This is a genomic window from Candidatus Hydrogenedentota bacterium (assembly GCA_035450225.1).
In the GTDB taxonomy this organism is placed as follows: domain Bacteria; phylum Hydrogenedentota; class Hydrogenedentia; order Hydrogenedentales; family SLHB01; genus DSVR01.
Genome location: DAOTMJ010000030.1, coordinates 1 through 57,671, shown reverse-complemented (window position 1 = coordinate 57,671; position 57,671 = coordinate 1). Strand labels below are relative to the sequence as shown.

42 protein-coding genes, 1 tRNA gene and 1 riboswitch (1 of these 44 running past the window's edge) are annotated in these 57,671 nt (G+C 58.9%); of the genes, 25 read left to right on the top strand and 18 right to left on the bottom strand.

The genetic code is table 11. The features are described 5' to 3' along the window. Positions 1 to 1,008: the final stretch of a glycosyltransferase family 39 protein gene (locus P5540_14665; GenBank protein HRT66057.1), read on the top strand. The gene continues 1,314 nt to the left of window position 1, outside the view; 1,008 of the gene's 2,322 nt are visible here — the last part of the coding sequence; its start codon lies off the left edge, out of view; its stop codon occupies positions 1,006 to 1,008. Positions 1,009 to 1,101: 93 nt separating this feature from the next. Here P5540_14665 and P5540_14660 read toward each other — a convergent pair whose 3' ends face one another. Next, complete coding sequence (locus P5540_14660; GenBank protein ID HRT66056.1) at positions 1,102 to 2,136, bottom strand: hypothetical protein; 1,035 nt, start codon at positions 2,134 to 2,136, stop codon at positions 1,102 to 1,104. 259 nt (positions 2,137 to 2,395) lie between these two features. Between P5540_14660 and P5540_14655 the strand changes: the two genes are divergently transcribed. Next, the gene (locus tag P5540_14655) at positions 2,396 to 3,439 is read left to right on the top strand and encodes a uroporphyrinogen decarboxylase family protein (protein HRT66055.1); all 1,044 of its coding nucleotides are present in this window, start codon (positions 2,396 to 2,398) and stop codon (positions 3,437 to 3,439) included. 13 nt (positions 3,440 to 3,452) lie between these two features. On the opposite strand, the gene P5540_14650 is transcribed toward P5540_14655, so the two are convergent. Both P5540_14650 and P5540_14645 read right to left on the bottom strand, forming a co-directional pair. Then, positions 3,453 to 5,018 (bottom strand): hypothetical protein, encoded by a 1,566-nt coding sequence (locus tag P5540_14650; GenBank protein HRT66054.1) that lies wholly within the window; start codon positions 5,016 to 5,018, stop codon positions 3,453 to 3,455. Beyond that, positions 5,015 to 7,456 (bottom strand): neutral/alkaline non-lysosomal ceramidase N-terminal domain-containing protein, encoded by a 2,442-nt coding sequence (locus P5540_14645; GenBank protein HRT66053.1) that lies wholly within the window; start codon positions 7,454 to 7,456, stop codon positions 5,015 to 5,017. Before P5540_14645 ends, P5540_14650 begins: the two co-directional genes overlap by 4 nt. Before the next feature lie 354 nt (positions 7,457 to 7,810). Here P5540_14645 and P5540_14640 point away from each other — a divergent pair, with 354 nt between their 5' ends. From P5540_14640 to P5540_14585, 12 genes are all read left to right on the top strand, one after another. Next, positions 7,811 to 10,198, top strand: coding sequence for a hypothetical protein (locus P5540_14640; GenBank protein HRT66052.1), 2,388 nt, complete (start codon positions 7,811 to 7,813; stop codon positions 10,196 to 10,198). A gap of 68 nt (positions 10,199 to 10,266) precedes the next feature. After that, a complete protein-coding gene (locus P5540_14635) occupies positions 10,267 to 11,244 on the top strand; it encodes an NAD(P)H-dependent glycerol-3-phosphate dehydrogenase (GenBank protein HRT66051.1) in 978 nt (325 codons plus the stop codon). A gap of 93 nt (positions 11,245 to 11,337) precedes the next feature. Beyond that, positions 11,338 to 11,967, top strand: a complete 630-nt coding sequence (locus P5540_14630) for a hypothetical protein (protein HRT66050.1) — start codon at positions 11,338 to 11,340, stop codon at positions 11,965 to 11,967. Between the two features lies 1 nt (position 11,968). Further along, positions 11,969 to 12,571: a pentapeptide repeat-containing protein gene (locus P5540_14625; protein ID HRT66049.1), complete on the top strand. Its 603-nt coding sequence runs from the start codon at positions 11,969 to 11,971 to the stop codon at positions 12,569 to 12,571. Then, positions 12,568 to 13,128, top strand: coding sequence for an MBL fold metallo-hydrolase (locus P5540_14620; GenBank protein HRT66048.1), 561 nt, complete (start codon positions 12,568 to 12,570; stop codon positions 13,126 to 13,128). Before P5540_14625 ends, P5540_14620 begins: the two co-directional genes overlap by 4 nt. A gap of 106 nt (positions 13,129 to 13,234) precedes the next feature. Continuing rightward, complete coding sequence (locus tag P5540_14615; protein HRT66047.1) at positions 13,235 to 14,191, top strand: haloacid dehalogenase-like hydrolase; 957 nt, start codon at positions 13,235 to 13,237, stop codon at positions 14,189 to 14,191. A 20-nt stretch (positions 14,192 to 14,211) separates the two neighbouring features. Beyond that, positions 14,212 to 15,519: a glycosyltransferase family 2 protein gene (locus P5540_14610; GenBank protein ID HRT66046.1), complete on the top strand. Its 1,308-nt coding sequence runs from the start codon at positions 14,212 to 14,214 to the stop codon at positions 15,517 to 15,519. Positions 15,520 to 15,680: 161 nt separating this feature from the next. Next, on the top strand, positions 15,681 to 16,481 hold the full coding sequence (locus P5540_14605; GenBank protein ID HRT66045.1) for a polyprenyl synthetase family protein: 801 nt from the start codon (positions 15,681 to 15,683) through the stop codon (positions 16,479 to 16,481). Further along, positions 16,459 to 18,699 carry a hypothetical protein gene (locus P5540_14600; protein ID HRT66044.1) on the top strand — a complete coding sequence of 747 codons (2,241 nt, stop codon included), beginning with the start codon at positions 16,459 to 16,461 and terminating at the stop codon, positions 18,697 to 18,699. The genes P5540_14605 and P5540_14600 overlap by 23 nt, the downstream gene beginning before the upstream one ends. Before the next feature lie 24 nt (positions 18,700 to 18,723). Further along, the gene (locus tag P5540_14595) at positions 18,724 to 20,196 is read left to right on the top strand and encodes an FGGY family carbohydrate kinase (GenBank protein HRT66043.1); all 1,473 of its coding nucleotides are present in this window, start codon (positions 18,724 to 18,726) and stop codon (positions 20,194 to 20,196) included. Positions 20,197 to 20,207: 11 nt separating this feature from the next. Further along, complete coding sequence (locus P5540_14590; GenBank protein HRT66042.1) at positions 20,208 to 21,221, top strand: ABC transporter ATP-binding protein; 1,014 nt, start codon at positions 20,208 to 20,210, stop codon at positions 21,219 to 21,221. Between the two features lie 391 nt (positions 21,222 to 21,612). Next, positions 21,613 to 23,388 (top strand): ABC transporter ATP-binding protein, encoded by a 1,776-nt coding sequence (locus tag P5540_14585; GenBank protein HRT66041.1) that lies wholly within the window; start codon positions 21,613 to 21,615, stop codon positions 23,386 to 23,388. Between the two features lies 1 nt (position 23,389). On the opposite strand, the gene P5540_14580 is transcribed toward P5540_14585, so the two are convergent. The 4 genes from P5540_14580 to P5540_14565 form a co-directional block, all read right to left on the bottom strand. Next, on the bottom strand, positions 23,390 to 24,658 hold the full coding sequence (locus tag P5540_14580) for a Y-family DNA polymerase (GenBank protein HRT66040.1): 1,269 nt from the start codon (positions 24,656 to 24,658) through the stop codon (positions 23,390 to 23,392). Between the two features lie 17 nt (positions 24,659 to 24,675). Then, positions 24,676 to 25,059, bottom strand: a complete 384-nt coding sequence (gene umuD / locus P5540_14575) for a translesion error-prone DNA polymerase V autoproteolytic subunit (GenBank protein ID HRT66039.1) — start codon at positions 25,057 to 25,059, stop codon at positions 24,676 to 24,678. A 199-nt stretch (positions 25,060 to 25,258) separates the two neighbouring features. Next, positions 25,259 to 26,680, bottom strand: a complete 1,422-nt coding sequence (locus tag P5540_14570) for a radical SAM protein (GenBank protein HRT66038.1) — start codon at positions 26,678 to 26,680, stop codon at positions 25,259 to 25,261. A gap of 94 nt (positions 26,681 to 26,774) precedes the next feature. Next, positions 26,775 to 27,986 carry a glycosyltransferase family 2 protein gene (locus P5540_14565; protein ID HRT66037.1) on the bottom strand — a complete coding sequence of 404 codons (1,212 nt, stop codon included), beginning with the start codon at positions 27,984 to 27,986 and terminating at the stop codon, positions 26,775 to 26,777. A 116-nt stretch (positions 27,987 to 28,102) separates the two neighbouring features. Here P5540_14565 and P5540_14560 point away from each other — a divergent pair, with 116 nt between their 5' ends. Together P5540_14560 and P5540_14555 are read left to right on the top strand one after the other, a co-directional pair. After that, entirely contained in the window at positions 28,103 to 29,542 is a 1,440-nt protein-coding gene (locus P5540_14560; GenBank protein HRT66036.1) for a DUF2851 family protein, read from the top strand. A gap of 80 nt (positions 29,543 to 29,622) precedes the next feature. Further along, positions 29,623 to 29,700, top strand: a tRNA-Arg gene (locus P5540_14555). Positions 29,701 to 29,764: 64 nt separating this feature from the next. Here P5540_14555 and P5540_14550 read toward each other — a convergent pair. Genes P5540_14550 through P5540_14535 form a run of 4 tightly spaced genes read right to left on the bottom strand, consistent with a single transcriptional unit; the run spans position 29,765 to position 34,639 of the window. Continuing rightward, positions 29,765 to 31,306, bottom strand: a complete 1,542-nt coding sequence (locus P5540_14550; GenBank protein ID HRT66035.1) for an AMP-binding protein — start codon at positions 31,304 to 31,306, stop codon at positions 29,765 to 29,767. 3 nt (positions 31,307 to 31,309) lie between these two features. Further along, positions 31,310 to 32,434: a radical SAM protein gene (locus P5540_14545; protein HRT66034.1), complete on the bottom strand. Its 1,125-nt coding sequence runs from the start codon at positions 32,432 to 32,434 to the stop codon at positions 31,310 to 31,312. Positions 32,435 to 32,447: 13 nt separating this feature from the next. After that, complete coding sequence (locus tag P5540_14540) at positions 32,448 to 33,593, bottom strand: radical SAM protein (GenBank protein ID HRT66033.1); 1,146 nt, start codon at positions 33,591 to 33,593, stop codon at positions 32,448 to 32,450. Between the two features lie 47 nt (positions 33,594 to 33,640). Then, entirely contained in the window at positions 33,641 to 34,639 is a 999-nt protein-coding gene (locus tag P5540_14535; GenBank protein HRT66032.1) for a DUF1559 domain-containing protein, read from the bottom strand. A 268-nt stretch (positions 34,640 to 34,907) separates the two neighbouring features. Next, positions 34,908 to 35,089: riboswitch (cobalamin riboswitch) on the top strand. A 138-nt stretch (positions 35,090 to 35,227) separates the two neighbouring features. Between P5540_14535 and P5540_14530 the strand changes: the two genes are divergently transcribed. Genes P5540_14530 through P5540_14520 form a run of 3 tightly spaced genes read left to right on the top strand, consistent with a single transcriptional unit; the run spans position 35,228 to position 39,311 of the window. Then, a complete protein-coding gene (locus P5540_14530; protein ID HRT66031.1) occupies positions 35,228 to 36,298 on the top strand; it encodes a hypothetical protein in 1,071 nt (356 codons plus the stop codon). 26 nt (positions 36,299 to 36,324) lie between these two features. After that, positions 36,325 to 38,487 carry a thrombospondin type 3 repeat-containing protein gene (locus tag P5540_14525; GenBank protein ID HRT66030.1) on the top strand — a complete coding sequence of 721 codons (2,163 nt, stop codon included), beginning with the start codon at positions 36,325 to 36,327 and terminating at the stop codon, positions 38,485 to 38,487. Continuing rightward, positions 38,484 to 39,311 (top strand): prepilin-type N-terminal cleavage/methylation domain-containing protein, encoded by an 828-nt coding sequence (locus P5540_14520; GenBank protein ID HRT66029.1) that lies wholly within the window; start codon positions 38,484 to 38,486, stop codon positions 39,309 to 39,311. The genes P5540_14525 and P5540_14520 overlap by 4 nt, the downstream gene beginning before the upstream one ends. 29 nt (positions 39,312 to 39,340) lie before the next feature. Here the strand turns inward: P5540_14520 and rpe are convergent, their stop codons facing one another. From rpe to P5540_14500, 4 genes are read right to left on the bottom strand one after another with little or no spacing between them, the layout of a single operon-like run. Next, positions 39,341 to 40,021 (bottom strand): ribulose-phosphate 3-epimerase, encoded by a 681-nt coding sequence (rpe, locus tag P5540_14515; GenBank protein ID HRT66028.1) that lies wholly within the window; start codon positions 40,019 to 40,021, stop codon positions 39,341 to 39,343. Further along, positions 40,018 to 40,956 carry a ribokinase gene (gene rbsK, locus P5540_14510; protein ID HRT66027.1) on the bottom strand — a complete coding sequence of 313 codons (939 nt, stop codon included), beginning with the start codon at positions 40,954 to 40,956 and terminating at the stop codon, positions 40,018 to 40,020. Before rbsK ends, rpe begins: the two co-directional genes overlap by 4 nt. A 29-nt stretch (positions 40,957 to 40,985) precedes the next feature. Beyond that, positions 40,986 to 42,116 (bottom strand): radical SAM protein, encoded by a 1,131-nt coding sequence (locus tag P5540_14505; GenBank protein HRT66026.1) that lies wholly within the window; start codon positions 42,114 to 42,116, stop codon positions 40,986 to 40,988. A gap of 3 nt (positions 42,117 to 42,119) precedes the next feature. Next, on the bottom strand, positions 42,120 to 42,944 hold the full coding sequence (locus P5540_14500; protein HRT66025.1) for a sugar phosphate isomerase/epimerase: 825 nt from the start codon (positions 42,942 to 42,944) through the stop codon (positions 42,120 to 42,122). Positions 42,945 to 43,696: 752 nt separating this feature from the next. Here P5540_14500 and ytxJ point away from each other — a divergent pair. Next, positions 43,697 to 44,056 carry a bacillithiol system redox-active protein YtxJ gene (gene ytxJ / locus P5540_14495; GenBank protein ID HRT66024.1) on the top strand — a complete coding sequence of 120 codons (360 nt, stop codon included), beginning with the start codon at positions 43,697 to 43,699 and terminating at the stop codon, positions 44,054 to 44,056. A gap of 6 nt (positions 44,057 to 44,062) precedes the next feature. Here ytxJ and P5540_14490 read toward each other — a convergent pair whose 3' ends face one another. From P5540_14490 to P5540_14480, 3 genes are read right to left on the bottom strand one after another with little or no spacing between them, the layout of a single operon-like run. Beyond that, the gene (locus P5540_14490; protein HRT66023.1) at positions 44,063 to 44,929 is read right to left on the bottom strand and encodes an HDOD domain-containing protein; all 867 of its coding nucleotides are present in this window, start codon (positions 44,927 to 44,929) and stop codon (positions 44,063 to 44,065) included. Positions 44,930 to 44,975: 46 nt separating this feature from the next. Beyond that, positions 44,976 to 45,839 (bottom strand): amidohydrolase family protein, encoded by an 864-nt coding sequence (locus P5540_14485; protein ID HRT66022.1) that lies wholly within the window; start codon positions 45,837 to 45,839, stop codon positions 44,976 to 44,978. 5 nt (positions 45,840 to 45,844) lie between these two features. Beyond that, the gene (locus tag P5540_14480; protein ID HRT66021.1) at positions 45,845 to 47,149 is read right to left on the bottom strand and encodes a hypothetical protein; all 1,305 of its coding nucleotides are present in this window, start codon (positions 47,147 to 47,149) and stop codon (positions 45,845 to 45,847) included. Between the two features lie 272 nt (positions 47,150 to 47,421). On the opposite strand from P5540_14480, the gene P5540_14475 reads away from it, so the two are divergent. The 5 genes from P5540_14475 to P5540_14455 all read left to right on the top strand — a co-directional run bounded on the left by P5540_14475 (position 47,422) and on the right by P5540_14455 (position 57,582). After that, entirely contained in the window at positions 47,422 to 51,237 is a 3,816-nt protein-coding gene (locus tag P5540_14475; protein HRT66020.1) for a hypothetical protein, read from the top strand. A gap of 106 nt (positions 51,238 to 51,343) precedes the next feature. After that, positions 51,344 to 54,721: a beta-galactosidase gene (locus tag P5540_14470; GenBank protein HRT66019.1), complete on the top strand. Its 3,378-nt coding sequence runs from the start codon at positions 51,344 to 51,346 to the stop codon at positions 54,719 to 54,721. Positions 54,722 to 55,025: 304 nt separating this feature from the next. Beyond that, positions 55,026 to 55,727 (top strand): hypothetical protein, encoded by a 702-nt coding sequence (locus P5540_14465; GenBank protein ID HRT66018.1) that lies wholly within the window; start codon positions 55,026 to 55,028, stop codon positions 55,725 to 55,727. Continuing rightward, complete coding sequence (locus P5540_14460; protein HRT66017.1) at positions 55,724 to 56,479, top strand: hypothetical protein; 756 nt, start codon at positions 55,724 to 55,726, stop codon at positions 56,477 to 56,479. The genes P5540_14465 and P5540_14460 overlap by 4 nt, the downstream gene beginning before the upstream one ends. 89 nt (positions 56,480 to 56,568) lie before the next feature. Next, positions 56,569 to 57,582, top strand: a complete 1,014-nt coding sequence (locus P5540_14455; protein HRT66016.1) for a 2-dehydropantoate 2-reductase — start codon at positions 56,569 to 56,571, stop codon at positions 57,580 to 57,582. Positions 57,583 to 57,671: the final 89 nt, after the last annotated feature.

Genomic DNA, 57,671 nt, shown 5'->3' with positions numbered 1-57,671 from the left:
TCCGCCGAAGATATCGGCGCGGAACCCGTCGAGGTCGAAAACGCGATACAGGGCGTACGCCGCATCTGGTTTGTCGTTCCTGGCGATGCCGGTGATTTGGGCGCGATCTACAAAGGCATTTACGCGTGGCTTGCGGCGCGTTGCGGTCCGCCCGCCGTCTTCCGTTTTGGCGGCGAGGACGACATCCATGCACCATCGTCGCTGTTCCTTTTCGATTTGGAGACGGCGGGGATGCCGGACACGCATCCAACCGCCGATTCGACGCATCAAGTGGAAGTTTCCCGTATCGTCGCAACGCTTACCGCGCCTGAAAAGACCGGGGGAGAAGCCTCGGCAACCTTCATCAACGAAGATAAAAAACCCCAGCGAATACATTATGAAGCCTATGTGGCGGATGCCGTTTGTCGTGCGCAGAATTTCGACCGTGCCCTTGCCCAGGACAGCCGGTGGCGTGTACAACCCTATCGCGACCGCGACAAGGCCCGCCTGGCGATGCATACACGCGTGGACGCCAACAGCCATCCCGCCGATCTCATTTCCCAAACGTTCATTCTGGCGGGAGGAAGATACGGCGTGTTCGTCGAACGCCTTATGACCGGGGACATCTACCCTTCGCCCACGGCCGACTTTGTGATTCGGGTGGAAGATGCCGAGTTTCGCGTGCCCGGCACGGGGGACAAGCTGCGGGGCGGATGGATGTGGCGGCGGGCCGGCCAATGGGAAAACGACGCCGGCGGCGAATCGGTCGTCAGCGTGACCGCAGAAGATCCCGGCAACCGTCCCGAAGCGCTCGGCACCATCAGTACCGTCGCCTTCGTTCGGGAGGAACCGGAGGCGCCAATCCGCGATACACCCGTCATTGCGCAAGGTTCTTTGGTGGCGCTTCCAGGAAAAACCGAAACAATCAGGATTCCGACGCTCCCGGGAATGAGCCGGCTCTATTGCGTCGTCGCTCTGCCCAGGGATTGCGCCGTGGCGGCCGTGGCGCTGCCAATGCCATGCGAGTAAAAAAAGGATGGAATGACGTGAGTCGTAACCGGGCAGTCAGATTAGCCGTTCCCTGTGCCAACTGCGGCTCCGGGTCGGAAGAGTTCCCCCTGCTCACCGTGTGTCGAGCCGGATGCGTCCAATATAGACGGATGCGGCGTGTTTGTCGCCGGGATCGTTTTCATGCTGGGAATACCAACTGACGACGAGCGTGGGGGAGGCGTTGCCGTCTTCCGGGGGAACGACGACAAGACCGGGGTAGGAGGTATCGCCGCCGCTGGGCAAGGTAATCAACTCGGCAAGCGTATCGCCTTCGATTCGCCAGAAGCGCGTTCGGTAGCCATCATCCGTCTTGGCGCGTCCTCCGACAACGAACCAGTCCTTCCACATCCCGAACACCGGCGCATGCACCAATACGCCCGTGTCGGTCTCGCGCCACTCGGTCATTTCGGGATTGCTCCGCAGCCAGAACGACGTGCCCGCACCGTTGCCGGTGCGCGACAAAAGCCACACGCCGCCTTCCGGCGGGAAGTGCATATCCGCCTCGCCGGCCTTGTGCTCTTTCGTCGCGCAACTGATCGCTTCCCATTCAAGACCGTCCCTGGAACGAAGCAGCCGCGTTTCGCGGGCATCTGGCGAGGGTCGGTTCGCGGTATACGCGGCGCTGTAAAAAAATTCACCGTGTCGCCTTACGCGCCAGAGCCACCAGCCCTCCTCGTACACACCCTGAATCTTCGACCAGTTCGCGCCGTCCTCCGTCTTCGCGAAATACGACCGCACACAGCCGCGATCCGGCAGGCCGTGATCCGTCTTGTGTTCAAGGTTCCACGTGCCAAAGTAGCAATAAAGCGCGGCATCGTCCGATACAAAATGCGGATCCCGGTCGTCGCCGAACGTGTCGAGCGTCGCGCACGCTTCCCACGTCTTCAGATCCGTGCTTCGCATGACGCGAATCTCGCCGTCCATGGACATGTGCGTCGCGCCATGCCGGAAACACAGGTAATACGCGTCTCGCCAGCGAATCAGATCCGTAAAGGCGTTATGCCGGCCGTCGCCAAACGCCTTTACCATCCATTCGAGGTTCCCCTCGCCACGCGCCGCAAAACCCGCCAGCATCGAAACGCACACCAAACACGACAAACGCACCATGACCGTTGCTCCCGAACCGAATTCGCCTTTACTATAACACGACGTTGAACGGCTATACATCTGAACATTGCTGTCTAAAAGAAATGTAAGACAAAGCCACAATAACGCAAGGATTCAAAACGGCTTTATGCAAGCGGCAATTTGGACGGAGACAACATCTGAAAAGGAACATGGTTTGCCAGCAGGCTTTGTCAAGCGTGCGTGATTCTGAGATACTAAAACCGAAGCCGGATGGATCTATCCGAATTGGAAACAGCAAATGTTGACAGGAAAAGAGAATTATTACCGCGCAATCATGCACGGGTCACCGGAATGGGTACCCGTCCAACTGCATTGTCCGTTCGATTGCCTTCATGAACAGGACGAGGGGAAAAAGAGCCGAATTGTCGAGATGTCACGACAGTTCCCGAACGATTTGCTCAAACTGGAACCGGTTTTTCACTATGTCCAGCCGCCGGCCAAGGTGGATGGCGTAACGCGCTGGGTAGATCATTGGGGTACGGGCTGGGCCGATGACGGCAACGGGGCCAAGACCGAATTCCATCCGCTTGAGGCTGGATACGAACTCATGGACTCCTACCCGTTTCCGGATCCGCACGAGCCGGAGATCTTCGTTGCGGCGGAGCGCGCTCTTGCTCAACGGGGCGATCGGTATGTGTTGGCCCCGGTTTGGTTCACGTTGTTCGAACGGATGTGGATGTTGCGCGGTTTCGACAACATGTTGCTGGACCCTCTCGTGAATGAGAACGACTTCTTCTACCTGCAAGACATCGTCCTCGGTTTTGCGCTCGGGATGATTGACGAATGGTTGCGACGAGGTGTGGACGGCGTTTTCTTTTCGGACGATTGGGGCAGCCAGCGCGGGCTTCTGATCAATCCGGACGATTGGCGCCGCTATTGGAAGCCGGCCTATGAACAACTGTTCGGTCGGGTGCGCGGCGGCGGGGCGCACGTATGGATGCACCTCTGTGGCGACATTCGCGCCATCCTGCCCGACTTGCTCGAACTTGGACTCGATGTCCTGAATCCTGTCCAGCCACAGGCGATGTCCATTCGTGAACTTGCCCGCGACTTTGGTGGCAACGTGTGCTTTAACGGGGGGGTGGATGTCCAAGGCGTATTGGTTGCGGGCACTCCCGCCGAGGTTCGTGCGCATGTGTGCGAATTGATGAATGTCTTTGCGCGTTCTGACGGTGGATATGTGTTGACAACCAGCCATGGGATCATGCCCGAGACCCCGCTTGACAACATTATCGCCCTTTATGAAACGGCACTCGGCTTGTGCAAGCCGCTTGGTAGGTAGTTGTTGAAAGAAATTACTTGCCCGCTTCCGTGTTGGCGGCGAGATCGAGCGATATTTCGCCGGATTGAATGGCCATGGTGGCCACGATTTCGCGAACATGGGCAAGATTCGCGAGCCAGGGATCGAAAAACTGCCGGACCTGTTCCGGTGAAAGATCTTTGAGCAGGTGGTTTTCCGCCAAGAGAATCGCGAGCTCCGACACGGCCTCAACCGTGTTCTTGGGCTGAACACGAATATACAAGTTGCCCTGTTGCGGGAGTTTGTCCTCCTTGGGCGGATTTTCGACGAGGTTTTCGATGAGGGGCCGGCAATTGCTCAGGAGCAACGACGAACCGGCAATGGCTGCCGCCGGTTCCATCGAAGGGCCTCCGATAAGCGACAGATGAACCATCCGTTTTTCCGAATTGTAGTGCGGAATCATGTCGCCGGGAACGGGCGGTGGAAAGGGCGGCAGATTGGCGTATGTGCGGAGAATGGCGTCGGGGGAGGCATCCATTGAGAAGAGCAGTTTGGGCATCGGCGCCATTTCATTCAAATCCATGCCTTGCCAGGCCAGCCGGACGCCGGGACCGAGATGGCCGATCAAGCCCTCGCTTACCTGCGCCAGCATGGGCGCCGCATCACGAAAGCGGGACCACCGGGCATCGAATTGATCGCGCAGGCCAAGCGCCGCCAGCACAGACGTTCCGCATTCGCCGACTGGACGCCCCAGATTGAGCGACAATTGGATGGCGCCGTCGGGCGGCATAATCAATTCGACCGGTCCGGCCGTTCCGATTGCTTGTCCAAGGCGTTCTTTCCACGTGTCCACCAATGCGGCGCGGCACTTGATTCTTGCATGGGTCTTTTCGATGCGCAGCACGAAACTGACCCCTTTCAAGACCTTTCCCGGCGGACAGGCGCCCGCAAACGTCACGGCGCCGTGAATATCGCCGGCTTCGTCACCATTGGCCTTGTTTGCCAAGGCCTTCTTTTTCAGGGCTTCGTCCGGGCGCAGGGTCAGCGCGCGAATCAGGGCATCCCGCGATCTGCCGGCCAGCAGCGTCCGCCCCCGCACGGCAAAATGAAGTCCCGCGTTCCTTACATGGGCCATCCGCAAGCCGCCCGCATAATCCTCGTCAATGCCGGGAACCCATCGCCGGCACTTGTTCAACACGCAGCCGATGCGCGTCATCCGGCTCACGACGATCGCATCGGTCCATTTGTCCGTGTCGGTTCCAGACACATACACCATGTCCGGGACGAGGTTGCGCAGGATCCAGTCCGGCATGCCCACATCCTGCCCGATGCGGGCCGCCAGAGTGCCGCCACCCAGCTGGGGCGGAAGGATCTTCCATAAGTCCGATGCCGCGATCGCCTCGCGCTTGGCCTGTATGTCGTTTGCAAACAGGTGGAAGGCTTGGTTTGCCGGGATGAATTGCTCCATCGGGGCGTTGTCGCGCGTCGCCCAGCAGCCATATAAAACAAGCACCATCACAATACCCAATGCGATATTGCGTTCCCTTCCGTGGCGCGCGCGAGTTCCTCGAATGCGTGGGGCTTGGTCGGAGCCCGTGAAACTGCGGACCGTCTCGCTCATCGAGCACCCCCTTTCACCGAAACGGACGTATAATCGCCGGGCATGCCGTCATCGCCGGGAAAAGCGGCATGCACCATGCCCTCGGACGGTTCGAAAACCACGCTCTGCCGGGTGTTTCGATTCCAGATGCACGCCGGTTCCGGTTTTCCAATCTCATGATCCGCCAGGATCGTTTTCATCTTTCCGGCGCCCACAATATGCTCGCCGCCAACCAATTCCGCCACACGACCATAGCGTATCCGGTCGTTTTCGTCCGTGGCCGATGCCGGATCCACGCCGAGGAGAATCCCCTTGTCGGGACGGCGGATATTCACGCGCGCACCGAATTCAAGGACGCAGGCGTCTCCGGTCTTTTTGGCGGGGCTCCGGAGCGAAGAACGCTTGCGCCCACGTCCTTTTGCCTCTTTTTCGTTTTCCTCCGGCGGGGGGGATTTCATATCGAATCCGGCGGCCAACACATGATATCCCCGTAACGTTGAATATCCCTGCAAACGCGACACGGCCGCCGAAAGATTTTCCTCGTTCTGCAGAATTTCGCGCAGTACGAACTCAACCGGAGGAGCATCTATGGAAGGAACGCCCAGCGACTCGACGCGTTCGGCGCACAGGATCAGTCCGGCGTCATTCATGCCGGTAAATACCCCGGCGTTCCAGGCAAAGCCCACGTGAGCAAAGGCGTGGCCCGAAGCCGGTTTGGCCTCGACGATGACGGCTTTTTCGGGTTCATCCCAATCGAGATTCCGCGCGACAAGCAATTCGCCGGCGCCCGCGTGATCGCCGACGGCCGCAAACATCGTGCACAGCGGCGCACGGTAAAATCCATCGGCCGTGGGCTGGGCCGTGATAATGGAAGCGCATTGGAGCATCCACAGCGAATCGAACGGCAAACAGGCGGCGTCGGCCATGCCCCGCAGTTCATCGAGCGTGTCCATCGAGAGTCCCTGCAGCAACGGCCGCACGCCCATGGCCATCGCGAACAGCAGCAGCGGCGACACGTCCAGCCGGGCCGCTTGCAGATATTTCCAGACCTGCGAGGACGGTTTCAGTTTTCCTTCATCCATCGGAACCACGAGCCGCGCGCGATACAACTCGCCGATTTCTTCCTTGAAGGCCGCGCCGCGCTGATAACCCATTGCATAGGCGTCCCCTGACACCGCACAGCGTAAGCCGCCCTCCACTTCGCCCAGAACCGCCGGTTCGGGAATGGGCCGGTCGGGTTCCGGTTCGCCCTTGGTCATCAATTTCGAGAATTCGCGACAGAACCATTCCATCATGCCCGGCCCGTAGAAGTTGCTCGCCGTTTCGTAATACAGCCGACCGTAGTATTCCGGTGGAACGAAATACATGAGGTGATCGTTGCTCAGGCCGACGCTGAACTGGGCCGCATATCCGCGCGCCAACGCGCGCTTGCGCAGTTCAAGGCCGATTTCGACGCAGGGTTCGCCGGGAAGGAAGGTCAGCAGCAAATCACCGATTTCAAGCGCATGTAGGATTGTGGACGGAAACACCAGCGTCGAAGCCAGCGATAGCGGCATATCGGGCGTCGAACAGGCCAAGTGTAGTTTGTGATCCCCGCATGTAATGGTGTCGGCAATGGATTTGGCCCGCTCGGCCAAAATGCGGCCCAGCGATTCGACACGGCCCCAATGGTCTTTGTTTTCGGGATTTGTGGGCCGTTGATTCCCTTCCGCGCCATTGAGGAACATTGCCACGCAATGCCCCCCGACGAGTTTTTCGAGTGTTTCGTAGTAATAGCCAGGATACTCGGCCGAAATCGCGTACAGATCGTCGTCATGGACGGTCGTCGGGTGCGCCGCCAGATTCGTGACAATGGCGATGGGATTGCCGTCGGCGTCGTCCACACGAATCACACCGATTTGCGGATCGATCGGGCCTCCGGTTTCGCGCCGATTCGATGTGAAATCGTGTTGTTCGCCTGTTCCATACCCGATAGCGGCGCGTTTGCGATCCTCGTAGGCTTCGCGCATAGCCTTGGCGAAACCTTGCGCGGTCTGTTCGAGCACCTCCGGCATGAAACGGCCTGCCACCGCCCGGAACACGAGTTGTTTGACTGTCGCGCCCGTGCCGCTGTGTGTATGGGTGGCCGTCAGAATGATGTTTTGGGGCTTGACTTCCGGGGGCGCCAGTTCAAGCACGCGTGCGCGCAGTTCGCGGTTGATGATGCACAAATCCGCGTTGATCAGAAAGAGCGACGTTTCACCGTCGTTTAGATACAGGCAGCGGGCCCACAGCGGGTCGTGGACCGATGTTGCGCCCCTTCCCATCCGGCTGCCATATCCGTTCAACGGCGTGCCAAGAGGCGGCGTGATATCCGCTTTCGCCGCCCCGGCTTCCAGCGCATGGCACCGTCCCCCGACGCATACATCCAGCGCCGCAAACAATAAAAGAAAGCCTAATATTTCAGGCATTTTACGCATTATTCGGCCACTCCTCGGATTTTGTGCCGCACAACCCGCTCCGGATTATACGAACGCCATCCCGGAGATGCAAAAGGGCGAAGCCGAATGCCGGCTCCATTTTCTCTTTGCCAAGCACGAATAAAACAGGGCATATCGTCCAGCCGCCAACAGAGTTGGTAGGTATGACATATTTTTGGGGGACAAATGGAATGGACTGGGTAAAGTGATGCCATGAACAGGAAAATTGACAAAAATACCACAGATGAAATTTTGGGGTCAGGGAAGGTATACTTCATGTGAAGGCAAGACGGCCAGGCGGCCGGCTGTATTACATGAAGCGTGCAAGCAAGACTTTTGAATGGGAAGGTATTCATGGGCAGCGACAAGCCTGCCGAGATCCGGATCTATTGTATCTGCGGTCAGAAAATGAAGGTGTCCGAATCCATGTTCGGACTGCCGGGGAAATGTGTCGCCTGCCGCCAGCGCATTCGTATTCCCACCAAAGGCGAGTTGGCGCCCGGCACTACGGAGGTCTATCTCAAGGATCGCCCGGAATTCCTTCGGAAGCCTTCCCGTAAAAAAAACGGCGTGGCGCCGAAAGCCGCGCCGTCCGACGAGGCGGAAGGTATCGAGCTGGGCGATCGGTCGGATCTGGTCAGCGCGGCCATCCTCGATATTCTCGAACCGTTGCGGGTTTTGTGCAGCCTGTCGCATAAACTGCAAAGTCAGGCGGCGGCCATGAAAGCCGGCGAGGGCGGGATTCTCGCCGGCGACGATCCGGCGGCCCTGAATGCCTATATCGCCCGGGTTCGGGACGCGCGGGCCGAATTGGACGATCATCTCCGCCAGCGGCTCATGGAAACCGCCATTGAACTTTCCAGCACAAGCGAAAAGATTGTTCAGGCGGGATTGTCGCTTCGAATTGGCGAGACGTCGCTTGAAGCATTTCGGGACACGGTGGACCGCCTCCGCCACCGGCGCGATCACTTGGAACGTCTTCAGCAAAACATCCGGGGCTGGCTGACGGTGACCGATCCGCACACGGCGGGCGGATACGCCAATGTCTCGTTGGACGCCATTCCCGAATCCGGTTTTCAGCCTGTCTTGCCGTCCGAAACGAGCCATTCCCGCTCCTTGTTCGACGAACATATCAGCGCCCTGCGCGAGGCGTTGCTGCGCCGCGAACGGGCCGAACTACGATTGAACGAGACCAAGCGGCTTCGGACCGGCGCTTCCATGTCCGCTTCGGTGCTCGCGGATTGCCGCGCCCATGCGCAAGCCGAAAAGGCGCGGGCCGACGCGGAGGTCACCTTCCGCCGCAAACGCCTCGAACAACTCAGCGCCGACTATGCCGGTGATGTGCAAACCATCCAAGCCGCCCGCGACCGGCTTGCGCGGCAATTGAAAGAGGGCACGATTGACATCTCATTGCATAATTCCCTCGAGCGCGATATGGTGCGTGCCCAGAACGACTGTGCCAGCGTTCACAGCGTCATCGCCCGCGCGTTGATTGCCAGCGCGCCGCAAGACGTGCCGTCACCACACGGTTCGCTTATTCGGCGCATGGCCCGGCCCGTCGTTCCGCCGGGTATGGGAAGCGACACGGATTCTTGGATCGCATGGTCGGCCGCCATTGCGCTGGGTCTGAGCGTTTTCCTTCCGGTGGTGGACGACTTGTCGCCGGTCCGTGCCTATCAGGAACATTTGTTCCGCGGCCAGACGGCCCACTGGGCCATGACGCTTCCCATCTTGGTGGGGGTGTTGGTTACGCTGGCGGGAGCGCTTCCGTGGCGTATGACGCGTGGGGTGGCGCTGACGATGCTCTGGCTTGGGGTGACCGTGGCAGCGGCGGGTTTTATTCATGAAGCCCAATACGGAACCGGCGCTGCGGCCGTGCGTTTCCGCCAGGGGCTTCCTTGGATCTACCGGCCGGGAATACTTCTGATGCTTGCGGCCGATTTGAGCGTGCTTGTGGCCGCAACCGTGGCGTTGGCGCCGTACCGAATTGCACGCGTCATCATTCCGGTGGCCTGCTGCATTTGCGGAACAGCGATCTTGGGCATTTCAACGGATTGGGCCGGATTGCGCGGACCGCGTCCGGAACTTTCTGTTACATGGAGCGATAAGGCCGCGCAATCGGATGGCGCGTATGAGGTCAGCGTTGCCGTGAACAACAAAGGGAAGCGGCCGGTATTGATTGGGCCGGGAACCGGCCGAAACGCCACCATTTACCTATTGGAACGCTTCCGGAACGACATGACATGGGAAGATGTATCATTTCTCAAACCGCACGATGTGCGGCAGGTCGCTCCCGGTGAAACAGCCCTATTCCACCATTCCCTGAAGCCGGGGATTTACCGGGCCAGCCTGCGTGCGCGAAATACGGGAAACGATGCCGCCGTCGTTTCCTTTACGCTTCCTGAAATTCCTGAAAAAACAGCCGAATCACCCGCAACGGAATCGCTTTCGTCTACTCCGGTTCCCGCTGAAACAGGCGTGTCCACGTCCTCGGAACCGATGCAAGAAGGGGCAAAAGTCGAACTTCGGGGTATCGTTAATGGGGAGTCTAGAGGTCCGAGGTTTTCATTGGTGCTTTATCCGCCGGATGGTAAGATCGCTTTCCTGGATCTTGGGCTTGGCGAGATGGTCTACGGCGATTGGATCGCTTCCGAGTACAATCCGGAACGCCAAACGGTAACGCTGGCCAAAAACGGTGAATTGCTGATTCTCAATCGCGGCCAACTGGCAATTCTGCCATAACCGCATCAAAGGGCCGATCGTTATTGGCCTCCTCCGTGATGTGCGGTTTTTTTACGGGAAAAAACACGATGAATATTTGCATCATGGGAGCGGGCGCATGGGGCCTGGCCTTGGCGCGTCTGCTTGGATTGAAGGGGCACGGCGTTTCTTTGTGGTGCCGGCGTCCGCAGGTCGCGGTTTCTTTGCGCGAAAACCGGCAACGCCCCGAATTGCTTCCGGATGTCGTGTTGCCGGCATCAGTGGCGGTCGTGTCGGAACCGGTGGACGATGCCGATATGGTTGTGCTGGCGGTCCCATCGCATGCCATGCGGTCGGTGCTCGAAACGCATCCCATGCCGTCCGGCGCGATACAGGTCAGCGTAACCAAGGGGATTGAGAACGATACCCTTCGACGAATGAGCGAGGTTATAGCCGAAACCGGCGGAAAAGGTCCGATTGCCGTCTTGTCCGGGCCAAGCCATGCCGAGGAAGTGGGGCGCGGTCTACCCGCCTCCCTTGTGGCAGCCAGCCACGACGAGGCGGTCGCGGTACAAGTGCAGAAGATATTCATGACGGATACGTTTCGTGTCTATACCTCAAGTGATTTGGTGGGTGTCGAATTGGGCGGAGCGCTGAAAAACGTCATGGCAATTGCCGCGGGCGTATGTGACGGGCTTGGATTGGGAGATAACGCCAAAGCGGCCCTGATGACCCGCGGACTGGCCGAGATTGCCCGATTGGGCGTGTCAATGGGCGCCGATCCCCTTACCTTCGCCGGATTGAGCGGGCTGGGCGATCTGGTGGTGACCTGCGCCAGCCGACACTCGCGAAACCGGGCTCTCGGTGAACGCATTGGACGCGGCGAAACGATTGCCGGCATCCTGGGAAAAATGCAGACGGTTGCCGAGGGGGTGCGCACGGCCCAGTCTGCCTGCGATTTGGCCCAAAGACAAGGCATTGAAATGCCCATCACGGAACGGGTCCGTGCCGTCCTGTTTCATGGCGAAGAACCACGCCGGGCGATTGCCGCGCTCATGCAGCGCGACGCCAAACCCGAGCGTAACTGAATCATCCCGGTGTCGGGCGGTCCTTTTAGGGAATCTCCGGTTGTCCGATGGTGTTTGAAATTGGTAGAATAAGTTCGCGGCGGGAGGTGTGCCATGTTCGAACAAATTGAGCGGGCGGCGGAGGTCTTGTCAAATCCGAAAGCAGGGTGGGTCAACCGGCGCGACGCCTCGGCATTTCTCGGCGAAGTGCTTGTGCGTTCGTTGGTGGCCTTGATCCGGCACCGAAATGACACGGATGAGGATGTGCGCAACGCCGTGGAGAAATATGTGGCGAAGGTCTGTTCCTGCGTTCAGGACGTCAAGAAGGGCAGCGCCTCTGTCGAACATTCGCTTGAGGAATTGGCGCAGGCCTGCTCTGAATCGCCCGAAGTTACGGTCACCATGCACGTTCAGGGATTTGTCGCGGACGTAAAACTGCCCAATGGTCATGAACATCGCGTATTCGTTTCCCGGTACGCCGCGGAGAACGGCCCGCCGATGATTCGCGTCTTTTCCATTTGCGGCAAACCAACGCCGAAGGCGATTCCCTGGGCGTTACGGGCCAACATGCAGATGTCGCACGGCGCGCTGGCGCTTACAGGCGAAGGCCATGAGGAACAGTTCGCGCTGGTGGACTACTACCTTGCCAGCGAGGTGTCGCCTATCGAAATCGCCGCGTCGGTTCGTGAATTTGGCTTTTATGGCGACTGGATCCAAACGCGTCTCAAGGAACTGGAGCGGTAACATGTCTAGTACACTCCATCAACCTTATCTGTGCGACGAGGGTGGATGCCTTTCTCCCGCGTTGACCGGTGAACGACGGTGTTGGGCGCATCTGGACGATCCGGCGGGATTCCTCCGGGTGCTTCATCTTGGCAACGCCGCAGGCGCCTGGCTGGCGGGGATCGATCTTTCCGGACGGGATCTGCGCGGCGCGAATTTCAGCGGGGCGCGGCTGTCCGGCGCAAATCTTTCCGGCGCCGATCTGCGCGACGCCGACCTGACTCGCTGTTTCCTTGATTTCGCCAATCTGCGTGGAGCGATCCTGGCCAACGCAAACTTGGAGTTGGCCGTGCTGGGCGGCGCCGATTTGGCCGGCGCGGATTTTGAAGGCGCCAACCTTCGACGATCGAACCTGGTCGGCGCACAGGGACCCCGCGCGCGATTCATTCGCGCCAACCTCTACTATGCCCGGCCCGGCAACGCGAATTTTCCCGATGCCGTGTTCGATTATGCGTGCATTGAACGAACGATTTTCCGGCGCGCCAATCTGGCCGGCGCGTCTTTCACGGGCGCGGAAGGGAACGCCAATTTCGAAAACGCCAATCTGGAAGGCATCCGCCGATGATTTTCCGCGCTTTTCTGTTGAATGTAAACGAGGCCAACGCTTACGTGATCGGTTGCGAACACGACCGTGAGGCCCTTCTGGTTGACGCCGGTGATTTTGATGGACGGATTAAAGATTTCCTCGACGAACAACGGCTCAAACTGGCGGCGATCTTCCTGACGCACGACCATTACGACCATACCAACGGACTCGACGACGCAATCGCCTATTCCGATGCCGTGGTCTATGGTGGGCACGGCCAATCGGGCTGTTCCAAGTCGCGACCGGTGGAGCATGGCGGTATTATTCGCGTAGGACGTCTTGAAGGACGGGTGCTGGCTACTCCCGGCCACACGAGCGACAGCCTCAGTCTCGCGTTCGAGGGTCTTGTTTTTACTGGCGACGCTCTGTTTGCTGGAAGTGTCGGCGGGACCGCTTCTCCACGGGCCGCCAAGCAGCAAATCGAACATCTCCGAAAACACGTGCTCACCTTGCCGGACGACTATGCCGTGTATCCCGGTCATGGACCTGCCAGCACCATTGCCATCGAACGCCAATACAATCCCTTCTTCGTGTAATTCGGTGCAATCCGGCGTTTTTGCTTCCACACCGATATTGTGTCGGGATGCGATGGCGGTTTTGCGTGCCTTGGAATCATGAGCCGCGCTTTAGTACCATGCGTCCATGAGTGAAAAGAGCCTGTTTACACAAAACGTCATTGCGATCATTTGGGATTTCGACAAGACCCTGTCCCCGCATTACATGCAAACACCGCTTTTCAATGCCTATGGGATTGACGAACGGGCATTTTGGGCGGAGGTGGCCGCGTTGCCGTCATATTATGCACGGGCGGGTGTTTGCGTACAGCGGGATACCTGCTACTTGGGGCATTTGTTGTCGTATGTGCAACACGGGCGCATGCCGGGTCTGACGAATGCAAAGTTGCGGGAGTGCGGCGGGAGTATCGTTTTTTTCCCGGGCATACCGGAGTTGTTCGACCGCCTGGGGAGCGATTTGGCCGGCGATCCGTTTCAAGAACTGGGATTGCATGTCGAACACTATGTGGTCAGCACGGGACTGAAGGAGATGATCCAGGGTTCGACTATTGCCCCGAAGTTGGCGGGAATCTGGGCCAGTGAATTTATCGAGACTCCGGCGGCCCCCGGTTTCGATGCCTCGAGCCAACCGGAATCCGGGGTAATCAGCCAAATTGCGGGGTTTCTTGATCATACGACCAAGACACGGGCCCTATTCGAAATCAACAAGGGCGTGAATCGTTATGAAGGCATTTCGGTCAATGATCGACTCCCGGAAGAAGAGCGGCGCGTCCCGTTCAGGAACATGATTTATATCGCGGACGGCCCCAGCGACATACCGTCGTTTTCGGTTGTGCGCAAAGAAGGCGGCTTGGCCTATGCGGTATACGACCCGGATTCCCGCGAGCAGTTTGCCCAGGCGGTTGCCTTGCAGGAGCAGGGGCGCGTGGACGCCTACGGTCCCGCCGATTATCGTCCAGGCAGCCAGACGGATCTCTGGCTGAGGCTGCAAGTGCGCCGGATGGCGGAACGGATTTTTACCGATCGGCGTCAAGCGTTTGATCGCCGGGTTGTACGGGGACCGATCCATATCGAAGAGGGGTAGCGCATTGCATGGAGCGCGCCATGAGGCAGCCGCTGACATATGTTCTGGTAATCAACTGGAACGGCATCGGGCATCTGGCCGAGTGTTTTGACTCGCTTCTGGCCGGTTCGTATCCCAAGACCCGGTTTGTACTGATTGACAACGCCAGCACGGACGGATCCGTTGCCTTCGTTCGCGAACGGTACGGAAACGATCCAAGAGTGGACATTCTCGAACTGCCGGAAAACGTCGGTTGGTCGCGCGGAAACAATGCGGGCATTGAATTCGCCATGAAGGCGGGCGCCGACTATATTTTCCTGTTGAACAACGATACCGCCACAGAGCCCGGCGCCGTCGCCAATCTGGTGGCGATGGCCGAGGCGCATCCCGAAGCGGGCGCTCTTGCGCCGAAGATGCTGATGTATGACAATCCGGCGATTCTCAATTCGATAGGCGTGGAATGCTCGATTATCGCTTCATCATGGGATCGTGGGATTGGGCGATTGGATGGTCCGCGGTGGGACGAGGTGGTACCGGTGTTGGCGGCCTGCGGCGGGGCGGCTTTTTTCCGCGTGGAGGCCCTGCGCAAGGCAGGGGTTCTTCCCGTGGATTTCGATATTTATCTTGACGATCTCGATCTGGGCTTGCGGATCTGGAATGCGGGGTACCAGGTGCTGACCTGCCCCTCGGCCCGGGTGCGGCATAAATTCAGCGCGACCATGGGCAAGGGCGGCGCGGCGAAACGAAAGTATTACCTGAACACGCGCAACCGGGCGTATGTGATTATGCGCAACTTTCCCTTGTCGCGCTGGCCAATCGTCAAATTGGCGTTTCTGGTGGGCGAAATGCGCGCGATAGGACGGGCCCTGCTCGATGGCGCCTGGTGGCGCGCCATGGCGCACATGCGTGCTTGGGGCGCGGCCATAACCTATGCGCCAAGCGCCGCGAGGGAACGCATGCGGCGTTGGCGCGCGGGCCAGTCGCGTTGCCGGTTTTGGCCTCTGATTCGGAAAGATCGCCTGTTTTTCCGGGGTGTCGAATTTCCTGAAAACGGCTGGTACGCGGAATGCAATGGACTGCGTCCCATCTCCGCACGCGCGCGGTTGAGGGTAAACGCCGGAAGGTTGCGGGTCGTCAGTGTGAATTGCTATCCTGCCTGCGGCGCCGTATCCATCGAAGTTCTCGCCCAAGGACAGCGTGTAACCGTTTTTGAAACGCGGGATCGCGATGAATATGTTCTCGAAACATCCGCGGGTGAACTCGAGTTTGTTGCGCGGCGGATTTTTTATGCCGAGGAAACCGGCGAACCGGCCGACTACGGCGGTTGGCTGGCCGTTGAACTCGTTTAGGCGTTCCGTGGGGACGTGGTTTCTTGATTCGAAACTTCCACGCGTAGCGCATGGAAGTCGCGAGCGACAAAGTAAAAACCTTGACTGAAACAGTGCGGCGACGCCGCTTTGGCCATGACATGACCCGAACGGATTTTCACGCATATTTGGAAGCGCGCCGGGTGCTTATTGACAAGGCGCTTGACCAAGTGTTGCCGCCTGTCACCCGGGCGCCGCAAAGCGTCCATGCCGCCATGCGGCACGCGGTTTTGGGCAGTGGCAAACGGTTGCGTCCCATTCTCAGCATGGCCACCAGCGAACTGGTGGAACTACCCTTGGAACGCGCGATGCCCTGTGCTTGCGCGGTTGAACTGATACACAACGCATCGTTGATATTGGATGATTTGCCGTGCATGGACAATGCCACGGAACGGCGCGGTAATCCGTGCGTGCATGTGGCGTTCGGGGAGGCGACGGCTCTGTTGGCCGTCATGGGATTGATTGCGAAGGCGTATGAATTGTCCGCCCGTGCAGGCAATTCGGATGTGATGGCCTGTCTGGCGGCGGCCATGGGAACCTCGGGCCTTGTCGCGGGCCAGCACGCCGATTTGGCCTTGACGGGCAACGGAATTTCCATTGACGCCATCGAGGAAGCGCATCAGGGAAAATCGGCCGCGCTCTTTGTGGCCGCCACCCAAGCGCCCGCCTTGCTGGCCGGCATGGAATCCGCCGGATTGGAAGCCTTGGAATCCTATGCCCGCAACTTGGGCTTGGCGTTTCAAATCACCGACGATCTGCTTGATGCCATGAATGGTTTGGAGGACGTGGGCAAGGATACTTTTGTGTCGCAACTGGGCGCGGAAGGCGCCCGAAACCGGGTCGAGCAGCTTGTCGCGTCGGCGTTGGGCGCGCTCGATCGCTGGGGTGCGCGCGCCGATGCGTTGCGCATGATGGCTGATTATGTTGGCGCACGGTCGCGGTAGCGGTTGGGGCATTTATGCGCGCCTCGCGGGGATTGCTCTGCTGATTGGCGCGGCCATCTATGCCGGCTTGTGGCTTGGGGAAAAATCAGTCCGTTTTCCGGAAGACCGGCCCATGCAACCGGCGCAGCCGGAACAGGCGCAGCGGCAATCCGAAACCTCGGCGCTTCCGCCTCCGCCCGTCTATTGTTCCATCCATATTCCATCGGGCGCGGGGCAGAGTGTCGCGCTTGCCGAGATCGGAATGGCCGCCAAGGCCGGCGTTCATCAATTCATGGTGGATGTGCCTTTGCCTTGGGAAGGGGATGCGGACATTTTTCTCGATCCCATCGCATGGGTGTGCCAGGCCGACCCCGAAGCATCCATCATGCTCTATGTCCGCGTGGATCCGCCTCCCGCCTGGATATTGGCCCATCCGGATGAAATCGTACAGAAGCCTGGTCAGGAGCCGGTCTCCGTATCGCTGGCCTCGTCCACATGGCGGCGGGACGTGTGCGCGGCGCTGGAAGGTTTTATCACCGGCGTCAAGGCGTCGCAGCAAAAGGAACGCATTCTTGGGTATGTCATGGGCGGACTCGAAGAGGGCGGATGGAACCACGGTTCCATTTACGACATGTCGCCCGCCAACGTTCGCGGATTCCGATCATGGCTGCAGACATTTTACAAGGAACCGGCCGCCCTTCAGCAGGCGTGGGGCGCGGCCAATGCCGCATTCGACACGGCGCCCATTCCCGATATGCCCGATTCTCCGGCCATCTGTCCCCTGTTTTGGGACGTCGGCGAAATGCAGGCGCGCGCGGATTTTTTACGCTACACTTCGGAGATTACAGCCGAAGTCATTCTCGAACTGGCCGCCCACGTCAAGAAACTGGCTGGTTCGGACTGCAAGGTCTATGCGCCGTATGGATACACGTTCGAAATGACCGACAGCGCCTCGGGGCACTTTGCGCTGGGCAAACTCCTGCGCGGCGATATAGACGGATTCATAAGCCCGGTTTCGTATATTGACCGCGGCGTGGGCGGTGTGGGCGGATTGATGGGACCCGCCGACAGCGCCCGCCTGCATGGCAAGGAATGGATTTTACTCGACGACACGCGCACGGGGTTGGTTTATGATCCGGCGACGGGCGAAGTATCCCGGCCCAAAAATCTGCGCGCCGAAGACGTCTATGCCGTTCAGCAACGCAATTTTACCACCGCCCTCATTCACGGGGTAGGTTTGTCATGGGCGGACCCCGAAGGGGATGGATGGCTGCACGATGCCGAAATGTGGTCGCGTTTAGCCAAAATGAAGGCCATTTATCAACAGATTCAGGCGGATTCCGCGGCGGGTGATCTCCCGAAGCCGCTACTGGCGGTCGTTGCCGATGAAAACAGCCGCTTTTATATGCACGGCGCACGTGAAAACGTCGAAGTTTTGCTGTGCCAGGTCCGCGACAGCGCCGCCCGCGCCGGCATTCCCGCCCGTTATTATTTGCTTTCGGATGTCTTGGACGATCATGCGCCGCCGGCGAATGTTTACCTGTTTCTGAACACCTTCAAACTCGATGCGGACCCCCGCGAGCGATTGCACCGGCTTCTTGAACGAAACAAGGCCGCCGCGATTTGGCTGTACGCGCCCGGTTATATCGCCCAAACGGCCTTGGTGGAGAATATTTCGGCGACGGTGCGTATACAAGCCAAAATGTTCGAGGGTCCAGCGCGTAGCGGATCGCAAGCCCTCTTGCCCGGACGATGGATCAACAAGGATGAGCCGTTTGGCGCGGATCTCGATTGGTCGCCGCTTTTCTACATTGACGATCCATCGGCGGATGCGCTCGCGAAATACCGCGCATCGGGCAAGGCCAGCATCGCCGTTCGATTCTTTCCGGAGGGGTGGTCGTCCATTTTTTGCGCGGAACCCGGCCTTTCCACAGCCATGCTTCGTGAGATCCTGTGCATACTCGAGTTGCCTCTCTATTTTCAGCCGGGATCGTTGCGGTTTCTCGATGCGGCCCGTTTCGCGCCCAATCTGGTGGCCATTCATGCCAAGGAAAGCGGCGAACGCCTACTCGATCTCGACCGGACCTGCGATATTCAAGATCTGCTGTCCCCGGATATCGGATGGCCCCGTAAACAATCGGTTGCCATTCCGCTTAAAACAGGGGATACACGATTGTTGAAACTTACACCCGTCGAGGAAATTGAAGAACAACCGGCGCAGGAACAGGCGCCGTCATAACACGACCATGGGGAGGAATCGTGAATGAAGCCCAACGCGGTAGCGGTATTGGACGTCGGTAAAACGAACAAAAAGGCGAGTCTGTACGACCGCCAACTCCATATCCTCGGCGAGGATCGCCGCCAAGTGCCACCACGGGAAATAGACGGCCTGGAAGTGGACGACACCGATACCTTGCTGGCGTGGTTCCGCGATGCCCTGAAGCGCTTGGCCGGACTGGCCGAGATCCGGGCCATCGCCATTACAACGCACGGCGCGACGGTTGCCTTGCTTGACGGCGAAGGGCGCCTCGCGCATCCGATTGTGTCGTACAGCGCCGCAAAGGGTTCGGAAGTGCAGGAGGCCTTCTACGCGGAGTTCGGCAGCCGCGAGGCGCTGCACCGCGTGACGGGCACGCCCGACGTCGGATTCGCGAACATGGCGAAAGTGCTCTATTATCTTAAAACGAGACGGCCGGACGCATGGGCAACCGCACGGCACGCCCTTTTCTTTACGGGGTATCTTGGCCATGAATTGACCGGCGCGTATGGCATGGAGCCGACCTACGCGGGCAATCATTGCTATCTGTGGGATTTCACCCGAAACGCCTGGAGCGATGTCGCCTTGAAACTCGGCGCCGATGTCCTTTTCCCCAAAACATTCGGCCAGGCGTGGGATTGTCTGGGTATCGTGAAACCGGAGTGGGCGGCGGATTGCGGAATACCGGCGGATTGCAAAGTCACCTTCGGTATTCACGACTCGAACGCCAATTATCTGCCCTATCTTGCCCGAGGCTACGACGATTTCCTGTTGAACTCGACCGGAACCTGGTGCGTGCTGATGCGGCCCTCGCCAACGGCCGAGTTGTCGGACGACGAAATCCGCGCAAAAGTCCTGTTCAACATGGACGTCTTCGGGCGGCCAGTGCGAACGTGCATTTTTCCCGCCGGCATGGAATACGACACGTTCAGGGCATTTACGGACCATGCCGATCGGACCAGCGTGGACGACGTGCGCCGCGTCGTGGCGGAAAAACGGTTGTTTGTGATTCCCGGCGTGTTGCCCGACGCCAGCGCCTTTCCCGGCGCGAAACCGCGTGTGGTCAACGGCAGCCAGGAACATCCGATCGAAATGCTCAAGGCCGCGCCGGACAAGCCCATGACGCCGCTCGGCCAAGCATACTATGCCGCATTGAATCTGAGCCTTGCGCTGGCCACACGCAAAATGCTGTCGTGGTGCGCCGTCAAGCCCGGTACAACCATTTTCATCGAGGGCGGTTTTGCAAAAAATACGGCGTATTGCGAATTGCTTGCCACGCTCTGCCCCGAACAACGATTCGTTTTGACGAACGTCCAGGAAGGGACCTCGTTCGGCGCGGCCCTGACCGGCTGGATGTGCGCCGAAGGCCTGTCGCTCGAATCCATTGGCAGCGAATTCGATATCGAAACCACGCCGATTGCGCGCCGGGATTACGGGAATCTGGATGCCTACCAGGACGCATTTCAGGCCTTGTTGTGACGGTATGAACAATGGAAAGCCTGATTGATATTCGTGGCCTCGATGTGCGGTTTGACCTGAAGGAAGGGACGATTCGCGCGGTCAACGGGATCAATCTCGCATTGCCGGCGCAACGGACGATGGGTATCGTCGGCGAGAGTGGCTGCGGAAAGAGCATCATGGCGCGGGCGATACTCGGCATTTTGCCTCCGCGTGGACGCATCACGGCGGGCCGCATCATGCTTGCGCCGCGTAACGGCGCCGGATCGCCGATCGATCTCGCCCAATTGCCGCCATCGAGCCGCGCGATGCGGAAAATCCGCGGAGCGGAAATCGCGATGATTTTCCAGGAACCGATGACCTCGCTCTCGCCTGTCCACACCGTCGGCAATCAGATTATGGAAGGAATCCGTCTACATCAACCGGTCTCCAAGGCGGAAGCGCGTGATCGCGCGGTAGAAATGCTGCGTTTGGCCGGTATTCCGATGGCCGAGCGCCGTGTGGATGCCTATCCGCACGAGTTGTCCGGCGGTCTGCGCCAACGATGCATGATTGCCATGGCATTGTCATGCCGACCGCGACTGCTGATTGCCGACGAGCCGACGACAGCCCTCGACGTGACCATTCAAGCGCAAATTCTTGACCTGATTGGCCGTTTGCAACAGGAACTGGGCATGGCCGTGATGATGATAACCCACGACCTCGGCGTCATTGCCGAAACCGCGGACGAGGTCGCGGTCATGTACTTGGGGCGCATCGTCGAACAGGCGCCGGTGGATGGCATCTTCGACAATCCCTTGCACCCGTACACCAAGGGGCTGCTCGCCTCGATTCCACGTATTGGCAGGGGAAACGCCTCGCGGTTGTCGTCCATTCCGGGTTCGCTGCCGGATCCGTTCACGATTCCGGCGGGCTGCGCCTTTCATCCGCGTTGCGCGCAGGCGATCCGGGGGGTGTGTGATGCGGGCAATCCGCCTCACCCGCGATCCGTCGGACCCGAACATCGCGTTGCCTGCCATCTCTACCATGACGAGGAAATAAATTGACTTTTCAGAACAATAATCCGCGGATGAAGCAGATGATCACAGAAAGGGAGAAACAGGCAAAGCAGAAAGAGGGAAGGATCTCCGCCCATTATCCTGACGCGGGTCGTACCCATAACCCAGTTTCTATTCGTGCTTGTGCTCGACATCGTAATTGTAGTTGACCGGAGAGACTTGTCCTTGCCGGTTGAATGCGTTGTAACTAGCAGTAAAATATTATGATAGAATTGTTATCTTGCTACATTACTCATTCAACGGGTTTCGGGGATTCGATTGCGATTTCGAGTACGAGCACACGCACGAACCTGCCGGTCCCAACATCCGCAATCATTCGCGCCGTCTGCGGATGTATCGGTTTGAGCCATTTCGGTCGTGAACATGCTATACTTTTCCCATGTGGAAGACGACGTTTTGGCGGTATTTGAGGTATTCGACCCCCTATTGGCGCCTGATCCTGGCGTCCATCGGATGCGGTGTGCTGAAATTCAGTCTGGCTTTGGGGCTGCCCGCCAGTCTGAGTTTCGTGACCAAGTATGTCATCGTGGACGACTTGTCCGCCAAGGAAAAAATTGTCCGGCTGTTCATCATTCTGGGACTGCTTACAGCCGCGCTGGCCGTCCGGACTCCCATAACCTATTGGCGTTCCTATTGGGCCTCGCGCGCGTGTTCCTTGACGATTTTCGACATTCGCATGGACGTCTTCCGGCACGTTCAGCGGTTGAGTCTCGCCTTCCATAACCGGCGGCGCAAGGGCAATCTTACCGCGCGAATCATCAGCGACTTGAACGATGCACAGGGATTGCTCGGCGATGGGGTAATCAACGTCGCCATGGATTCCATTTTCCTGTGCGCGACGGCGCTGTTCCTTTTGTTTCTGGACTGGCAACTCGCGGTGGTCAGTCTGTTCACGTTGCCGATCTACGGCATCGTGTATTACCGCATGAATCCGAAATTGCGCCATGCCGCCTCGCAGGTCCAGAAGGAGATGGAAGAAATGGCGGGCGAAGTGAACGAGAAACTGGGCGCCATCCAGGTCGTCAAGGCTTTCGTTCGCGAAGACGCCGAAGCCGAACGGTTCCGGGATCGGCAGATGCGTTATTTCGACCGGTTTATCGCCCGGCTCCGGCTGCGGACGACCCTGACCTCCGTCGCGGAATTTCTCCAGTCCTTCGGCCCTCTGGTTGTGATTTGCTTTGGGGGATACCACGCCATCCAAGACGCGGCCTATTTGCCCAAACTGATCCTTTTTTACGGATTCATTCAGCATTTATACCTTCCCACGCGGCGCCTGGCCGATTGTTCCGCGGTCATTCAGGAAAAACTCGCCGCCGTGGATCGCGTCTTTGAATTGCTGGACGCCGAACCGGATATTCAGGATCGCCCCGGCGCGCCGGCGCTGCCGACCATCGAGGGAAGGCTTGTTTTCGACAAGGTCACTTTTGGGTACCAGCCGGGAAATCCGGTCCTGAGGGATATTTCCTTTGCCATCGAACCGGGACAAGCCGTTGCAATCGTGGGCCGCAGCGGAGCCGGCAAAACGACGCTCGTCAATCTCGTGCCGCGATTCTACGACGCATGGAGCGGCGCGGTTTTCGTGGACGGCCACGACATCCGCAACGTTTCCGTCAAATCGCTGCGCCGCCACATCGGCATGGTCCTGCAGGACACCATCCTGTTTGCGGGATCCATCCGCGAGAACATCCTCTACGGCCGTCCGGGCGCGACGGATGAAGAGATGCGGCAGGCGGCGCGCATGGCCCATGTGGACGAATTCGTCGAAGCGATGCCCCAGGGATACGACACGCCCATCGGCGAGCGCGGCGTCACGCTGAGCGGGGGACAAAAACAGCGCCTCAGCATTGCGCGCGCATTTCTCTGCGACCCGCGCATCCTGATCCTGGACGAAGCCACGTCCAGTCTCGATTCGCGCGCGGAGTCCATTATCCAGGACGCGCTGAAGACGCTCATGCGCGGGCGCACGACGCTGGTGATCGCCCACCGTCTCTCGACAGTCGTGGACTGCGATTTTGTCGTCGTTCTCGACGATGGGCGCCTGATTGAGCAGGGGCCGCATGAAACCCTTATCCGAAACGATTCCCTGTACCGCCGGCTTTGCGAGGAGCAGTTCGGCCACGTCCGCTTGGACGCATTCACCGGCGCGCTCGCATAAGTCACGATGCGCGGGCGACCGGCAACTCGTTCCATCGGGTGGTATACCGCCGTGAGAGACGGCGCTGGCGCATTTTCCATGGGCGGGCGATACCGGCCGCCGCAAACACCAGCGTATCGCAGCCCCATTCGCCGTTGATCCGGTCCACGGTGCGCATGAGCCGGTCGGATGGCGCGTCGTCCGCGGCAAAGAGATCGCCCTGAACCGGCCTGTCCGGCACGATGCCGGCCAGCGTCACGCCGACCCGCTTGTAGTGGTAGCCGGAACGGAAGATTTCTTCCAGTCCGTCCGCCGCCGCCCGGATCAGGACGGGGGTGTGCGACGTGGGCATGGGAAAGGTCCGCAATGCCGCATTGGCGTATTGGGGCTTTTCCGGCTGGAACGGATTGGTCATTAGAAACACATGCAGCAGGTGCGCCCGCGAACGTTGCCGCCGCAGTTTTTCGGCGGCGCGCACCGTATACGCGCAAAGGGCCTCGCGCAGCGCCGAGAAATCCGCCACCGGCCCGCCGAACGTGCGCGAACACACGATCGTCTCCCGGAGTGGGGGACCGCTTCCCAGCGGATAACAGGCCATGCCGCGTAGTTCCAAGGCCGTGCGCATCACGCATACGTTGAAGCGCCGCCGTAGCCGGTCCGGGTCCATTCGCGCGAGATCGAGCGCGGTGCGCACGCCCATGCGTTCCAGCGCCGCCTTGAGACGCATCCCCACGCCCCATACATCCTCCACGGCAAGAGCGGCCAGGCATTCGTCCGCCGCGGGTTCCTCGCGCCAGTTCAACACGCCCCCGGCGCCCAAACCGCGCTTGGCCAGTTTGTTGGCCGCCTTGGCCAGCGTCTTGGTCGGGCCGATCCCGATGCTTACCGGAATGCCCGTCCAACGGAGCACCCGCCCGGCCAGTTCCCGCGCCATTTCCGAAAGGCCATCCGGCGCAAAGGCGGACAACGAAAGAAACGCCTCGTCAATGGAATACGTTTCCATCGCGGGCACACTGGCCGCCAGCACCCCCATCACCCGCCGCGACATGTCGCCATACAGCGGATAGTTCGACGAGCACACCCGCACGCCCTTGCGTGTAATAAGCGTTTCCCATTGGTGGAAAGGCACGCCCATGGGAATACCCAGCGCCTTCGCCTCGTTGGAACGCGACACGATGCAACCGTCGTTGTTCGACAGCACCACCACCGGACGTCCGCGGAGCGACGGATCGAAGACCCGCTCGCAGGACGCATAAAAATTATTGCAGTCCACCAGCGCAAACACCGGCATGCCTCCCTCGAACAGCCTCAAACGGCGTGGATGACATGGGTCACCACGCCCCATACTTGAAAATCCTGATCCGGAGTGACACGAATCGGGCGGTGATCCGGGTTTGCGGGCATCAGCATGCCCTGCCCATTCCGGTATCGCAGCTGTTTCACGGTGAATTCGCCGTTTAGCGCCGCGACCACCACGCAGCCGTCGTGCGCCTCCCGCGAACGATCGACCACCAGAATATCGCCCGAATGGATGTCCGCCTCCACCATGGAATCGCCTTGCACCCGCACAAAAAACGTCGCTTCGGGGTGTTTCACAAGCAGTTCGTTCAGATCCAACGGCTTTTCAATATAGTCGTCCGCCGGTGACGGAAAACCCGCTTCCACCGGCATGCCCGCCAAGGGACAGGTCATGCCGGGCGCTTCGCTTCCGCGTCCGGTCCACCATTCCATCACGATCATTGCCGGCGCCCTTTCCTCTTCCGTGCTCGACAGCAACCGCCCACAGGCCGACATTATATAACTGAATATATGTTCAGTCAAATTCCGCGCCCGGGAACGGGGGATCGAATCTTGACGAAAATTCTGCAGAAATCCCGGCGAAAACCGGCGATTACCTCCGGACCATAAGGCCCAGCCAATAGTAAAAGCCGCGCAGATGGTTGACCACGAGTCCGGGATTGCGAAGGGTGCGAGCAGTCAAGCGGCGGATGTATGCGGGACGCAGGTAATAACGGCGGTATGCCTCTTTGATTTTGCGGGCGAGCGCCTCTTCGTCCGGGTAGGTGTCGGGCACAAAGGATGGGAGGTGTTGGCCTTTGTAGGGACCGTCGCGACCGTGGTCGAGGGCAAACTCGGCGAGTTCGGTGCCGGGGTGGCGGTGATACGAAAAAAATACGACGTAGTCGAAATTGAGCTCGCACGCGAACGCGATGGTTTCGTCGGCCATTTCGGGCGTTTCGGTCGGAAATCCGAGCACGAAGAAGGCGCGGGTGTCCATACCGGCCTCGCGCGCCCAGCGCACGGCATCGCGGCACTGATCGCGCGTGATGCCTTTGCGGATGAGTTGGAGGATGGCCTCGCTGCCCGATTCGATGCCGTATTGCACGCTGTAGCATCCCGACCGCGCCATCCGTTCGAGCATTGCCCTGGTCACGGTGTTTGCACGCGCCAGAACCGACCAGACGATGGGGCGCCCCTGTTGGTCGAGCAGATCGCAGAAACGATCAATCCATTCGGGCATCACACAGAAGTTGTCGTCCCAGAAAACGACGTTGCGGATACCCCAATCCGCCACGAGCCGCGCGATTTCGTCCGCGACGTTTTCGGGCGAACGGCGGCGGTACGGCGCGGCGTAGTCGCCGCCCTGATAACAGAACCGGCAACGCGCCCACGGGCAGCCGCGCGACGTGATGGCGGAGGTCACGGGCCGCCGCGCGCTCAGGCTCGGTAGGGGGCAATACAGTTCGTGTTTGTAGATGTGCCGCGCGGGATGCGGAAATTGGTCTATGTCGCGAACGCATTCGGCAAGCGGCGTGGCAATGGCCTGTCCGCGTTCGTCCCGATAAAGGATGCCGGACACGTCCGCGGGGGTCTGGCCGCGTTGGAACCGTTCGACCAGTTCGCCGAGCGCCACCTCGCCGTCGCCGGGAACGAGCACATCCACGTGCGGACATTCACCGAGGATACGATCCGCGAACGACGTGACATGGGGACCGCCCATGACGATCGGGGTGTCCGGAAGTCGTTTTTTGATCGCCTCGGCCAGCGCGTAGGACGTGTTCTCGCCCATGGTTGTGAACGACGATATTCCCACGAGCCCGGGGTTCAAACGCGCCACGGCTTCCGCGGCCTCCGGCACATTCAATTGTTCCGCGATTGCGTCCACCAGCACGGCTTCATGGCCGCGGGCTTCGAGGTACGCCGCGAGGTATCCCACGCCCAACGGCGGCAGCAGGCCGATCTGGACCTTCTTGCGCGTGTTGCCGACGCTGCGCGAGTAATCATACGGGGGAAGCACGAACACGACTTTCATTGAAAGCGGTGACTCCAGGCTTCAGGCTTCAGGCCGCGGGCTACAGGGAATCCGACGGATCCGTCCGATAGGCAATCCGCGATCCGCGATTTCCTCATCCGTGGTCGTTCCTGTTCATTGCCGGTTCGTCTTCGGCAAGACGAAGACCAAACAAACCCATAATCAACGATGTGAAAAAAACCTGAAGGCCATTGGCAAAGATTGCCACGCCAATCAGCGCCAGCCGAATCGGCGCAGGATTGAATTCGACAATTCCCGGCAGAGACGACGACGGCCAAAATGTGGAGGGGCGCCAATAAACGTGCAAAATTCCATAACCCAGCATGGCGGCTCCGATGGCCGTGGCGACAGCACCTAGGACAAGGGCCTTCTCGATCCGTATCCAGGATCGGAACATGCGCACCAGCGGGCGGCCGGCCAATGGCGCATATTTCGAGTACGGCACACGGCCTTGGGCGCTCAAGCCCAACAGGAGAAGCTGTGTCCCGACGATAGTGCCCGATAGTGCGACCAGATACGTGACGAAACTCACGACGCAATCGAACGAAACGGCGACAATCGCGGCGAAATTGCCTCCCAACAGCAGCATCCCCGGCACGAGAAAAAGCCACATCGAACAGAAATGCAGCATGAGTTGGAGATGCCGCCAGCCGTCGCGAAACGATCGCAGGTGCGGACGGCGTCCGCGCTGGTCCGCATGGAAGACAATCGGGATTTCCCGGATGTCGAGTTTGGCCCGTGCGGCCTTGATCACCATCTCCGAGGCGAATTCCATGCCCTGCGAACGCAGATCCAGGCGGTCGAACGCCTCGCGGGTAATGGCGCGCATCCCGCAGTTGATGTCGGTGATGCGGCTACCGAACAACAGGTTGGCCAGCAGAGTCATCGCCGGCGTACCGAAGTAACGGTGCGATCGCGGCATGGCGCCGGGATCGATTCCCCCGCGAAAACGCGATCCCATGACGAGGTCCGCGCCATCGCGCAACGCCTCGACAAAACGCGGGATATCGCCGCAGTCATAGGACATGTCCGCGTCGAGGAAAACAAGATACCGGCCTTCCGCCGCACGGAGTCCGGCGCGCAACGCGCTGCCGTAACCCGGCGCGTCAGCGTCAACGACACGGGCGCCCGCCTCCTCCGCGACGCGGCGCGACGCATCCGTCGAACCGTTGTCCGCGACGACGATTTCCGCCTCGATGCCCGCCGCGTCGAGGGCTGTGCGCGCCGCGTCCACACAACGCCCAATCGTGCCTTCCTCGTTGAGGCACGGAAACACGACCGATACCAGCGGCAATGAAATGCTCATGCGTCAAGCATACCCTACTTTCCGCTTGCGCGCCAATCCCGCGTTTGCGGCATTGAAATCGCCCGCGCCAAACGGTAAGTTGAACGTACATGGATCGGCATCACAAGGAACCCGGCATGGATTGCACCGGATCGGACCGACGTTTTTCGGAAAAATACGGCCATTTGCGCGCCATGCAACACGCGTCCCATGTTTCCGAAACGACGCCTGTCACCGAGGAGGCCGTCCGCTGCCTGTGGTACGATCACCTCTTCACGGATCGCGGACTTTGCGTGGACGATGGCCGCGCGTTGCGCGTTGTCTCGGCGGGGTGGTGGAATCGCGGCGAAGGGCCGGATTTCAAAGGCGCGCAGATAGAGCTGGCCGGCGAGCGGGTAACGGGGGACGTCGAGATCCACCTCGATCACGGAGGCTGGATGCAGCACGGCCATCATCTGGACGATCGCTACGACCATGTGGCGCTGGCCGTGACGCTCGAGCGCACTCCGCCCCCGGCGCCGCCCCGCACAAGCAAGGGACGCCGCATACCGGTCCTGCTCCTTTCGCGGTTTCTCGAAGAAGACATCCAAGTGTTGGCCGGCCGACTGCTCATGGACGATTATCCGTTTCGCGCGGAGAACACAGGCGGCAAGTGTTCGGAACTGGCCGGGCAAAAAGGCATGCACGCCGTGGCGCGTATGCTGGGACTTGCGGGCGAGTGGCGGATTCTCACCAAGGCGCGGACACTTCGGGAACGGATGGAGCGGGCGGGAACCGAACAGGCTTTGTACGAAGCGTTCATGACGGCCTGCGGCTACGGACACTTCAAGCATCACTTCAACGCCTTGGCGCGCCAATTTCATTATGGGCGCGTGCGCCAATTGGCCCGGCAGGATCCCCTGCTGCTCGAAGCGGCCCTGCTGCGCATCGCGGGGCTTTTCCCGGACGATTTGCCCGAAGAAACGCATGCCGTGCCGCATTTCGGACGCCTGCGCGGCCTGCTTCGGGAAGCCCTGCCGGGACTCAAGCCGCTTCCGCTCGAATGGACGGGCGCCGGCGTGCGGCCGGTGAACAATCCCGAACGACGCCTGGCCGGCGCCGCGCGGGTTTTGGCCCATACAGCCCGCGCGGGACTACTCGAAACCGTCGAGACGATCTGGCGCGAAGACTGCACGCCCAAATCCAGACTATCCGCCTTCGAGGCATTGTTCCCGGCGCCCATGGGGTATTGGGCCAATCATTGCACATGGACCGGCAAGACAATGGCAAGGCCATGCGCGTTGATTGGCCCCGAACGCATCCGTTCCATCGTCGGCAACGTCTTTATCCCCGCTGAACTGGCCATTGCGCGGCAAGCCAACAATCCGGCGCGCGAAGAACGCGTGTTCGACTTTTTCACCGCCATGCCCAAAGAAGCCGAGAACCGCATCGGACGCATCATGCTGCCCCGTCTCGCGGGACCCGGCGCATCCCTGAAAATGACCTTCCGCCTCCAACAAGGCCTCTTGCAAATCTACCAGGACTGGTGCGAAAAAAATCCTGCCTGCATCGGCTGCCCCGTCGCGCAATTCCTTTGATTTGCTTTCAGACGCCCGCATTGTGTAGAGTTTCCTTAGATGCCGGGAGCGATATCACATCCCTCTCCGTCACATGGCACGCGCTCGTAGCTCAGTTTGGATAGAGCACTAGCCTCCGGAGCTAGGGGTCGCGCGTTCGAGTCGCGCCGAGCGCGCCATTTATCCTTTCAATCAGATCGGCAATAATCCGGTTGGGAGTGGGGCGGTGCGGCGCCGGGGAGGTTATCGGCGCGGGAGGAGGTGTTTGAGGACTTTGCCGGTCGGACCGATGGGGAGGTTGTCCACAAATTCGACGTGCCGCGGGTAGGCGTAAGCCGCGATTCGTTCACGGGCCCATGCGATCAATTCATCGGGGCTGCATTGGAGGCCGTCGCGCAGTTGAACGAAGGCCTTGACTTCTTCGCCGGCGAATTCGTCGGGTATTCCCACCACTGCGACGCGCGCAATCGCGGGGTGCGCCAGCAAGGCGCTTTCGACTTGTGCCGAAAACACTTTCATCCCTTTTCGGTTGATCATGTCCTTGATGCGGCCGGTGAGAAATAAGTGGCCGTCCGGGTTTCGCCGGCCCATGTCGCCCGTGTGAAACCATCCCGCCGATGCCGATTTTTCCGTTTCGGCGGGATTTCCACAGTAGCCTTTCATCAGTGTCGGCGTCCGGACCAGAATTTCGCCGGTCTCGCCCAACGGCACGTCGTTCATCGTCTCGTCCACGATGCGCACTTGGACGCCCCTGAAAAGACGTCCGACGCAATCGTCCGTATCTTCCGAAACCTCGCGGGTCAATGAAATGCCGTGCAATTCCGTCGATCCGTACATCGAGAGGATGGCAATCTTGAAACGGTCCCGGAAGAAGCGGTGCAGATCGGCGGGAATCCGGAATCCGCCCGACAGGCACAGTCGCCAATGTCGTGCGATCCGGTCGTAATCAACCGGCATGTGATCCATGGCGTCGTACAGGAATCGGAAGACGGCCCCGGAAACGATGAGCACCGTCACGCGCTCCCGTTCCATGAGGCGCCAGGTTTCTTCGGGGCTGAAACGCGGCATGACGACGACGGTGGCGCCCGCCAGACACGTCAAATGAAGCGCAGTGGTTTTCCATAACGTGAACAGCGGCACGGTCAGCAGGAACACGTCATGGGCCGCCGCCTGATAGTCGTTCTGCATGAGATAGGGAACGAGTCCCTCGACGGCGTGGGAGTGCTCGACGCCCTTGGCGCGTCCGGTCGTTCCGGAAGTAAAGGTAATGCAGCACGTGGCGTCCGGCGAAAGATCGGCAGATTCGAAGACATCCGGCTGGCCCTCGATCAATTCGGTCCACGACGCGCATTCCGAGAGTAACTGCAATCCGTCTGCGCCGGCGGGAATCGCCCAGAACCCTTTACAGGACGGCGTTGCCTGAAATGCCGCGATTGCTTCCTGGCCCATGGGAGATTCCGCGGTTCCCTCGAAGGCGAGATAGGCTTTTGCCCTGCAATCGGTGAGTTGTTCCGCGATTTCGTTTCGTTTTAACAGGACGTTGAGCGTGGCCGCCACGGCGCCGATTTTGAGGATGGCGTAGTAGGCCACTGCGAATTCGGTACGTGACGGACACGTCATCGCTACACAATCGCCGGTCTGAATACCCGCGGCGGCCAAGCCGTTCGCCAGCCGGTTCGCGCGCCGGTTGATTTCGCCGAACGTCGCCCGTTGCACGCCGTCCACGATGAACACCCGATCCGGATGCTCGCGGGCGGCGGTTTCCAGAAAGGTTGCGGCATTCATCGGCTATTCTCCTGCAAGCGCGGGGCAGCCCGCCGCTTCGCTCAGGGCATAGGCATCGTCCATGGGACGAAGCGACAGGGTATGCCCGGAAAAGAGGACCGGGCATTTGTCGCAACAATCCAGGGATTGCTCCAAGACCATTCGATCGCGCGCCCGGGCGAAATACGGCCCTTCCCAAATTTCCGCCAAGGACGCGCTTGCCAGGTTCGGGGCGGTCCGGTTCCAGTCCATCGTGCACGGCGCGACGCCGCCGTTTGCAAACACGGACATGGCGTACCAAGGCGCATAGCACCAGGCGTTATCGAACATGCGGGGCGGCGGTTCGGATGCGCGCCACGGATTACGGAGAAACGTGGCCGCCCATGGGCTGATCGTGAGGTGATCGAAATCGGTCACGATTCCCAGTTCGCGTCCACGCTGGACGGCTTGTTCGACGATTCCGGGAAGTTCCTGGCGTTGCTCCGGCGTAATCAGGTTGTCGCGTCCAAAGGAAAGACAGGTCAGATCCGCGAGAATGCTGTCGCAACCCAGCCGGTGCGCCAGTTCGACGATGCCCGGCAGGTCGCTGTAATTGTGGCGCATGAGGGTCGTCGAAATCTGAATCCGCGGCCATGGGCTGTTCGTTTCCCGGCGCATTTCCGCGCATCGGGATGTTGCCGAGGCGGTTTTCCGAAACGTGCCCTGCCCGCGAATGGCGTCATGGACTTCGGCGGTGGCGCCGTCAATGCTGACGGTAAGATTGTCCCAGCCGATTTCGATCAGCGTTCGAATATGCGATGGTTTGAGCAGCGTGGCATTGGTGACCAAACGGCCGTTCATGCCGTGCTGGCGGATGCGTTCGCACATTCGCATGACCAGCGTCGCGCGCATCAGCGGTTCACCGCCGCCTTGGATGATCCAGTCCTGACAGCCAAGCGCCGCGGCTTCGTCCACGAGATGCAGCAGCCTTTCGTCGGAAAGTTCATGGCTGGTGTCGTTTTCAAAGTAGCGCTGCCAGCACATGACGCAGCGAATATTGCAGCGGTTCGTTGGAAACACGGAAATACACCATGGTCCCGGCGTCTCGCCGCGTTCCCAGCATCGAAGCCGGTTCAGCAATGTATCCTTTTCCGTGGAGATCGCGATCATGCCCGCCTCATCCTCATTCGAAGATCGTCCCGTCGAGATAGGCCTTGTCCATGATGCGCATGGAAGGGCTTCGCGCATCAAGGATGGACGGGCACAGATGACAGCATTCCAGGGGGGTGTCGCCCGCCATACGTTCGCGCAACATTCCGAAGTATGCGCTTTCCCAAGCCTCTTTCAACGGGGCATTCATGACGGAGGGCGCCTTTTCCTGCCAGTTCATCGAGCACTGGGCCACGCGGCCATCCGCGAAAATCGCGATGGAATACCACGGACAGAAACAGGGAATGTGCTCCATGCCCGGCGGCGGGGATTCGTCGCATGCCCACGGTTTGCGCAGATAAATGGACCCCCACGGATTGCGGGCGATGTGATCGTAATCCGCTTCGATGCCCAACTCTTGGGCGCGCCGGTTGGCTTTTTCAATGATGGCCGGAAGCGTCTTGTGCTGTTTGCGCGTAATGAGGTGTTCGAGTCCGTAATGGACCACGGTCAATCCGGCCTGCACGCTGTCGCAACCCAGCCTATGGGCCAGTTCGACCATCGCAGGAAGCACATCGTGGTTGTGCCGCGTCACCGTGGTAAGCAATTGCAACAGCGGACGCTTCGCGTTCATTGCGCGTCGCAACGCCGCGCATTGCGCCACGGCCGCCGTCACCGCGTCGAACGTTCCCGCGCCGCGCAAAGGATCGTTGATCGCCGCGGTGGGGCCGTCGAGGCTGCACGCAACGAAATCCCATCCCATTTCGACAAATGCCTGCATGTGTTCCGGTTCGAGCAATGTCGCGTTGGTAATCAATTTTCCATTCATGCCGTGCGAACGAATCCGTTCGCATATCCGCAGCACAAGGGATGCGCGCAACAGGGGTTCGCCACCCCCCTGAATCAACCAGTCGCGGCAGCCAAGCGCCGCCGCCTCGTCCACAATTTCAAGCAAGCGATCGTCCGACAGTTCTTTATGGGGGTTGTTGCGCCGTTCGAGAGGTATTTCGTGCGTGGGCAGGACCGGCAGCCCGCGCGTTGCCTCGTGGTTGCGCCAGCACATGATGCAGCGCAGGTTGCACCGGTTCGTCGGAAACAACATCAGGTTCCACGGTCCGGGCGTTTCCCCGTTTTTCCAACGCCGCAACCGACCGGGAAGCGTATCGTTTTCCAAGGTCATTTTTCACCCCATATCCTGTTGGTTTGCATGAAAACGATCGGCTCGCCTTACAGTTGCGCGCAAATCATGCCCCACAGGCGCGAAGCCGGCCACGGCCCGCCGAATTTCTCGAAGGACACATGCCCGTCCATCCACAAGGTGTTCGTGCCGCCGGGAACATGGTTGAAGTCTTCAACGCGCGTGGACATGAGATCCTGCATGATGAACAGTTCGCTCTGCGCCAGGGTGGTCGCCGCGGGATTGTTGATATCCGTGACGAAGAACCGCTCGATGCCTTCCCGCGTCCGGTAGAACGTGTATTTCACGCCGGCCTCCTCATAGGTCACATCCGTGTCGTAATGATAAATTCCCGGCGCAGTGCCGTTCGTGGTGTCGGTGGCGATTTTGCCCACGAGGCCGCCGAAGGCCTTTTGCCATGGAATGTTCATATAACCGTTCATCATGGCCCATCGGAAGTCGTGATTGGCGAGTTCCGGATCGTTCTCGTCCTTGCCGGGGATGGTTGAGGGGCGCGTTTGGTTCATGCCTTTCGTGCTGGCCCACGGGTTGTACCAATACGATTCCAGATACAGCGCACAGGGATCGACCTGCTTCGCCGAGGCGTCCTGATTCAGGAAAAAGAGTCCCTGCTTGTACACGCGGGAGTAAGCCTCGGCGTCGGACGGGCAAATCAGGATATTGATGTCCGTCAGATATTCCGGATAGATGGCCTTGCCGTCCGGCGCCCAGATGGATTGGGCGCGGCCGCCGAGCCACGGATTCGGCTCGTATGGATTGCGGTAGCAGCACTCGCAATAATCGTGGAAGTTGTTGTGCCAGTCTATCTGATGCGACACCCGGATGGGCAACGGCGGATACAACTGGCTCGGCGCTTCGCCCGCATACATCTTGAGGACGACGCCCATCTGTTTGAGGTTGTTTGCACAACTTGCCCGGCGCGCTGATTCGCGGGCCCGGGCAAGGGCGGGGAGCAATATGGCGGCCAATATCCCGATGATGGCGATGACCACGAGTAGCTCGATTAGCGTGAATCCTTTTGTTCTCACCGCGTGTCTCCTTGTAGTTGGACCCGCGGGAGAGCCGCCGACGCAGCCAACGCATTTTTAGCTCGATAATGCGCTATGAATCCAGAAATGCCCGAAAAACTGTCGCCTGCAAGCCCACCCGGAAATCCGATTCCGTTCATGGTATGACGGGACGCAACGCGAGTCCCTCGCTCACAAGCTAGATCAAGACTATCACGCTTTGGCCGGATTGTCAATCCCGTTGACACACGCCGGAAAATGGGGTATAGTGTAACTGTTGAACAAAGGGAAAGGAGGTGAAGGCGCAGGCATCGAAAACGGGCCAAGGGAAGCACGGTGCAAATCCGTCGCAGTCGCGCTGCCGTAACCGGGAACGAACCCCGCTCAGTGCCACTGTCCGAGAGGATGGGAAGGCGCGGGAAGTAGGACGATCCGGAAGCCGGAAGACCTGCCCAAGCACATCCATGTATGCGGCAACTTCGCGGAAAGGTTGCGGCAGGCAAAACACCCCTCGCAGAGGTTCCTGCCATCGCTTTTCCCCCGAACGTCGCACCAGACTCGAATCATTGGTTGTTGTTTTGAACGAACTGGCGAACGGGGATTGTTGAAATGAAACAAAAGAAGTTTTTTCTGATTGTGGTTTGCATCTCGTTGTGTTTTTCCATGACTTGCGGCGCGTTGGAGTTCGAGGCGTTGATCAATGCGCCGACGCCCGCGCCCGGCGCGTCAAGTCTTGCTGTAAAGACCCTTCCAAATGGCTGTCTGCTCATTTGGGACGGCAACACGATATACCGTCAGCCGTTGCCTCAGGCGGATGTTTTCAATCCGATTGCGACGGGTTATGCGGGCGATCCGGGGTTCATGGCGGTATCGCCCGACGGGCATACGGTGTTGCTTGCCGCCGGCTTGTCGAAGAAACTGTATGTGCTGGATCTGAACGAGCCGGCGCCTTACAGTCCGGCCCGGGAAATCGCGCCTGCGAATTATCCAAGCGGATTTTCGCAATATTGGGGCGTGTTTCTGACCGATTCGATGGTCCTTTTGGACAGCGGCAACTTCGTCACGGACGAATTGGGTGTTTTCGATCTTCATGATCCCGCGGCGGGTTATCGCGCGGTCATGCAAAAACCGGCAACGCTCGCTCCGGGCGAAAGCGCCGCGAGCGCGACGGTGGCGATCGATCAAGCGCGAACGACGGTCTACGCCATGTCGTATGTTTTCGATTCCATGTGGAACAGCACGGCGCAACTGAAGCGCATCCCGGCCGCGGCGCTGATTCAAGCCTTCCAAGCCTCGTCCACGCTGAATTGGGACACGGATGCGACGGCCATCGGCGGCCCGAACGATTTCTTTACGAGCGGTCCGGCCGAAGTGATGGAAAACGGACATGTGCTCGTCGGCGGAACGGGCGGCGTTCAGCGCGTCAATCCAGCGTCGGAAACCGTTGTGCAAACGTATGCGCCCTTCAGCGATCCGATGGATCCTTGGCACTACAACTATACGCCGGCCTACAACCCGGTGACCGGCGACATCATGTTGATTGTCACGGATTGGCACACATTCACGACGCGGCTTTATGTGCCGCAAAACACATTCGGAACCTTGCCCGTCTGGAGCATGCCGGGCGCGCTGGCCTTGTTGGGCGCGCTGATCGTATTGGGACGGCGAAAACTTCGTTAGGCAAACGGAGTGGGAGGGGCCCCGCCGTGAAACGGTGGTCAATCATGGTGCTGTTGATAGCCGCGCCGATGGCGTTTGCCAATCCGTGGGCAAGCCGGGTCGTGGCGTATCAAGCGGGATCCGGCGCATTGTTCACCGATCCGTCTAAGGCGCTTGGCCCGCCCTCCGGGGGCGGCCCCTCCACTCCGAATAACGACAGCCTCGTCAGCCTGGGTGGACCGGGCGGTTATCTCGTTCTGGAATTCGATTCGCCCGTCGAGGACGATCCGGACAATCCAATGGGTTTGGATTGCACCGTGTTTACGAATGCGTTCTGGACCGGCGGCAATCCGCAAGTGCGCTGGCAGGAACCCGCGATCATCGAAATCGCCGAAAATGCCGCCGGCCCCTGGTATCTGATCCCCGGCAGCCGCGGCTTTTCCCCTTCGCCAATGCCGTCCATTTCGGAACCTTCCGGCACGACCAACGATGCGGCCCATCCTTATTATCTTGCGGGCAGTATACGAAACCCGAATCTATTTGACGCCGATACATCGAACGATCAATTCGAATACAACTGGGGGTATGCCAAGTTGAATCCAACAGCCGAACCATACCTCGACAACTATTTGCGGCCCGACGATCCGATGACGGTCGGTTTGACGGCGCGGAGTGGGGGAGGCGACCCCTTCGACATCGCCTGGGCCGTTGACGCGGCGGGACAGCCGGCCAACCTGCAACGGTTCCGGTTTATCCGCCTGAGTTCGTTCATCGCGCGAAACATGGGCCCGCTGGGTATTTGTTCGCCCGATATTGACGCCGTCGCGGATATCGCTCCGGACGCGGATACCGACGGGGACGGACTGTTGGACGAGTACGAAACGCTTCTTGCCGGATCGGATCCGAATCGCCCGGAAAGCACCGTGCTGCCGCTGGAAATTCCCGCGCTTGAGGGGGGAAGCCCAACCGGCACGCTTCTCGGGACGGCACAGGATGCCGAGGGCAACGTAATGCGTCTCTATGCCGCCGAACAGCGGACCGCCGAAGGCCGCGCCTTGTCAGCCCGGGTTGATATTCTAACCGTGGCCGATCCGGGGCCGGCCCTACCCTCGATGAGTCATATCAAGAGTGCCTGCGTGCGCGAATTCCGTTCTGATATCACCGATTTCCTGGGTGCGGGTATTCAAAGCGCGGAATTCGTGATGCATTACACGGCGTCCGAAATCATTGGACTCGCCGAAGATGGATTGCAGCCCTACCGGTATGAGAATGGCGGTTATACGACCGCGGATATCGCGGGCGTGACGGTCAATGCCGCCGCCAACCGCGTGACGTTTCGTAGCCGACGGCCGGGTATTTTCATCCTGGCGTCGGTTCCCGGTCCCGGTGATGCCGAATCGCAGACCGGACCGCAAGGCCCCATCGTTCTTCATGGGGACCCGCCGGGCGGCATTCCTGTTGGACCGTCGAATACGGCCTTGTTCACTAGCGATACGATAAGGGATGAACAGGCCAATCCCGTTGCCGACGGCGTCCGGTTCACCGTGGCCGTCACGGCGGGAAAAATCCTCGGCGATGACGCCGACGCGGTCACACCGGGCATTCAGACGCTTTCTTCGGACGGCCGGATTCAATTCGCCGTGGAAGCGCCCACGGCCAGCCAATCCGCCTTGGTTTCCGCAACGTCCGTCGAAGGGGCCGCCTACGGCGAATTGGCCTATTCGTTTTTCGCGGGTCCGCCCGTGGCGCCCATGACCTGGACCGTCGGCAAGCCTGAACCCGGCACGCCGGTCCGCGTGACCCTTACATCGGGGGTCGTGCGCGATGCGTATGGCAATCCCGTGCGTGACGGGACGTTGTTGACAATCGTTTGCATGGATGCGGCGATTTTGTCGGGCGATGCCAGTTCGACACTGCCGGGCGATCAGATTGTTACCGTCGGCGGAAGAACCTTCCTGGAAATTGAATCGCCCGACATGGCGTCGCTGTTCCGTATTGTCGTGTATGCGGACCCCGCCATCGAGACGCCGATTGGCGACGGGATTTATTCCGCGGCCGATTATATTCCCATGCCATTGTCGCCGTGGGCGTTGCTGATAGTAATGGTCTCGATGGCCGTGACGGGTTACCATGCGAAAGTCAAGGGGGGAGGAACGCACGGGCTTCGTGATTTCCCTGCACGCGGCCGGACCGGGGGAGTTTCACGGTGAGGCGCTTTTCCAAAGGTTTTACCCTCATCGAATTACTGGTGGTGATTGCGATCATCGCCATCCTGGCGGCCATCCTGCTGCCCGCGTTGAGCCGTGCACGGCAACAGGCGCTTTCGACCCAATGCGTCAACAACCTGCGGCAACTCTATCTCGCCTGCGCGATGTACGCTTCGGAACACAATGGCCGGTATTGTCCCGCCGCGCCGGACATCATGGTCGGTTTCGGCGGCCGGACGCGATGGCACGGCAAGCGGGCCACGCCGGATCCCAACACGAGTTTCGATCCGAAGAAAGGCCCGCTGGCGGAATACCTGCCGGATGCGCGCGTCAAGGAATGTCCCGTGTTCACCGAGTTCCGCCGCAAGGGTGAAGTGCCGAACGCCTTCGAAAGCGGCACGGGCGGTTACGGCTACAACGCGGCCTATATCGGGGGGACCGCCTATGCGAACCCGTATCCGGCATCCATGACCGAAACGACCCTCGATGTCCGCGTAAGCAATCCGGCGGAAGTCGTCATGTTCGCCGACGCCGCCATGCCCCAGGAAGGCCATATCGTCGAATACAGTTTCATCGAGCCGCCGCTCTATGTCGATCCCGGACATCCGCACGGCGATAAAGACGGCGAATTCGCGAATCCGAGCATCCATTTCCGCCATTACGGACGCGCGAACGTGCTATGGTGCGACGGGCACATCACCAGCGAGCGCATTGACTGGACGGTGGATTTCAACATCTACAACGGTAACAACCGGCAGTGGGGGATCGGCTGGTTCGGCCCCAAGGACAACACCTATTTCGATTGTCTCTCAAGAAATATGCCGTAATAGTTGGCAGGAATGGGTCTTGTTACAGTCTACACCAATTGCCGTTCGGCGGCGACGGCTTTGCGGAACTCCCGCAGTGCTTCGCCGGGGTCGCCGCCCTGAAAGATGCTGGAACTTCCCAGAACGAATATTTCCGCGCCCGCGCCCGACAACAGCGCGGCGTTTCGCACGTCCATGTTGCCGTCCACTTCGATTTTCGCGCGCGACTCGCGGTAGGTGAGCACCTCGCGCAGGATTCGCACGCGGTCGTACGCGCCGGGAATCATCTTTTGTCCCGCGTATCCCGGATCGACGGTCATGAGCATCACGCGGTCGGCCAGTTCGAGCAGATAGTCGAGTTTTGTCAATGGCGTGGCGGGATTGATGGCAATGCCCGGCGATGCGCCAGCCTTGCGGATGCGCATCAGGAGGGCATGCGGATGCCGCGTGGATTCGAGATGGACGGTGATGGCTTTGCAGCCCGCGTTGATGAACCGCTGCACGTAATCTTCCGGACGCGAGACCATCAGGTGCGCACAGCAGGGAATCTTGCAGGCGCGTACCGCCGCCTTCACGAAATCCGGTCCAAGCGTGAAGTTCGGCACGAAGGTCCCGTCCATGATGTCGAAATGCAACTCGTCGCAGCCTGCCGCTTCGAGATCTTTCAGGTCGTCTTCCAAATGCAACAAGTCCGCGCACATGACCGACGCGGAACAAATGAGCTTTCTCAATGTAGGGCTCCTTTTTTACGCATAAACGCCGCCACTTTCTCGAACGATGGCATCGAAGGCTGTGCGCCCACGGCCATTGCCGCCAGTGCGCCCGTCGCATTGGCCAATTGCAGTGCCTCGTGCGGGGCCAACCGCTTCCATCCAAACGCCAGCGCCGCCGTGAATGCGTCGCCCGCCGCCGTCGTGTCAACCGGTGTAATGGGAAACGCCGGGACGTGAATGAATGTTTCCCCGGCAAGGAGGGATCCGTTCGCGCCGAGTTTCATCACGGCGGTTTGGGCGCCCCGTTCCAGCAATTTGTCCGCGGCGCGTCTGGCGTCGTCAATAGTCTCGACGGCGATCCCTGTCAACGCTTCCGCCTCGGTTTCGTTCGGCGACACGATGTCCGCCAAACGAATCAACGAATCCGGGATTTGTTGCGCCGGGCCGGCATCCAGAATCGAAAGCACGCCGTTCCTGCGCGCAAGATCGAGTGTGGCCTCGACGGCGTCCAAGGGAATTTCAAGTTGCAGCAGGATCGCATCGAACGATTTCATAATCGGTTCGAGTCGGGCAATATCCTCCCGCTGGATACCCCAATTGGCCGCGGGAACGACCACAATCGAGTTCTGGCCCGTTTCGGCAACGAGGATGACCGCCGTGCCCGTGGGTTCGGACGGATGCCGCTTTAGATAGTCCAGATTGATCCCGTCGCGTGCAAGGGTTTCTTGTTGCATGTCGCCGAAGGCATCCGAACCGACGCAACCCGCAAAATACGTTTCGGCGCCCAGGCGCGCCGCCGCGACGGCTTGGTTTGCGCCTTTGCCGCCCGGTACGACGTTGAACGACGATCCGATCAGCGATTCGCCGGGCTTCGGTATGCGCGGAACCGTCGCCACGAGGTCCGCATTCGCGCTGCCGACGACAAGAATGCGTGGTTTCGTTCCGTTGAACATGACAAAATTCGCTCCTTGCGTGGCGAAGATTATGCCCGCTTTCCGCCGCGATAGACAAGAAAGCAACAACCGGCGCAAGCGGGGTAGAGGCCGCTCCGGGTGCGTCGTCGGAACGCGCGCATGTCGGATCCGTTCCAAATCGCGCGAAGACTCGTCTCGCGCACGTTGCCCAAGCGCAGCAGCCAGCACGGGTGGATGTCGCCCTTCGCGCCGACGATCAGATTGCACCACAGGCTGCCGCAACGGAAATCGCCGAGCGGCATCCGGCCCGAATAATAATCAACAATGGCCGAATCGGGCATGTCGGGTGTGCGCAACTCGACGCCTTCACGGGCCGCCGCTTCGCGGGTCTTGCGCAGCGCCTCCGCGAGTTGCTCCGGCGGAATCCGCGGATACGGGACATTTTCCGGGCGTTCGTCCGCGGGCGAATGCGCGCCCAGACCGGGAATCTCGAAAATCCGAATTTCCAGGGTAAGATTGAGCACGTCGGCTCCGGCCTGTTTGACGATGCGCGGCATTTCGTGCAGATGAGCCGCATTTCCCGCTTGGATCACCGAGGTGACGTGGACCATCGGACACGCCTTGTGCGCCCGCCGGCGGGTTTCCGCCACGCGCCGGATCGCTTCCGTTGACCGTTCAAACGCCCCGCGCAATCCGCGTATCGCATCATGGATTTCCGGTGGGCCTTCAAGCGACGTGCCGATAAAGTTGAGGCCAAGACCGCCCACGCGTTTCGGCGCAAGCGACACGACCCGTTCGACCCGGTCGTCGTCCAGCAACAGCCCGTTCGTAATGAAATGCGTGCGTGCGCGTTGGCCGGCGCGTTCGAGAAGATTGGGAAAGTCCTCGCGCAACAGTGGTTCGCCGCCCGTGAATGTGATCAGACTGAGGCGCTGAACCTCGTCTATGACCCGTTCCCATTCCGCCGTCGTGAGTTCGCCTTCCTTCTGGTCGGAGACAGGGGTCTTGCGTAGCCACTCGATGTACTGGCACATCGCGCAGCGCAGATTGCACCGTCGCGTCATTTCGAAATAGTAATGAATGGGGGGGAAGGCATGGCCGCCCCGGGCCAGATAATAGGGAAGCATCGTATAGGCCTTGGTCGCCGCGCGATACCAGTAGGCTATACGTTGCCCATTGGGATTGTCGGAATTCGCCATAGGCTATGCCAAGCTCTTCAAATGCGCGAAACTGCGCTCGGCTTGGGCGACCGTCCCGCATTCGACCGACAACACCAGGTCGCGCGGCGCCGACTTGCAGATGGAAATCACCCGGGCCCAATCAATCACCCCGTCTCCGCAGGCGCAGCCCACGGGCGTCCCCGTGACCTTGCCCCGTTCCGCTTCGGATTGCTGAATCGAGATGTCCTTGGCGTGGACATGGACCAGACGGTCTTTCACCGCTTCCATCCATGAATACGGGTCCTGGCCGGCCAGAAAACTGTTGCCGGTATCGAAATTGATGCCGATGGCCGGACTGTCAATAAGGTTGGCGATGCGTTCGAGACCCGCTGGACGCTTGCTGTATTGTTGATGCGGCTCAAGGCCGATTAGAATCCCGCGCGGTTCCGCCACGAACGATGCCTCGCGCAAAACATATCGCATCAGCACGAAGTCCTCGGCTTCGGTCGTCCAGGACGGCTTGGGGCCTTCATCGGTATTGACCACCGGCGCGCCGCATTCCGCCGCAAACCGGATCGCCTGTTTCAGATATTCGGTTCCGATTTCCGGTTTGCACAGGGGGGTGTGACCCGAAAGGCCGGACAACTTGACGCCCGCCGCCTCACATGCGCGACGGATGCGCAAGGGGTCGTCCAGCATCGAAACGCTGTGGAAATAGCCCGCCTCGCTCAACAGTTCGCGGCCCCAATGCACCATCGGCTCGACATATTCATAGCCGATTTCCGCCGCCTTGGCGACACCCCATTCAAAGGGCTTGTCCTCGTGACGCACAAACTCCAAGTTGATGCCGATTCCAATCTTGCCCATCACCGTTCTCCATCGTTGGTTTTCCAATATGATGGACGCCTTTACCCCGGCTTGTCAATCTGCGGCAGGGGAGATGCGTAACGAACCAAAATTGAAATGGCGGAAAAATGTCCGTACCGCTGGAATTGACAAGTCGGACAGAGACCCCTCTTTTTACCGTATTGACCAAGTCCAGCCGCTCGCACTTGGCAGGGGATGATCCCTTTTTCTCCAAATTGACTACTCTCACCTTGAATCTCTTTGCAGGGATGAATTGTTCATTATGGAACACTTTCTTATCTTCAGGGAGGCTAAGCAAAGAATAATGGTTGGAAAATCATATAATCAGCCCGTAAAAATCAAAATGAATCATGTCTTGAAACCACTGAAGATCGAGTATGAAGTTAAGATTGTAAATTTACGGTATAACTCTATATCTAATTAGTAATAAATGGTTTGCAGCAATTATCTAAACATTTTTATAAGGTATAAATATGACAAGCCAATACGGCTGTTATATCAAGGATTAGAAAATGCGCCCAATGAAATATATTCTGTTTTATAATAGATCGAATCTTTTTTTCGTGGCAAAAAGCCCATGGGACAGCAGTTCTGCATCCGCTCTGCCCAAAATCAATAGTGAACATAATATATATTATCAGACGCTGTGTTCTGCCTTCAGTAGGCCCGTCCATCCAGCTGCATAGTTCACCCTCTGCTGGAATAAGCCCCCCATTTCACCTTGTTCGATTCGTCATGAAGGGAAAATTCTGATGACGAAACTGAAATCACCGGCGGATTGGGACGAATGCCTTGCGGCCTCGTGTAAACAGCCTCTCTTGGTATTCAAACACAGCACCCGTTGTCCGATTTCGGCGGCGGCCCGCAACCGTCTTTTAGGCTATCTCGACGAAGCCGGTGTAGACTCGCCACCCGTCTTTGAGGTGTTGGTGATCGAATCGCGTTCGATCTCTAATGTGGTTGCGGAAACCTTGGGCGTTTCGCATCAGTCGCCCCAGCTGCTGCTTCTGAAAGACCGACGTTGCGTATGGACCGTTTCTCACCATGAAATCAGCGAAAAGAAAATTGCAGACGCCATGAAAACCTTTGGCGCATCCCCCACTCCATCCTGAATAAAATCACTTTGGCGGTTCCAGACCCATCAGGCCGCGCAGATTCTCGAATCCGTCCCGCATCGCAATTATCGCTTTTTCGGCAATTTGCTCATTCATGCCCAAGCGCATATAGACATCCGCCACTGGATGGCGATTGATTCCGTCCATTCCTGATCCAATCCCGCATTCGAGACACAAATGATTGGCTACATACACCAAATCGTAAAGCAGATGATCCCCTTCATAACGGGACGGGTCATGATGCCACCGGACGACCCCGATTATGGATGCAGGCAATCCCCACTGTTCCAGCAGGATCGCACCCGTTTCCGCATGATCAATGCCGAGTATCCGGGCTTCGGCTTGATCAAAAGGCATTTCTTCTTTGAAGGCCAACCCCGTTATGGCTTGGGCGTCTGCCTCGACGTACGTTCCCAAAACGATTTTCCCCAAGTCATGTAAAAGGGCTGCTGTAAACGTCTCGCCCGGCGCCTTGCGGCCCAGTTGGTTGGCCAGTTCCTCGGCGCCGACGGCCGTGGCCACGGCATGTTCAAGCAACTGTCCGGGGGAAAGATCATACCCTTTTACCTCGGTGCGCCCGAATGGCGTAATGGCCGTGGTGACAACCAGTTGGAACAGCCGGTTCATGCCGAGCCGGACAATGGCTTCCCGAAGCGATCCAATGCTTCGCGGTCCCGCAAAATACGCCGAATTGGCAAGGCGCAGCACGTTGGAAGTCAGACCGGGATCATATTCGATGGCGTGAAGCAAGTCGTTGACCTCGACGTCGGGATCGCGAAGCAGCCCTATCACCCGGGTGGCGGCGGTTGGCAGGGATGGTATTGATCGTACTTGGGCCAAGATGGCGTCCCGCTGCAATTCGTTGTTCACGGAAATGCCCTTTCCTCGCTTCGCGATTTGACCTTTGTTTGATAAATCATTGGACGGGAACCATTCGCGCCGCGTTCCGCCCGTATATTTTCCGAAGCGTTTCGTTTGGCAACCCCAGTCCATCGAGAAATTCCCGGTGCGCGTTGTCGAAAAAATCACGTGCGTACAACAGACGATCCTGAAATTCGAGAATGAAATTCACGGCAAATTCAGGGTCGCGTTTGAGGGCATTTAGACCCGAACCCGCCGATAAATCCCCGTGGAGGTTGGGGCATTCCCGGAGCAATTCCGGCACCCGTCCGCCGGGAACGATCGGACCTTCGGGATAGGACTTTTTGGCATATTGATCGTCACGGGAAATATGGGCCCAAAATCCGGGGCCGTGACCCAGGAAAACGGTGTCCGGACATGCCCGAACCGCCCGCGCAAAAGGTTCGATGCCGCCTCCGTACCAGTAATTCGGACGCGGATAGGTCTGTCCGGTGTCGAATTCGTAGTCTATGTGCACGATGACGGGCAGTCCATGATCCCCACAGAAACGGTACATGCGGATGGCGTCGAGGTTGTCGTACATCATGCGCAGCTTGAGTTCGCCATAGACGCGCACGCCGTGGGTGTCTATGGCCGCTTGGAGCCGATCAATGGATTCGGGCCGACGCGGATCGGGCGCATAGCCGAGTATGAAACGGTCCGGCGCCTGTTGCACATAAGAAAGACAATGTTCGAAAGGGATTGGGCCGGACGCTCCGGGACGCGGAATCGCCCGGTTATAGTTCGGATCATACTCGTCGGCCGGCGCTTCCCAACTCAGGATCCATGTCTTGTCTATTCCGTACTGATCCATGTTTTCGATGAATCGCTTCAAATCGTGCTTGTGCCAATCGGGATGGTTGTGGGCATCAATGATCATCGTTGTCATTTCCCCTGCAATTTCACATGGAACCGGTTTTCGCCGGCTTGAAGTTCGTACCGGAGAAACAGCAACTCGCGCGGCAAAATCTTGCCCTCGACGAGACCCGGCGCTTCCGCAATCTGATAGAGCGAGTAATCCTTCCAGAGCGCCAGACCGTAAGGCATTGAACGGTTTGAGTTTACCAGAATTTCAATATCGCGATTCCAGCCGAAGCGGGTATCGTGGGCCAGCCGCGTTCGCGGAATGTCCGGTTCGGCGAAAAACTCGCCGTAGACGTAGGGCCGGGCATAGTTTCTGATACATACCGGCTCGACTTTCCCCTCGATGAACATCATTTGCGCGCCCCGGTCGTAGTAAAGGAACGTTTTGGGCCATGGTCCGACGGGCGTGCTCCATGCGTAATCCGGATTATACGGTTTGGTGGGCGTATCTTCCCACAGCATGTAGGATGAAGCGGTATGATTGTACCGTTCCCGATAAAGCGCGGCCGCTTCGGGCAGTGTCATCATCGAAGCGCGGCCCTTGAGATAGGCGGCGAACCGGTCGAGCATGACCGACGCCTCGCGGATATCCTCGTCGGTGTAGCATTGGCACAAGGTGCGTTCCATCTCGTGGGCTTCCTGATGCTGAAGCAGGAAAACGTGATCGTTGTAGCGGGTGTTGCGCGCATAATTCTCGGCCATGCGTTCCCAATAGGCAATATCTTCCCAAGAACAAAGTCCCCCACGCCCGACATCGTTTGGATCGGTTGAATATAGACACGGATTGCCCGAATGGAAACTCTTGAGCAGGTCGCGCGCGGTCCATTCCATGGCGATGACGCCTCGCCCCCGCGCCGGCCGCAGCCGTTGCGCCCGGTCCATGTAATAGAACCCCCACGGACATCCGCGATCCGTGATGGCATCCACGTCTATCTGTTCCCAGCAGAAACCCCAAAGCCCCTCAAAGCCAGCCTCTTCGAGAACGGCGGCAATTTCGGGATCCGTATGGCCGCCTGCGGCGATCGTACCGTTAGACCATGGAAGCGCCTGCAACACGGCTTTACGTTCAGCGGATACTTGGGCCTGTTTGTCCTTGAGCGTGCCCGAAAGCGGCGGCATGTGGACAGCGATGTCATCCCCTTGGTCCGCATGCCATCGCGCAAGGCAATCGGCGGCGATGCGGGCTGATTCCCGGCCGACAATCCAAGTGATCTTCACGCCGTGCGGATGCAACGTGTCGGCAAGAAGCCGCATACCGTCCAGACTCGTTGCGCCGTTTTCATGTCGGGCGGCGTAACTTGCAAACAGGTAAATCAACCGGCCCATGATCGCCTCGCTTTCCATGGGCGACTGTATCGCAACAGGCCAGGGATTCGCAAGACGACCGGGGCGTTGTCGAGGAAACCATTTCGGAGAAATTCCAGGCCGGATGCCTTGCGGGGTTTGGGTGGCGCAATCGTTTGCTTTATGCGCATAAAACGGCTATAGTGAATGTGACGGTTTATGATATCAAGCGATGGTTTTCCATAGAGGGCCATGGTGTTGGTTTTCATGGGTTGGATTCGTACGGGAAGTCGAAACGAGCAGGCGGAGCGCGCGTGATGACGCATAGGCGGTTCCTCCGTCGAAGGGTGTGGCGCAAGAATTTTTTTACGGCCCTCGCCGTGGTCTTGCCGGCCTGTCTCACGGCCTTTGCGGACGATGGTGTTCCCAAAGATGATGAAGCCCCGATGGTCGAGGATTTGAACTTCATTTCGGGCCTTCGGGGACCGGGGGGGATACTGGCCCCGTATTTTGCCCATAAAGATCTTGACGCGGACGGCATTCCGGACGTATTTGAGGCGGGTCTCTTGAATGCGTTGTTGGATGAACCGCTTCATCCATTGCGGTCCGCGGCCAAGCAGGGTTTCCAGGATTGCTGCGACAAACTCTGGAAGACCAACGAGGGGGCCGCCATGATTGAACTGTTCACCTTCTACATGGGAAACAGCGCGCAGGGCCGCGATTTCGCCGTCTGGGAAATGGCCGTGGATCAAAACGTCCCGGAAAATTTCAGGCGGCCCTACGCGCTCATTGAAGAATACAGCATTGCGGCCTATGGATTGATCACCGGATCGGACGATCTGGATTTGGACGGAAAGACGAACCGGCAGGAGTTTCTGGAGGCCTGCGCAAAGTTTGGGTTGGATGGTGCGAATTTCAGTACATGGACCACGGCCAACTGGGGCGTGGCTTATGTAAACAATCTAAACACGACCGGCAATGACGACGTCATGGCGTCGTTTATTGCCGGGACGATTACCCCTCCCTCGCTGCCGCGCACAATAACAGGCACGGTTACATGGAATGGGGCCGGTTTGGGCGGGGTGGTGATCAACGGCTTGCTGGGAAGCCCCGCAACGGATTCGATGGGATTTTACAGCGCCAATACGACCAATGGATGGTCCGGAACGGCAACGCCCTCAAAGCCGGGATTCACGTTCGATCCGCAAGCCCGGATCTACACTTCGATAGCCGTGGATTATTCCGCGCAGGATTTTGTCGCGCAACAGGTTACCTACGATGTAACGGGGCGTGTCACTTGGAATGGCAAGGGGCTGGAAAACGTGATTTTCACAGGGCCGTTGGGCGATGCGCTGTCCGCAAGCGATGGATCGTACACCGTGCCGGTGCCCTATGATTGGTCGGGCAACCTTTCGCCGATGAAGGACGGTTTCACCTTCTCGCCCGCAACGAAAACCTATACCAACGTGACCTCCGCCCAATCCGCGCAAAATTATACCGCCACGCAACTCACACGCACCATCAGCGGGCATGTCGAATATCTGGGCGCCCCCTTGGTGGATGTAACGCTTCAGGGTCTACCCGGCAATATAAAGACCGGATCGGACGGCATCTATATCGGCACGGTGCCCTACGGCTGGAGCGGAACCGTCGTGCCGGTGCTAACGGGATACGTGTTCGATCCCCCCTCCATTTCGTATGTTTCGGTCACGGATGCCCAGCGACAGCAAAACTATGTCGCGTCCCTCGCCCAATTCACGATATCCGGCATCATTTTGATGAATGGCATGCCGGTGTCCGGTGTGACCATGCAGGGCTTGCCGGGAAGCCCGGCCACCGGACCGGGTGGTTTTTATAACGCCTCCTTACCCTATCAATGGAGCGGAACAGTCACGCCGGTCAAGACGGGGGTGACGTTCGATCCGCCGTCGCGGACCTACTCGGGCTTGGCCGCCAGCCAAGCCAACCAGGATTTTACCGCCACGCAAATCATGCGAACGATTGGCGGAACGGTCAGGTCTAATGGAGTGGGCCTTCCCGGCGTGGCATTTGGAGGCGTTGCCGGCGCCGCTCCCAGCGATGCAAACGGCGTGTATGCCATCAGTGTCCCCTACGGATGGTCCGGAACAATTACGCCCATCAAGGAAGGTTACACCTTCAATCCCGATGCGCACAGTTATGTCAATTACATCGTTTCGGTGTCGGATGAAGATTATACGGCAACCTTGATCACGTTTACTGTAAGCGGGCGTATAACCGTGAACGGGACGGGGCTCGGCGGAGTCGTCTTGCAGGGCTTTCCCGAATCGACGACAACGGGTCCCGACGGCGCTTTTTCGACAACGGTGCCCTACGGGTGGAGCGGTGTCATAACGCCCGTTTTGGAGGGATATTTATTTACTCCCGCATCGAAAAGTTATTCTGTGGTCACAACCGCTCTTTCCTCGCAGAATTTCACGTCATCACTTTCAGCGTTTAGTATTTCCGGAAAGGCGACTTGGAATGGCGCGGGGTTGGAAGGCGTCACTTTGCAGGGGCTGCCCGGCAATCCGGCCACCCAAGGAGATGGAACCTATAATGTCAGCGTGGCGTTCGACTGGTCCGGCACGGTAACGCCCCGCAAGACGGGTTTCACCTTTGCGCCGACTTCGAGGGAATACAGCAAGGTCCAATCCGTGCGAACGGATCAGAATTACACGGCCACCCAAATCACGAATACCGTATCAGGCGAAGTGACTTGGGGAACACGCAAACTGGCGGGTGTGTCGTTGCAAGGCTTTCCATCGCCTGTAACGACCGACAACAACGGCGCGTACGCTGTGCAGGTTCCCTATGGATTCAGCGGAACCGTCACGCCCAATAAAACCGGATATGAATTCGATCCGCCCTCGCGGATATACGACACCGTGATCGCGCCCCAAACCGCCCAAAACTTCACCGCTTCACCCACGGTGGATCTTTTTATTGCCAGTCCCCGGGACGGTTCGACGTTGTATGTCGTTGCCGGTTTGGCCAAAGTACGGCTTCTTTTTGCGATGAATGCGCCTGCGGAGGTCTCACGTGTTGAATATTCCATTGACGGCAAATCGGTCGGCGACGCCACCACTCCGCCGTTTCTCGTCGAAACCGACTGGTCGCCCGTTTCCGCGGGCATCCATACCGTGGACGCATCCGTCACCTTGGCGCCCTACCCGGATCGCTTGGGTGCTCAAGCGCAATTCAACGTCGAGATCATCGCACCAGTCAAACAGGATTCCGACGGCAACGGATTGCCGGACGATCCCTTCGCGACCCTCGCAAACGACGGCGACCGGTGGCTGAATATCGTGGATGTTTCCGGCGCGCAGGGCAAACGGTACATCGAACTGGTGCGATTCAATTCCGATGATCCGATTGTGCCCGATACGCTTCCCCTGATCGTTTCCATTCTTCGACGGGATGCCATGTCCCGTTCCATTCGCGTGACCGCGTCGCGCAATGTGCTCTCCGGCGCCGAATCCGGCATTTTATTGCTGGAAAGCGCCGACAGTCTGGATGCCCTTTTGGGCGCGACACAGGCCGCCGCTATGCGCCCGGAACCCGAACGGCGCATCCTTGTGCCCGGCGGTCAATACGTGGAGGCCAGCGTCTTGGCAAGCGCCAACGGGGGCGCGTCCTTTGCCGAGATTCCCAACGCGCGGGTTTCGCTCAATCCGTTTCGCTTCGAGATGACCGGAATCGTGCCGGATCCGGCCATGAATCCGGCCCTGTACAGCCATGCCACCGACGTTCAAAAAACGCCGGAAGCCGGTCTTGCGATTCACGCGGGATCGGCGGGATGGTCTACCACGGCTATCGCGAATCCGGTTTTCACGACCAGCACGTTTCGTTTCGATGCCACGGCCTTGTCCACCTTTGCTCCCTATCAGGACTCAGGCGAGGGCGAAGGCGAGGGTGAAGGCGAGGGCGAAGGCGAAGGCGAAGGTGAAGGCGAAACGACAACGTGTATTGGCGGCCGTCTCGATTTATCCCCTCCCTCTCCCCCACGCCACGCTTGGGCCGATCTTGCCCTTCTCGCCGCCTCATCCATGCTAATGGTTGATATGGCGCGTAAGAAAAACACCGCGGGTAGAACAAAAACGATAGAATAAGGGCATGATTTGCCGAATCTGTCCTCTGTTCGCTTAGACAATATCGTTTCGAGTCCCGCTTCAAGTACGATGTCTAGTGTCCAATACGATCGGAAATGAATGGCGAATGCAACGACTGTTTTGTATTCTTGCAATAGCGATGGGGCCTTTGGCTTGGGCAAGCGACGTTTATTATCGCCCTGCCCCGTTGCCGCCGGTGGCATGGGGCGTTCCGCTGGTAGGCGGGCCGGTACGCGCGTTGTTCGTCGGCCCTCCGGACGGACTTCGGGATGCAGACGCCTTGGCCGCGCGCCTGTCCCTTCGATACGAAACCATTGCCGCCTTTGAACAGGGGATTGCCCCTTTGCGCGAGCGTCTCGGCGAAAAATTCGACGTGTTCGTGTTCGGGGGATTTGAATTTACGCAATTGCCCGACGACATTTGGGATGCGATGGCAAACCGGGTTGAGTCGGGAACCGGGCTGGTCCTGACCTATATGCCGTCATCGCTGCCTGAACCGTTGAAGGCGTTGCTTGACAGAGCCGAGGCCGCAACGGATGCGGAGAGCATTACGCGCGGCATAGGCGCCTCCATGACGCCGGAATGGCCCACAAACATGGATTTCGTGTCGGCATGGCATTGCGGCGCCGGCCGCATCGTCAAATTATCCTATCCAGGCGAACGCCCCTTCTATCACATGCTGGCCCCGCCGCTGACGGATCCCGGCCATGCCCGCGACGATTTTTTCGATGTCTATTTGTCCCTCGCCGCCAAGGCGCTTCGATGGGCTGCGGGGCGCATGCCCGCTGCATGGATCACGCAGGTTGAACGCGAGAATCCCTCCGGACCCTCGAACAATGAAATCCCGCCGGATTTGCCCCCTGAATATGTCGAGCAAATGCGGGCCGCCGCCATGACGCCGCTGTATCAAACGTACTTGATCCACTTCAATGCGCCGCTGAATAAACGCTATCGGGTCCAAGCGCAGGTTCGTGAACCGAACCGCCCTTTGCGACTGCTGTATCCCAAGTTGCCGCGCACGAAAAAAGGCCAGGACACGTGTCGTTTGGATCTGCCGCTGGGGCCGGGGCGTTATTTTCTCGATCTATGGATTATGGACAAAAAAAACGTTATCGAGTGGCATACCGAAGCCGTCGAATGGGCCGGCTGGCCGGTAATCTCGGATGTGGTGTATTCCAAGGGTCATCTAATGCCCAACGACGCGATGACGGTTGCCTTGAACGTCCAGCCGAAATTATCCGGAGGCGTCCCGTTGCGCCAACAGCAGCCTTGCTCCGTCTATGTGCGAGCGACTGATTCGCTGGGACGTCTCGTGGCCGAAGGCCGGAAGGAATTGGGCGTGGAGGCGGAACGGGTCGAAATACCGCTGGCCTTTGCGGATCTGATTGCCAACATGGTCAAGATCGAAGTGTTCGCGGCCGATGTGGCGGCGTCCCGGTTCACACGCTGGGATTTGAACCGCGCCACGTATACCTCCGTATATCTGCCCGTGCGGGCGCCGCGCACGGTATGCGGATTCAGCCTGGTGGCCGACATGCCGGGCGCATCGGATTATAACGCACGATCGCTGCTGCACGAACTTATTCCGCTTGGATTCGATTCGGTACATATTCCGGCAACAAATGAGGGCCGGTTTTATCTCGCGGCCTTGGGATTGAACCCCATTCCCGAAGTCGCCCGTTATGTCCCGGAATCCGTTGAAGCGCCCGGTATTCGCATCCCATGCCTGAGCGATCCGGTTTTTTGCGATGAGGATATCAAGCGCATCCGTGAACAGGCCATGCCGTTTTGGGCCGTCGGCAGCGACCTCTATGGACTTGGCCGGGGAAACCGGCTTGGACCGCTTGTGAAAAACACCATGAATCCGTCCGATGCCAAATCCGGTTTGGCGCCTTCACCCAGTGAAGAAGTATGCCTGTCGCCGGCCTGTCTTAATTCTTTTCAGACTTGGTTGCGTAACCGATATGGATCACTCGATGCACTGAATCGCGCATGGGGCGCCTATTTTTTACATTGGGAAGACGTGGCGCCGTCGGTGCGCAGTGCTTTGCATGGATCAGAACGTTATGGGGCATGGCTCGATTGGCGGCTGCACATGGATGCGATCCTGCTTGACACACATGAACGCGCTGAAACGGTCATCCGCAACATGGACGCGTCGGCGTGTGCCGTCCCGGTGTTGATGGACGCGTTCGGTCCCGAGGCGGGCGTTGATTGGTGGCGCATGGCCGGCGCTTTGGACGGATTGGTTATTCCGAACGATCCCATCGCCTTTGAAACGGCGCGAAGTGTAAAAGATTTAAATCCAAAACCATTGCCCTTTTATCGGGGACTGCATGTTTCCACAGTAAACAATGAAGCGGAGGCCCGCTGGCTGCCATGGCATGCCGCGTTGCATGGAATGAACGCCTTGTGGGTTGATACACGAGAAATCTCCGCCAATACCGGCAACCTTTCCGCGATGGCGAGCGCGGTTACCGATTTGAAGTACGGGCTGGGCGCCGTGCTGCGCGATGCCCGGCGTCCCCCGGCGCCTGTCGCGATCGTTTACAGCCAGGCAAGCCGCTACCTCTGCGCCGCCAATCCGGAATTGTCCGATACGGATGCCGCGATGCGGGATGTGATGTATGTGCTGGATCGGAGGGGATATGCCCACGACGTCGTTTCCTGCGAAGAACCGGCGCTCCCGGACTTGAAGCCCTACCGGATGCTGTTGCTGCCCGGTGTGCATGCGTTGTCCGACGTCGCTTGCAAGGCCATTCGCGAGTTTCAGGAGTCGGGCGGCCATGTTTGGGCGAATGTTGTCCCGGGGCGATACGACGATCGCGGCGCACGCCGTGGAAACCCGCTGGATTTCGTGCCATGTGCATCGGATCTTGAAACCTGTCTTTCGGAAGCGCCGGAAATGCCCCCAATCGCTTGTGTGTCGTGCGGCGGAACAAACCGAATGGATGGTGAGGCATATCGGTTTGACTATGGGTCTGCCACGATTCATGCGTTGCTTCGCGCGCCCGATGCGGCCAATCCGCCTTTGTCGAAATGGATCCTATCACTGGAAAAAGATGTGGTCGCCTACGATGCGGTGCGAGGACGCCGCCTCCCCCATTCCCGGAACATTGAAGTCAAACTGGCGCCGGGTGCCGTTTTCGTCGCAAGCGCGTTGCCGTATGTCGTAACGAACCTTCGCGTGAATACCTTGCGTTCCATCGAGAGCGGACGCCGGTTGCCTGTCGGCGTAACCGTTGAAACCGACGGTCTCCCCCCGGATCGGCACGTCGTTCATCTGAGCATCCTCAGAAACCAGACGCAACGGCTTGCCTATTACGATCGCGTCATTGAATGTCCAAAAGGTCAAGGATCGGCGTATGTGCCGCTTGCCCTCGACGAACAGGCCGGTTCGTACGCCCTGGAGGCGCGCGACGCGCTTACCGGCGTGTCGGCGCGGATCCTCTTTCAGGTTGAGCGCAGGCCGTCTATCGGGTAGCACATGGCCCAAGGCGTCCGATTTGTTCCCGATAAACCAAACCGTTTACACTTTTCCAACGCGAGTTATCCCGGAGCGGCGTGGCCGCGTTAGGAGAGTATCGGTGGGACATGAAGCACAATTCGAAACACGCAGGATACGCGAGGCATATCGAAATCCACACCCAAGACGACTCCGCCGAAATGCCTCAGTCAAAATGGTTGTGCATCACCTACAAAAGCTGTGGTCAAAGGGACCTATGCACCGGCTCGTCAATCCGGTGTTGGGACCGATTCTTCTCCTGTTGGCTACCGCAATGGTTTTCATGCCGGCGACGGCTTGGACGCAGGACGCCCTTGGCGCCGTGTTCAGTGGGAGCCTGGTCAATCCCAAGGTCGGCGCATGGGCATGGTACGATTTGACCGGCCGGGACGAACAGACCACTTTTCTCCTGCGGCTTGCCATTGTCGGCTCCGAAAAACTAAAAGAAAAAGAAGCCTACTGGCTCGAGGTCCAAGTTCTGCCAACCCTTGGCTATGAAACTGTCTATAAGCTTCTATTGACCGGTCCCGCAAAAGATCCGGCCAACATCCGGAAAATTTTTCTTCGGGATGGCGTCAATCCGGTCGAAGAAATTCCGGTTTCGAGTATCGTTTCCAAGGATGACGGAAAAGACAATCCGGCCTTGACGGACAATCAGGAAAAGAACCTCGTGGGCACGGAAGAAGTCAAGACGCATGGGGGAATGCTCGAGGCCCAACATTATGTAATGAAGATGGACGGCAAAATGGTGGACCTATGGCTGAACGACTCCATCGCTCCGATGGGCGTCGTGCAATTGAAGTCCGACCATGGCGTGCTCGTCCTGCACGACCACGGAGTCGGTGGACCCAATGCCGAAAGCGTTCTTGACAAACCCTCGATCCAGCGGGAAAATGCCGGCAGCGACATGAAAGTGGATATGCACGTCGAAAAAAACGACAGGCCCAAGAAGGAAAAGGTCCAAGCGAAGGAATCCAGGCCATGAAGAAAACAGACGGCTTCCGTTTTCACGGCATCTTCGCGCTGGCCGCCTGCATAGCCCTTCTCCTTTTGCTTTCCGGATGCCAGACTACTCGCCGTGACGGTAAAACGCCGGAAAAAACCGCGGTTCCCGTGGAGTTTCAGCCGGCCGCCTACATCGCGCCTGTCCAATTGGTCCATGGACGGTACACGGACATTTTTTCGCCGGATTCCTACGGGGTGTGGCTTGGTTCCGAAGTTACCGCGCAACGTGAGATTCAAGCCCGCGCGGAAGGCGATCCGCCCGACCCAAAATTAGCCATGGCGATCAACCGCCTGACGCGGAACTTTCTCGTGTTCGAGTGCCATTTGAGTTCAGCCTTTGCCGATATGAGCATTGCCTACGATGCGGTCGGATTGCGCAATATCGCCGTGTATCTCATGACCCCTGCCGGCGGCCGCTGCATGCCGTCGCAAATCGTTGTGGGGTCCCGTGCGCACGAGGAGCGGCAGCAGGCGCTGCGCAAGTACTCGCGCACCTGCCTGGTCCTCTTCGCCAAGCAAGACCTGTTTTCCGGCCTGCCCGCCGTAGCCCCGCAAACCACCTCCGTGCGGCTCGTATTGGAGGGGTTCGGATCGATGTTCGTGATGGAATGGCCGACTGCCTCGGAAGCGGTTCCCTTCGCGTCATCCGGACCGGACGCATCAAAAGCCTTGCGGACACGATTCAAGGAAATGGGCGATCTCGCCCTTCGGATCTCGCATATTTTCGACTGATCGGCTCAAACGGTTTTGCCGATCCGCGCATGGGAAGACTCAAACGTTTTCCCCCTGAAAAGGAAAAACATCCAAAACAAGGAGACCGGATGCGATTGTTGTTGGTAGGACCCGGCGCCATCGGTGCTTCCACCGGTGCGTGGATCGCCGCGCACTATCCCGACATCTGTTTTTTGGCGCGTGGCGTCCATTATGACGCCATCAGAAAAAACGGAATCGCGCTATACCAGGAAGGCGATTCCGAATGGCAACGCATGCCCGTTACCGTGTACGACCAACTCGAAAATGCTCCTGATGTGGATGTCGTGCTTGTTGCGGTGAAAAATTTCAATCTGGCGGCGGCGTGCGAACAGGTCCGCGCGCGGTATGGCGATAACCCCATCATCGTTGGACTCCAAAACGGCCTTGCCAATCAGTCCATCCTGCCCCGGTATTTCAGCAAGGTAATTTACGGCATCGCCGGTTACAACGCATGGATGGACGAACCGGGCGTCGTGGGTTATCAGAAAAAAGGCCCCATCGTCCTTGGCGTTCCCGGCCATGGACTTCCGGAAGGAATCGGGGAAGTCGCCCGCATCATGAACCTGGGCGTTCCGACGGTTGTGGCGGACCGTTTTCAGGATGCCGCCCACTGCAAGGCCGTCATCAATCTGGCCAACAGTCTTGTCGCATTGATCGGCTATGGATACCGACCGATCGATTCGTTTCCGCTTTTTCAGAAAATCCTCTCGAACATGTTGTACGAGGGCATTCAAATTATCCGCGCGGCGGGGTATCGCGAAAGCCGGATCGGCGGCATTCCCGGCTGGGCGCTCATTACGGCCGGCGCAATGCTGCCATCATGGCTCTCGCGTCCCCTGTTTCGACGTAATGTCCGAAAAATGGTGCGTAGCAGCATGTCACAGGACCTCATTCAATATCGCCGGGGCGATTCCGAAATAGACGACATCAATGGATATCTACTGGACCTTGCCGTCCGGCATAACGTGTCGGTCCCATACAATCGCGCCGTATATGCCCTTGCCAAGGAGGAATTCGCCAAGCCGGACTTCCAACCGATTCCCGTCGCCGCGGTTTGGAAACGAATTCAGGAAATGCGGTGAACCGGATAGTCCATGTTTCGATGGGCCGTATTTATTTGTCCCGGTTCAGCGGGAATTGGACAATCGCCGATTTTTCTAAGCGACTACAG

Excerpts from the sequence above, each read along its gene's own strand:
- P5540_14660 (HRT66056.1), bottom strand. The coding sequence starts at position 2,136 with ATGGTGCGTTTGTCGTGTTTGGTGTGCGTTTCGATGCTGGCGGGTTTT.
- P5540_14655 (HRT66055.1), top strand. The coding sequence starts at position 2,396 with ATGTTGACAGGAAAAGAGAATTATTACCGCGCAATCATGCACGGGTCA.
- P5540_14650 (HRT66054.1), bottom strand. The coding sequence starts at position 5,018 with ATGAGCGAGACGGTCCGCAGTTTCACGGGCTCCGACCAAGCCCCACGC.
- P5540_14645 (HRT66053.1), bottom strand. The coding sequence starts at position 7,456 with ATGCGTAAAATGCCTGAAATATTAGGCTTTCTTTTATTGTTTGCGGCG.
- P5540_14640 (HRT66052.1), top strand. The coding sequence starts at position 7,811 with ATGGGCAGCGACAAGCCTGCCGAGATCCGGATCTATTGTATCTGCGGT.
- P5540_14635 (HRT66051.1), top strand. The coding sequence starts at position 10,267 with ATGAATATTTGCATCATGGGAGCGGGCGCATGGGGCCTGGCCTTGGCG.
- P5540_14630 (HRT66050.1), top strand. The coding sequence starts at position 11,338 with ATGTTCGAACAAATTGAGCGGGCGGCGGAGGTCTTGTCAAATCCGAAA.
- P5540_14625 (HRT66049.1), top strand. The coding sequence starts at position 11,969 with ATGTCTAGTACACTCCATCAACCTTATCTGTGCGACGAGGGTGGATGC.
- P5540_14620 (HRT66048.1), top strand. The coding sequence starts at position 12,568 with ATGATTTTCCGCGCTTTTCTGTTGAATGTAAACGAGGCCAACGCTTAC.
- P5540_14615 (HRT66047.1), top strand. The coding sequence starts at position 13,235 with ATGAGTGAAAAGAGCCTGTTTACACAAAACGTCATTGCGATCATTTGG.
- P5540_14610 (HRT66046.1), top strand. The coding sequence starts at position 14,212 with ATGAGGCAGCCGCTGACATATGTTCTGGTAATCAACTGGAACGGCATC.
- P5540_14600 (HRT66044.1), top strand. The coding sequence starts at position 16,459 with ATGTTGGCGCACGGTCGCGGTAGCGGTTGGGGCATTTATGCGCGCCTC.
- P5540_14595 (HRT66043.1), top strand. The coding sequence starts at position 18,724 with ATGAAGCCCAACGCGGTAGCGGTATTGGACGTCGGTAAAACGAACAAA.
- P5540_14590 (HRT66042.1), top strand. The coding sequence starts at position 20,208 with ATGGAAAGCCTGATTGATATTCGTGGCCTCGATGTGCGGTTTGACCTG.
- P5540_14585 (HRT66041.1), top strand. The coding sequence starts at position 21,613 with ATGTGGAAGACGACGTTTTGGCGGTATTTGAGGTATTCGACCCCCTAT.
- P5540_14580 (HRT66040.1), bottom strand. The coding sequence starts at position 24,658 with ATGCCGGTGTTTGCGCTGGTGGACTGCAATAATTTTTATGCGTCCTGC.
- umuD (HRT66039.1), bottom strand. The coding sequence starts at position 25,059 with ATGACCTGTCCCTTGGCGGGCATGCCGGTGGAAGCGGGTTTTCCGTCA.
- P5540_14570 (HRT66038.1), bottom strand. The coding sequence starts at position 26,680 with ATGAAAGTCGTGTTCGTGCTTCCCCCGTATGATTACTCGCGCAGCGTC.
- P5540_14565 (HRT66037.1), bottom strand. The coding sequence starts at position 27,986 with ATGAGCATTTCATTGCCGCTGGTATCGGTCGTGTTTCCGTGCCTCAAC.
- P5540_14560 (HRT66036.1), top strand. The coding sequence starts at position 28,103 with ATGGATTGCACCGGATCGGACCGACGTTTTTCGGAAAAATACGGCCAT.
- P5540_14550 (HRT66035.1), bottom strand. The coding sequence starts at position 31,306 with ATGAATGCCGCAACCTTTCTGGAAACCGCCGCCCGCGAGCATCCGGAT.
- P5540_14545 (HRT66034.1), bottom strand. The coding sequence starts at position 32,434 with ATGATCGCGATCTCCACGGAAAAGGATACATTGCTGAACCGGCTTCGA.
- P5540_14540 (HRT66033.1), bottom strand. The coding sequence starts at position 33,593 with ATGACCTTGGAAAACGATACGCTTCCCGGTCGGTTGCGGCGTTGGAAA.
- P5540_14530 (HRT66031.1), top strand. The coding sequence starts at position 35,228 with ATGAAACAAAAGAAGTTTTTTCTGATTGTGGTTTGCATCTCGTTGTGT.
- rbsK (HRT66027.1), bottom strand. The coding sequence starts at position 40,956 with ATGTTCAACGGAACGAAACCACGCATTCTTGTCGTCGGCAGCGCGAAT.
- P5540_14505 (HRT66026.1), bottom strand. The coding sequence starts at position 42,116 with ATGGCGAATTCCGACAATCCCAATGGGCAACGTATAGCCTACTGGTAT.
- P5540_14500 (HRT66025.1), bottom strand. The coding sequence starts at position 42,944 with ATGGGCAAGATTGGAATCGGCATCAACTTGGAGTTTGTGCGTCACGAG.
- ytxJ (HRT66024.1), top strand. The coding sequence starts at position 43,697 with ATGACGAAACTGAAATCACCGGCGGATTGGGACGAATGCCTTGCGGCC.
- P5540_14485 (HRT66022.1), bottom strand. The coding sequence starts at position 45,839 with ATGATCATTGATGCCCACAACCATCCCGATTGGCACAAGCACGATTTG.
- P5540_14480 (HRT66021.1), bottom strand. The coding sequence starts at position 47,149 with ATGGGCCGGTTGATTTACCTGTTTGCAAGTTACGCCGCCCGACATGAA.
- P5540_14470 (HRT66019.1), top strand. The coding sequence starts at position 51,344 with ATGCAACGACTGTTTTGTATTCTTGCAATAGCGATGGGGCCTTTGGCT.
- P5540_14465 (HRT66018.1), top strand. The coding sequence starts at position 55,026 with ATGCCGGCGACGGCTTGGACGCAGGACGCCCTTGGCGCCGTGTTCAGT.
- P5540_14460 (HRT66017.1), top strand. The coding sequence starts at position 55,724 with ATGAAGAAAACAGACGGCTTCCGTTTTCACGGCATCTTCGCGCTGGCC.
- P5540_14455 (HRT66016.1), top strand. The coding sequence starts at position 56,569 with ATGCGATTGTTGTTGGTAGGACCCGGCGCCATCGGTGCTTCCACCGGT.